53 protein-coding genes (2 of these 53 only partly in view) are annotated in these 56,146 nt (G+C 60.2%); 27 read left to right on the plus strand and 26 right to left on the minus strand.

Translation table 11 applies throughout. The features are described 5' to 3' along the window. A protein-coding gene (locus PKE71_RS15250; protein WP_271187859.1) for a strawberry notch-like NTP hydrolase domain-containing protein crosses the window boundary here: on the minus strand, nt 1-2,913 show its 5' portion. 1,266 nt of this gene lie to the left of the window's left edge; 2,913 of the gene's 4,179 nt are visible here — the first part of the coding sequence; it begins with the start codon at nt 2,911-2,913; its stop codon lies beyond the left edge, outside the window. A gap of 189 nt (nt 2,914-3,102) precedes the next feature. Beyond that, nucleotides 3,103-3,459 (minus strand): single-stranded DNA-binding protein, encoded by a 357-nt coding sequence (locus PKE71_RS15255; RefSeq protein ID WP_271187860.1) that lies wholly within the window; start codon nt 3,457-3,459, stop codon nt 3,103-3,105. 445 nt (nt 3,460-3,904) lie between these two features. Here PKE71_RS15255 and PKE71_RS15260 point away from each other — a divergent pair, with 445 nt between their 5' ends. Both PKE71_RS15260 and PKE71_RS15265 read left to right on the plus strand, forming a co-directional pair. After that, nucleotides 3,905-4,294 carry a hypothetical protein gene (locus PKE71_RS15260; RefSeq protein ID WP_271187861.1) on the plus strand — a complete coding sequence of 130 codons (390 nt, stop codon included), beginning with the start codon at nt 3,905-3,907 and terminating at the stop codon, nt 4,292-4,294. 74 nt (nt 4,295-4,368) lie between these two features. After that, the gene (locus PKE71_RS15265) at nt 4,369-4,899 is read left to right on the plus strand and encodes a hypothetical protein (protein ID WP_271187862.1); all 531 of its coding nucleotides are present in this window, start codon (nt 4,369-4,371) and stop codon (nt 4,897-4,899) included. A gap of 10 nt (nt 4,900-4,909) precedes the next feature. On the opposite strand, the gene PKE71_RS15270 is transcribed toward PKE71_RS15265, so the two are convergent. The 5 genes from PKE71_RS15270 to PKE71_RS15290 all read right to left on the minus strand — a co-directional run bounded on the left by PKE71_RS15270 (nt 4,910) and on the right by PKE71_RS15290 (nt 7,341). Continuing rightward, the gene (locus PKE71_RS15270) at nt 4,910-5,614 is read right to left on the minus strand and encodes an RES family NAD+ phosphorylase (RefSeq protein WP_271187863.1); all 705 of its coding nucleotides are present in this window, start codon (nt 5,612-5,614) and stop codon (nt 4,910-4,912) included. After that, nucleotides 5,611-6,024, minus strand: a complete 414-nt coding sequence (locus PKE71_RS15275) for an MbcA/ParS/Xre antitoxin family protein (protein ID WP_271187864.1) — start codon at nt 6,022-6,024, stop codon at nt 5,611-5,613. Before PKE71_RS15275 ends, PKE71_RS15270 begins: the two co-directional genes overlap by 4 nt. A gap of 79 nt (nt 6,025-6,103) precedes the next feature. Beyond that, nucleotides 6,104-6,448 carry a DUF3768 domain-containing protein gene (locus PKE71_RS15280; protein ID WP_271187865.1) on the minus strand — a complete coding sequence of 115 codons (345 nt, stop codon included), beginning with the start codon at nt 6,446-6,448 and terminating at the stop codon, nt 6,104-6,106. After that, entirely contained in the window at nt 6,445-6,852 is a 408-nt protein-coding gene (locus tag PKE71_RS15285) for a DUF3085 domain-containing protein (RefSeq protein ID WP_271187866.1), read from the minus strand. Before PKE71_RS15285 ends, PKE71_RS15280 begins: the two co-directional genes overlap by 4 nt. A 117-nt stretch (nt 6,853-6,969) precedes the next feature. Next, nucleotides 6,970-7,341 (minus strand): single-stranded DNA-binding protein, encoded by a 372-nt coding sequence (locus PKE71_RS15290; protein WP_271187867.1) that lies wholly within the window; start codon nt 7,339-7,341, stop codon nt 6,970-6,972. 412 nt (nt 7,342-7,753) lie between these two features. Between PKE71_RS15290 and PKE71_RS15295 the strand changes: the two genes are divergently transcribed. Further along, nucleotides 7,754-8,542: a hypothetical protein gene (locus PKE71_RS15295; RefSeq protein ID WP_271187868.1), complete on the plus strand. Its 789-nt coding sequence runs from the start codon at nt 7,754-7,756 to the stop codon at nt 8,540-8,542. A 143-nt stretch (nt 8,543-8,685) separates the two neighbouring features. Here PKE71_RS15295 and PKE71_RS15300 read toward each other — a convergent pair whose 3' ends face one another. From PKE71_RS15300 to PKE71_RS15330, 7 genes are all read right to left on the minus strand, one after another. After that, on the minus strand, nt 8,686-9,111 hold the full coding sequence (locus PKE71_RS15300) for a hypothetical protein (RefSeq protein WP_271187869.1): 426 nt from the start codon (nt 9,109-9,111) through the stop codon (nt 8,686-8,688). Nucleotides 9,112-9,205: 94 nt separating this feature from the next. After that, on the minus strand, nt 9,206-9,619 hold the full coding sequence (locus PKE71_RS15305) for a single-stranded DNA-binding protein (RefSeq protein WP_271187870.1): 414 nt from the start codon (nt 9,617-9,619) through the stop codon (nt 9,206-9,208). A gap of 351 nt (nt 9,620-9,970) precedes the next feature. After that, nucleotides 9,971-10,354, minus strand: coding sequence for a hypothetical protein (locus PKE71_RS15310; protein WP_271187871.1), 384 nt, complete (start codon nt 10,352-10,354; stop codon nt 9,971-9,973). After that, nucleotides 10,347-11,063, minus strand: a complete 717-nt coding sequence (locus PKE71_RS15315) for a ParA family protein (RefSeq protein ID WP_271187872.1) — start codon at nt 11,061-11,063, stop codon at nt 10,347-10,349. Before PKE71_RS15315 ends, PKE71_RS15310 begins: the two co-directional genes overlap by 8 nt. Before the next feature lie 396 nt (nt 11,064-11,459). Then, a complete protein-coding gene (locus PKE71_RS15320; RefSeq protein WP_271187873.1) occupies nt 11,460-13,385 on the minus strand; it encodes a ParB/RepB/Spo0J family partition protein in 1,926 nt (641 codons plus the stop codon). A gap of 57 nt (nt 13,386-13,442) precedes the next feature. Then, nucleotides 13,443-14,198 (minus strand): hypothetical protein, encoded by a 756-nt coding sequence (locus PKE71_RS15325; RefSeq protein WP_271187874.1) that lies wholly within the window; start codon nt 14,196-14,198, stop codon nt 13,443-13,445. Beyond that, nucleotides 14,198-14,650, minus strand: a complete 453-nt coding sequence (locus PKE71_RS15330; protein WP_271187875.1) for a hypothetical protein — start codon at nt 14,648-14,650, stop codon at nt 14,198-14,200. The genes PKE71_RS15325 and PKE71_RS15330 overlap by 1 nt, the downstream gene beginning before the upstream one ends. A gap of 709 nt (nt 14,651-15,359) precedes the next feature. On the opposite strand from PKE71_RS15330, the gene PKE71_RS15335 reads away from it, so the two are divergent. From PKE71_RS15335 to PKE71_RS15425, 19 genes are all read left to right on the plus strand, one after another. Next, nucleotides 15,360-15,677, plus strand: a complete 318-nt coding sequence (locus tag PKE71_RS15335; protein ID WP_271187876.1) for a hypothetical protein — start codon at nt 15,360-15,362, stop codon at nt 15,675-15,677. A 127-nt stretch (nt 15,678-15,804) separates the two neighbouring features. After that, complete coding sequence (gene traL / locus PKE71_RS15340; protein WP_271187877.1) at nt 15,805-16,089, plus strand: type IV conjugative transfer system protein TraL; 285 nt, start codon at nt 15,805-15,807, stop codon at nt 16,087-16,089. A gap of 2 nt (nt 16,090-16,091) precedes the next feature. Continuing rightward, nucleotides 16,092-16,658: a TraE/TraK family type IV conjugative transfer system protein gene (locus PKE71_RS15345; protein ID WP_271187878.1), complete on the plus strand. Its 567-nt coding sequence runs from the start codon at nt 16,092-16,094 to the stop codon at nt 16,656-16,658. Between the two features lie 18 nt (nt 16,659-16,676). Then, nucleotides 16,677-17,075 carry a hypothetical protein gene (locus PKE71_RS15350; RefSeq protein ID WP_271187879.1) on the plus strand — a complete coding sequence of 133 codons (399 nt, stop codon included), beginning with the start codon at nt 16,677-16,679 and terminating at the stop codon, nt 17,073-17,075. Beyond that, nucleotides 17,068-17,892 (plus strand): TraK domain-containing protein, encoded by an 825-nt coding sequence (locus PKE71_RS15355; protein WP_271187880.1) that lies wholly within the window; start codon nt 17,068-17,070, stop codon nt 17,890-17,892. The genes PKE71_RS15350 and PKE71_RS15355 overlap by 8 nt, the downstream gene beginning before the upstream one ends. Then, nucleotides 17,885-19,192: a TrbI/VirB10 family protein gene (locus PKE71_RS15360; protein ID WP_271187881.1), complete on the plus strand. Its 1,308-nt coding sequence runs from the start codon at nt 17,885-17,887 to the stop codon at nt 19,190-19,192. Before PKE71_RS15355 ends, PKE71_RS15360 begins: the two co-directional genes overlap by 8 nt. A 40-nt stretch (nt 19,193-19,232) precedes the next feature. Next, nucleotides 19,233-20,150, plus strand: a complete 918-nt coding sequence (locus tag PKE71_RS15365) for a DsbC family protein (RefSeq protein WP_271187882.1) — start codon at nt 19,233-19,235, stop codon at nt 20,148-20,150. A gap of 372 nt (nt 20,151-20,522) precedes the next feature. Then, nucleotides 20,523-23,114 (plus strand): type IV secretion system protein TraC, encoded by a 2,592-nt coding sequence (gene traC, locus PKE71_RS15370; RefSeq protein WP_271187883.1) that lies wholly within the window; start codon nt 20,523-20,525, stop codon nt 23,112-23,114. Continuing rightward, on the plus strand, nt 23,111-23,410 hold the full coding sequence (locus PKE71_RS15375; RefSeq protein ID WP_271187884.1) for a hypothetical protein: 300 nt from the start codon (nt 23,111-23,113) through the stop codon (nt 23,408-23,410). Before traC ends, PKE71_RS15375 begins: the two co-directional genes overlap by 4 nt. Next, entirely contained in the window at nt 23,403-23,822 is a 420-nt protein-coding gene (locus PKE71_RS15380; protein WP_271187885.1) for a TrbI F-type domain-containing protein, read from the plus strand. The genes PKE71_RS15375 and PKE71_RS15380 overlap by 8 nt, the downstream gene beginning before the upstream one ends. Next, the gene (gene lepB, locus PKE71_RS15385) at nt 23,819-24,328 is read left to right on the plus strand and encodes a signal peptidase I (RefSeq protein ID WP_271187886.1); all 510 of its coding nucleotides are present in this window, start codon (nt 23,819-23,821) and stop codon (nt 24,326-24,328) included. Before PKE71_RS15380 ends, lepB begins: the two co-directional genes overlap by 4 nt. A 42-nt stretch (nt 24,329-24,370) precedes the next feature. Beyond that, entirely contained in the window at nt 24,371-24,895 is a 525-nt protein-coding gene (locus tag PKE71_RS17660) for a DUF2726 domain-containing protein (RefSeq protein ID WP_373878824.1), read from the plus strand. 2 nt (nt 24,896-24,897) lie between these two features. Then, complete coding sequence (traW, locus tag PKE71_RS15395) at nt 24,898-25,578, plus strand: type-F conjugative transfer system protein TraW (RefSeq protein ID WP_271187888.1); 681 nt, start codon at nt 24,898-24,900, stop codon at nt 25,576-25,578. Next, nucleotides 25,575-26,594 (plus strand): conjugal transfer pilus assembly protein TraU, encoded by a 1,020-nt coding sequence (gene traU / locus PKE71_RS15400; RefSeq protein ID WP_271187889.1) that lies wholly within the window; start codon nt 25,575-25,577, stop codon nt 26,592-26,594. Before traW ends, traU begins: the two co-directional genes overlap by 4 nt. Then, nucleotides 26,579-27,478 carry a type-F conjugative transfer system pilin assembly protein TrbC gene (gene trbC / locus PKE71_RS15405; protein ID WP_271187890.1) on the plus strand — a complete coding sequence of 300 codons (900 nt, stop codon included), beginning with the start codon at nt 26,579-26,581 and terminating at the stop codon, nt 27,476-27,478. Before traU ends, trbC begins: the two co-directional genes overlap by 16 nt. A 140-nt stretch (nt 27,479-27,618) precedes the next feature. Further along, nucleotides 27,619-34,782: a conjugal transfer protein TraN gene (gene traN, locus PKE71_RS15410; RefSeq protein ID WP_271187891.1), complete on the plus strand. Its 7,164-nt coding sequence runs from the start codon at nt 27,619-27,621 to the stop codon at nt 34,780-34,782. Continuing rightward, nucleotides 34,779-35,603, plus strand: a complete 825-nt coding sequence (traF, locus tag PKE71_RS15415; RefSeq protein ID WP_271187892.1) for a conjugal transfer protein TraF — start codon at nt 34,779-34,781, stop codon at nt 35,601-35,603. Before traN ends, traF begins: the two co-directional genes overlap by 4 nt. Further along, nucleotides 35,603-37,045 carry a conjugal transfer protein TraH gene (locus tag PKE71_RS15420; RefSeq protein WP_271187893.1) on the plus strand — a complete coding sequence of 481 codons (1,443 nt, stop codon included), beginning with the start codon at nt 35,603-35,605 and terminating at the stop codon, nt 37,043-37,045. Before traF ends, PKE71_RS15420 begins: the two co-directional genes overlap by 1 nt. 1 nt (nt 37,046) lies before the next feature. Next, the gene (locus PKE71_RS15425; protein ID WP_271187894.1) at nt 37,047-39,992 is read left to right on the plus strand and encodes a conjugal transfer protein TraG N-terminal domain-containing protein; all 2,946 of its coding nucleotides are present in this window, start codon (nt 37,047-37,049) and stop codon (nt 39,990-39,992) included. Nucleotides 39,993-40,475: 483 nt separating this feature from the next. Here PKE71_RS15425 and PKE71_RS15430 read toward each other — a convergent pair whose 3' ends face one another. The 6 genes from PKE71_RS15430 to PKE71_RS15455 form a co-directional block, all read right to left on the minus strand. Beyond that, nucleotides 40,476-40,694 carry a hypothetical protein gene (locus tag PKE71_RS15430; RefSeq protein ID WP_271187895.1) on the minus strand — a complete coding sequence of 73 codons (219 nt, stop codon included), beginning with the start codon at nt 40,692-40,694 and terminating at the stop codon, nt 40,476-40,478. A 73-nt stretch (nt 40,695-40,767) separates the two neighbouring features. Beyond that, a complete protein-coding gene (locus PKE71_RS15435) occupies nt 40,768-41,442 on the minus strand; it encodes a hypothetical protein (RefSeq protein ID WP_271187896.1) in 675 nt (224 codons plus the stop codon). A 9-nt stretch (nt 41,443-41,451) separates the two neighbouring features. Further along, entirely contained in the window at nt 41,452-41,643 is a 192-nt protein-coding gene (locus PKE71_RS15440; RefSeq protein ID WP_271187897.1) for a hypothetical protein, read from the minus strand. A gap of 53 nt (nt 41,644-41,696) precedes the next feature. Further along, the gene (locus PKE71_RS15445) at nt 41,697-42,350 is read right to left on the minus strand and encodes a JAB domain-containing protein (RefSeq protein WP_271187898.1); all 654 of its coding nucleotides are present in this window, start codon (nt 42,348-42,350) and stop codon (nt 41,697-41,699) included. 869 nt (nt 42,351-43,219) lie between these two features. Continuing rightward, nucleotides 43,220-44,089: a replication initiator protein A gene (locus PKE71_RS15450; RefSeq protein WP_271187899.1), complete on the minus strand. Its 870-nt coding sequence runs from the start codon at nt 44,087-44,089 to the stop codon at nt 43,220-43,222. A gap of 78 nt (nt 44,090-44,167) precedes the next feature. After that, nucleotides 44,168-44,353 carry a hypothetical protein gene (locus PKE71_RS15455; protein ID WP_271187900.1) on the minus strand — a complete coding sequence of 62 codons (186 nt, stop codon included), beginning with the start codon at nt 44,351-44,353 and terminating at the stop codon, nt 44,168-44,170. Nucleotides 44,354-44,878: 525 nt separating this feature from the next. Between PKE71_RS15455 and PKE71_RS15460 the strand changes: the two genes are divergently transcribed. From PKE71_RS15460 to PKE71_RS15475, 4 genes are all read left to right on the plus strand, one after another. Further along, entirely contained in the window at nt 44,879-46,552 is a 1,674-nt protein-coding gene (locus PKE71_RS15460) for a DDE-type integrase/transposase/recombinase (protein WP_271187901.1), read from the plus strand. After that, entirely contained in the window at nt 46,545-47,387 is an 843-nt protein-coding gene (locus tag PKE71_RS15465) for a TniB family NTP-binding protein (RefSeq protein ID WP_271187902.1), read from the plus strand. The genes PKE71_RS15460 and PKE71_RS15465 overlap by 8 nt, the downstream gene beginning before the upstream one ends. Nucleotide 47,388: 1 nt before the next feature. Beyond that, on the plus strand, nt 47,389-47,820 hold the full coding sequence (locus PKE71_RS15470) for a hypothetical protein (RefSeq protein WP_271187903.1): 432 nt from the start codon (nt 47,389-47,391) through the stop codon (nt 47,818-47,820). A gap of 169 nt (nt 47,821-47,989) precedes the next feature. Next, entirely contained in the window at nt 47,990-48,502 is a 513-nt protein-coding gene (locus PKE71_RS15475) for a hypothetical protein (RefSeq protein ID WP_271187904.1), read from the plus strand. An 81-nt stretch (nt 48,503-48,583) separates the two neighbouring features. Here PKE71_RS15475 and PKE71_RS15480 read toward each other — a convergent pair whose 3' ends face one another. Continuing rightward, nucleotides 48,584-48,994: an antitoxin Xre/MbcA/ParS toxin-binding domain-containing protein gene (locus tag PKE71_RS15480; protein WP_271187905.1), complete on the minus strand. Its 411-nt coding sequence runs from the start codon at nt 48,992-48,994 to the stop codon at nt 48,584-48,586. A 328-nt stretch (nt 48,995-49,322) separates the two neighbouring features. On the opposite strand from PKE71_RS15480, the gene PKE71_RS15485 reads away from it, so the two are divergent. Beyond that, nucleotides 49,323-50,054, plus strand: a complete 732-nt coding sequence (locus PKE71_RS15485; RefSeq protein WP_271187906.1) for a hypothetical protein — start codon at nt 49,323-49,325, stop codon at nt 50,052-50,054. Between the two features lie 282 nt (nt 50,055-50,336). Here the strand turns inward: PKE71_RS15485 and PKE71_RS15490 are convergent, their stop codons facing one another. The 5 genes from PKE71_RS15490 to PKE71_RS15510 form a co-directional block, all read right to left on the minus strand. Further along, nucleotides 50,337-50,759, minus strand: a complete 423-nt coding sequence (locus PKE71_RS15490; RefSeq protein ID WP_271187907.1) for a DUF3703 domain-containing protein — start codon at nt 50,757-50,759, stop codon at nt 50,337-50,339. A gap of 9 nt (nt 50,760-50,768) precedes the next feature. Next, nucleotides 50,769-51,134, minus strand: a complete 366-nt coding sequence (locus PKE71_RS15495; protein WP_271187908.1) for a SpoIIAA family protein — start codon at nt 51,132-51,134, stop codon at nt 50,769-50,771. After that, on the minus strand, nt 51,124-52,071 hold the full coding sequence (locus PKE71_RS15500; protein ID WP_271187909.1) for a cation diffusion facilitator family transporter: 948 nt from the start codon (nt 52,069-52,071) through the stop codon (nt 51,124-51,126). The genes PKE71_RS15495 and PKE71_RS15500 overlap by 11 nt, the downstream gene beginning before the upstream one ends. Before the next feature lie 143 nt (nt 52,072-52,214). Then, nucleotides 52,215-55,352 carry an efflux RND transporter permease subunit gene (locus PKE71_RS15505; RefSeq protein ID WP_271187910.1) on the minus strand — a complete coding sequence of 1,046 codons (3,138 nt, stop codon included), beginning with the start codon at nt 55,350-55,352 and terminating at the stop codon, nt 52,215-52,217. Further along, nucleotides 55,336-56,146, minus strand: partial view of an efflux RND transporter periplasmic adaptor subunit gene (locus tag PKE71_RS15510; RefSeq protein ID WP_271187911.1) — the 3' portion only. 428 nt of this gene lie beyond the right edge of the window; the window shows 811 of its 1,239 coding nt (coding positions 429-1,239); its start codon lies beyond the right edge, outside the window — the gene reads right to left on this strand; its stop codon occupies nt 55,336-55,338. Before PKE71_RS15510 ends, PKE71_RS15505 begins: the two co-directional genes overlap by 17 nt.

The following is a 56,146-nucleotide window of genomic DNA, read 5'->3' on the forward strand; positions in this document are numbered from 1 at the left end:
TTGATGGGTCCTGTGGGACCGTCCAAGGCCTTGGACGGCTTTGTCGGCCCGCCATCCGGCTTCAGCGAGATAGTGGACACGCCGTCTCTGGTTCTTGTGGTCGAGACTGGCGTGATAGGATCGGCCGGTTCCGCCGGCCGTGGAGAAAACGAGTGTGTCGGTCGCTCCGGACATGAAGCGGGAGGCTTCGAACATATTGGCGTTCGAACCGCGTACATCGATGTGTCGCCGGCCGTTCTCGTAGAGAAGGCGGCGGGTGCGGCCGGTACATTCAGACAGGCGATCGGGTCCGAAATGCGCCATAAGCTGATCGAGCACACCAAGGCATTCGGGCATGAGATGCAGCCGTTCAAGCAAGGCCGCTTTGGCGGCCGCGGCTTGAGGGCATTGCACAGTATTGCCGTCGGTGTCCCGCATGGGACGGGCGCCGGTGACCTCGCCTGTATCGTCGGTTATCGGCTCGAAGCGTGCTGTGGGGAAGGCGCGCTCGAGATAGTCGATCACGTACTCGCGCGGCGTGAAGTCCAGATCGTCCGGACTCGCGCCTTCTGAGGCGCGTAACCGGCGATCGAGGACGGCCTGGTTCGTCGATGTGAGCTGCACAATGGGCGCCTCCCCGCGCGCGATATCGTCCTCCATAGAGGCGATGAGCGATGGGGCCTGGATGGCTTGAAGCAGATGGGAGAAGAAGCGCAGCTTCGTTGATTCAAAGGCGGACAGCGCGGCCGCCTTCGCGGTCCGCGCGACAGTCTTGCCGTCTCGACTGATCCCGGTGGTCTCCAGGGCAGACTGCAGATTGGTATGGATGACCGTCCAGACGTCAGACCATGTGTTCCACAAGGCTTCATCGTCGCTGGTGAAGGCATGAAGCTGTGGGGCATATTCGATGCCGGCGAGCGATAGCGAGCGGGCCATGAATAGCCCCCTACCCTTCAATTCCCGCACGAGGAGTTCGAGGGCGGCCGGCCCGCCCGAGGCGAGATTGGAGAGGCAGTCTGCCCGGGAGGTGAATGGGGTGTCGGGCCCGCCCCACAATCCCAGACGGGTGGCATAGGCGATGTTGCGGACGTGAGAGGCACCCGTTGCGGAGGCGTAGACGATGCGCGCATCCGGCAATGCGTTCTGCAGGGCGAGGCCGACGCGACCGGTCTGGGATGAGGAAATCTTTCCGATATCACCTTCGTCGTCGACCGCGGCACCCATGGCATGAGCTTCGTCGAAGGTGATGACACCGTCGAAGTCGGGGCCGAGTAGCTCTAGGACCTGGTCGAGCCGCGCGCGCGTCTGTGCAGTTTGCGCCCGCCGCAGAGTGGCGTAGGTCACGAAGAAGATGCCGTCGCGGCCGGAAATATCGACGTTGGCGCTGATGGCCTTGAGATCGACAATGTCTGAGGCGCGGCCACCCAGGGCCACCCAGTCGCGCCGGGCGTCTTCGATCAGAGCGGCGCTTTCGGTGACCCACAGATGACAGGTGCGGCCCTGGCACAAATTGTCCATGATGATACCGGCAATCGTTCGGCCTTTGCCGACGCCGGTGGCATCGCCCAGGAAGAAGCCATAGCGGTAGCGTGAGCCGTCTTGGGATGCGATGAAATCGTGCCCGGCCTCCGTCTCTGCGTATCGGCCCGGAATGTGTCGATTGTGCGCTTGTCCGGCGTAGACGACAGCTTCGAGCTGGGCCGTTGAGAGGATGCCATTGGTTACCAGGCGGGTTGGAAGAACGGGATGGTGAGTTGGCGGCGGCAAGGGGACCGATGCCATCGACACGGATTCCACCAGTTCCGATGAATGGGGCCGACTGTTCGCGATCGTGAGACGCGACGGTTGATAGGCTGCATAGATCTCCGATTGACCGGCTGGACGAACGTCCGGGTGCTGTTGAACATCAAATGCGACCGGCGTACCCGGCAGGGGCGGGCGAAGCCCCGACCCGAACCGGGTGCGCGGTGCTGCAGGCACTGGCCGCTGGGCTGATGCTGCAACAGTAGGCATCGTCCGAGCTTGGGGAGTTCGACTGTCGTCGACGGAGGCTAGTGGCCTTGTGTCGAGCGCAGCGAGGACACAGGCGCGAAGATCTGCAACAGAGTCGATGGTGTCGCTGATCCGGTCAGCGACGCTCACGGCGCGCTGTATCCTCGCGATGACAGTTTCTGTTGAAACGCCGGCATGGGCAAACAGGCGCGCATTGAGCACGTAGTGTAGGTCGATGCGGCCTTCCGGCCCGACAACCCGCTGGATAAGGGCGGGGTCGCGGAAGCGGGCCGGAAGGACCGCGACGAGCGCACCGCCGGGTCGCAGGGAGGAAAAAGCGGCGCGCAAGTGGGGTTCGGCGTGTTTGAACGGCGGGTTCATCGCGCAGCGATCGAACCGCTGGTCGGCATGGTCGGTGAGCGCATCGATGACGCTCGCATCGCGAGCGGAAATCGTGGCATGCGGGAACAGCTTGCGAAGGAGTTGGGCGGCTTCTGTGTTCAGCTCGTTCAGCCAGAGATTGGAGGAAAAGGCGCTGAGCGGCCCGGCCAGGCCGCCAATCCCGGCGGATGGCTCGAGCACGGAGTGCTCGGCCGAGATCTGGAGCAGCAATGCCGATGCGGCCGCGACGATCGGTGGTGTTGAGAAGAGTTCGCGGGCCTGGCTGGTCTGGGTCCGGATGGTTTGTGTTGGCGCCCAGGTCTGGATCCGGCCGGCCAGGTCGAAGAAGGCGTTTGGCCCCAGACGCGCAGCGTCGGGGCCGACGTTGCCGAATTGCATCGCGCCGGCCGCCTCGATGGCATCGTAGGCGGAGCGCCAGTTCCAGGCAGAGCCGAGCTCGGCGTCCATAATGTTGGCAATTGATTTGCGCGAAAGCGAGCCAGAGTCGGCATTTTCATTGAATCTGTGGGCTGCAGCGCAGAGCGCGAGGGCGTTGGGCATCTTTTCCTCCGGTTTATCCGGAGAAAAGGCCCCTGCCCTTTCCTTTCGTCCTGCCGTGGCGGTCGGCCGGCGGGGCGCCCAGTGAAAAGCCTCGCGTGGCGGGATCGCCAGCGAGGCTCTCGTGAAAACGGTTCGTCGGGAGTGAAGCCCGGCGCCAGGGGTCGCGCCGGGCCCCGAGGGGCGAGGCCGTTAGGCCTCGTTACCCGACTGACCGCCTCCCATCAGCTCGATCGAAGCACCGAAGCCGCCGAGGATGAAGGTGGTGATCTCCTGGCGATTGTCGCCCTCGCCGATGACGCGGCGCTCCATGGACCCTTCCACGAGGAGTTTCTTACCCTTGGTGCCGAACTTCTGCATCAGTTCGACCAGGTTCGAGTTGTAGACCCAGATGGTGAACCAGTCGGTCTTGTTGTCCTGGTCTTTCGGGGTCGGACGGTTCACGGCAAGCGAGAGACGGGCGTATGTCTGTTCGGCATTGTTTCGGGTGGTGCGGGTGAGGATCTGGGCGTCTTCGCCAAGATGGCCGGTGAGGGTGAAACGGTTCATGTCATGCTCTCCATCGAGTTTGTGTTCGCGCGACCTATTTGCGCGATGGAAACATGTTGAGCGGGCGATAGAGGCGGTTGGTCACCGAGCATAGCGAGGGCGAACCCCGCAGGGGTTGACCCTCCGCCGCGCCCGATAGATTTCCATCGTGAGCGCAAAAGGACGCACGGGCACAGGTATCGGTGGTGTACGAGCATTGTCGGCTGTGTTGATTGACCCGGACCCGTTCGAAGTTTTTATCCTCTCCCCTGCCCGTCATACGCGACCAGTTCGCGCGACTTCGCAGCTTGAAGAGCTGACGACCTGGCCAGGACATCAGATCCGGAACAGCACATTTCTGAGTGACCGGCATGATGCACTCTTTCGGCCCTAAGCAAACGATTGCAGCCGAAAGTGGTGTGGGGCAGGCTCGAATTGTCGGTCGGCACCAAAAGGGGGATGAGGCATGACAACAAGGAAGGCACGGCGCGCTCTGGTGGGGCTGATGGCGCTGGGTACGATGACAGCAGCTGGTGGGTGTGACGCCGGCACATATGAAACGGATGTGATGACGCCTGCCATGATCATCCAGACGAATACAGAGACGGGCGAGATCCGCGCCTGTGCGGTGGTTCGGTTGATCAACGATGCAGCGAGTTCGGTACGAGTGCGCGCGCGGGCGATGGAAGCCGACAGGTTCGACGAAGGCGTTTTGACAGATGAGGAGCTCGGCCGGCGAGAGCGGGCAATTCTGGAGCGTGAGGAGTCGGATACACTAGCATCGCCAGAACGGATCCCAGAAGCGAGTACCAGCAACGAGCACCTTGTTGAGTGCACACATTGGACGGCGCGGTAGATAGGCTGCTGGATGTCGCGACAGCGACAGTTTTTGTCGCTCGGATGCGGATAATGCCTGCAGGGAGAGCACCGATGCAGGATCAGATACTATTCATTGAGATGGTGCCGACGCCGATCTGGGGTGTCAGCCTACGGCGTCATTTGCCGAGATCCGCGTGGAACCGGCTGCGCCAGGCTGTCCTGGAGGATTGTGAATACCGCTGTGAGGTGTGCGGCGCCGACATTTCCGGGAAGCGGCAGGCGGTAGCCGATGAGGTGTGGAACTATCACACCGATCGCTCGCCGGCAGTGGCTGAGCTCTACGACATTCAGGGTGTGTGTATGCGGTGCGACCGCATCAAACACCTGGGCCTGACATCAGCTCTGATCGGACAGGGCCATATGGCGGCCGACTATATGGACGAGCTGAGAGCCCATTTCTGTAAGGTCAATGGCGCCAGCGAGGAAGAGTTCGAGTATCAACGGGGGATGGAGTTTGCGGTTCAGGCACAGCTGTCACAGCATGACTGGACGGTAGACTGGGGCGAATATGAAGAGCTTGTCCCTGAAGCGGTGCTGGGACAGGTCTTCTCGCAGGACCGCAAGCCGACATATCCAGCATAGGCCGGCCATATCAGGCGACCCGATAGACGGTCCTGCCGTCGCGTACCCAGTCAACGCGCTCGCCGTTCCAGTGATATTCGAAATGGGCGGCCGGTGTCGGGACCTTGACCAGGTCCGGGTAGAAGAAGGCTGCGCATTCGCCGCCGGGATGTCGCACGCTGGGATAGACGATCCCTTGGCCGTCATTGGCGCGAAGCGTGTCGGCAGCTGCCTGGCTGGCAGTGTAGTCCGTGGGATGCAGGAGTGGATCCCACGCCGGGTCTCCGGAGCGAATATCATGCAGCCGGGTGTCGATGGTAAATGTGAGCTCGCGGAACTGTTCGATGCTGGGCGGCTCATCCGTCCGGCGCATGAAGTTCTCAAAATGATGGATGGTCTCGGCCAGGGCCGTTTCGAAGGCCTGGGCGATATAGAGCACGCCGAAACCCTTCGGAGAAAACCGGGTCGCGCGGTCCGGAGACACATGGGTGAAGGGCGCCATGAGATAGCTGGTGCCGGGGCCGCCCACGCGGCGGTCTACCGGTACCAGGTCCAGAGCGCCGATGGCCTGGGCGATGCGTGGATTGGTCTTCTGCTCCAGACTGATGACGCCCGGCCAATCGGCCGGGTCGGCGATGTCCTCGAACAGATCGATCGGGGGATGAATGGTTCGGATGAGGCGAACGGCTCGCGACCAGCGGACACGCGAGACCGGGGCGGCGGTGATGTCTGTCACCAGCCGCCGCGCTCGGCATCCAGGTAGTTGCGCACACGCATGAGATCGGTGAGATAACCGTTCATCATCACGTCGAGAGCGGACTTGCCGTCGAACGCCTTGTTCGGCTGCTTGATCCAGTCGTATCCGCGCGAGGGCTCACGAAAGAGGATCCGCAGGGCCTTGTGGATTCCGAGCAGTGTACCCAGTCGCATTCCAAGATCGCGCGAGATCTGGCCCGGGCCGGACTTGCGCCAGCGGCGATAGGTCGTGGCGGACATATCGAGTAGGTTGGCGGCCTGGGCTTCAGACAGGCCCCATTGGACGAAGAGGTTCGACACAGCCCGGAAGCCGGCCGCGGCTTCTTCGGGCGTGATCGGATCGCCGGTGTGATCCCGGCGGGCGGTATCGATTTCGGTCAGCATGTGCATGGTCGGCTCCATATGGCGCAATTATAGTAATAGCGCGCCAAATGGCAACACCCGGTTAAGGGGTGCTGCCACGGGGTGATCAGTATTCGCTCGCATACATGAGGGTGAGCACTCGGCGTGTGATCGATTGATCGGAAGGATCCTCGCTGGCGTATTCCATGGTCGGATCGTAATAGTCGATTTTCCAATAGAAACTGTCGCCGGCGAACTTGAACGCCCCGAACGAATGGTCGCGATCGACATCCGTGTCGGGCGTGAAGTTTTCATAACCACGGACTATGGCCAGCAAGCTGGCCTGCAGGTCCGGGCAGGCGGCGATCGACGCGGTCACCATGATGCGGCCGCCGACGAAGTATTTGCGGAAATTGTCGTTGAGCATGCGGGTGACCATCAGCTCGTTGGAAATGTGATCAAACGCGTTCATGACGCCCTCCGCGATCGCCGGCCGACGAGGCGGACATTGAATGACCGCTTGGTGACATCGATGCGGACCTCACGCACGCTGGCATCGAGATCTTTGAAGACGTCGATCGGCAGGAATTCGGCGGTGTCGTCACCGCCGATGATGCGAACCTTGGTGTCGTACCAGTCCGGATCGCCATCGGGATGACAGCCATTGGCGAAGGCCACAGGTGCCCGCTGGCCGGCGGGCGTGTCAGGCCGCACCTGCCAGCCCATCAGGTAGACGCCCTGGTCGGCTACGAGCATCAGGCCCGGCCCGACCTCCTCGCCCCAGAATGGCTTGTGTTCCTTGGCGGCATTGACGGCTGAGACCTCGGCGCGGAGCGCATCGAGGGTCTCGCCGGACCAGATGAGTGTGCCGGTCATTTGAAACTCCTGGCAAAAAAAGAACGCGAGGTGGGAACCCCGCGTTCGAGTGAGATGGAGGGAAGAAGGTGGCGGCCGGGAGCTGGGGGAAGGTCCCGACCGCCTGGCAAGGGGACGCTAGGCGTCACCCTCGGGGAGGTCGTCTGCGCCGCTCGAGGCATTGCGCGGACGAGCCATCAGGTAGATCTGGCTGCGATAGCCGGAGAGGACGAATTGGAGCTTCTCGCGCTTCTCGCCGTTCTCTTCGGTCTTCTGGACCTGCAGTTGACCGTCCAGGCCGATCTGTTGGCCCTTCTGGACATGCTCCTGGACGATTTTAACGAGACCGGGATTGTAGACCCAGGCAGTGATCCAGTGCGTCTGCTGATTTTCGCCGGCGCCGAGATTGCACGCGATCGAGAGGCGGGCGTAGTCGTGACCGCCGCGCGTTTGGGCGATAACGGGATCCTGGCCGACACGACCGGTGATGCTCACATTGTTCATATCCATGATGATGCTCCCTGCATTCAAGATTGATGGCTGGAACGTCCTGCCTGGCTCTGAACCCGTCTTTCGGGCGAAGCCCGCTTTCCTCCGGACATTCCACTGAATGTCCCCCCTCCTTTCCCTTGATGCTCCACGGTTGGCCTGTGCTGCCCTATCCAGGGGTCTGATGGACGATTGTGCAGGTCGGCTTCTGCTTGGGACCGGTGGGTTTGAGCTGATCGACCGATGTTCGAGCTGGTCTTCCCGACTGTACTATTCGCCACGCAGGCGCTGCGTCCTTCGCGCGCCCCGGCCCGCAGACCGTCAGGTCGAGGACACGGCGCGTAGGCGAAGCCGAGCCCCCCTCCCCTTGTCTTGAGCGGCAAAGCCGCTGAGGTTGCATGATCGAGACAGTTTTGACGGGAGACCCGCGTTCATGAGCGATCGACTGGACCGGCTGGAACAGCGCATTGAAGAGACACATGCCATTGCTGTGGCGGCGCAGACGGCCATGGACGCACTTTGCCTGGAACTGATCTCCGACGACCTGATCGACGGTCTTCAGTTAGCTAACGTGCTAACGCGACTGGGCGGGCGATACGAAAAGAAGTCCCCTGGCGTTCAGGAACGGCTGATGGCGACGGTCGAGCGGCTTAGAACGTTCGAGCAAACGCAGACCACAATGGACCCGGACGGCCAGCGCAATGATGCAAGCAGAGCGCTGGAGACGATCTCGTCGGTATCGCTCCTGCACACTTCAGTGCTCATGCGATATACCCGTGAGCAGAAGCACGATGTGTCTGTACACACCTCGTCCATGATCGTGATCGGCTATGCCGGCGCGGCGTGCGCTCTGCTCACGGCAATGCTGAAAGACGACGCTGTGTCACGCGAGGTCATGGCTGTTGCGGTCAACGACCTGGCGGGACTGACGTCGATGAAGTCATTGGGCGATGGGTTCGGCCGAACGATGGAGGACGCGTTGGACGCGGCGGAACGCGTTTTCGCGCCGGCCTTCGAAGACCTGGACCGTGATGTCGATGACGCATGGATCCGGCCGCACTGCGAGAGGTTTCTGACTGAGAACCCGTTTGTGACACTCGATCCGGGTGACGAAGGCAATGCCAGAACCCGCGCCTGGCTGGCAGACGGCATCATGTCCCGCTTCATGATCGGTTTTCTGAGCGAGGTTGCTCGTATCGCGCCGGATTTCTTCAAGCGCTAAATGAGAGAAGGCCCGTTGCTGGTGGCAACGGGCCTTTCGGGTGGTTCTGTCACGTGCCGGCTGTTGGGGCGGCCGGCTCACCCTTAAGGTGAGCCTGATTCCTTACTCATCGGTGAACAGGCTCCAATGAGCCGGCACCGGATCTAATGCAGATCGCGGCACTCCTTGATAAGGCCAAGAACGTCCTGGATTTTCACGGTCAGCGAGGCATATCGTCCATTTGTCCCCCCGCAGACGTAGAAGTCGGTCCGGCCGGCATCAAGGAATTGCTCAAGCCCGCTGCGCAGGCCTCTGATTTCCCAGCTTTCGTAACCGGTAATTCCGTTCGTACAGACCAGACACATAGCGGCCGGATCGAACGGGGACGGCTCGACAACGAAGCCGACGCGGCGGATGCGCTCATACGAGAAGGCGCCATTGGAATAGTGGAAACGTTCAACGCCGTCGACATAGACAGTGTTGGCGTCACGGTGAGCTTGCTGGGCTTCAAGAGCCTCAAGGCGGGCCAGCTGCTGCGGGGACATGTCAGCGCGCAGCTCGGCATTCAGGCGTGCGAAATTAAAGGCCATGCTTGCCTCCTGGTGAGAGTACGGATGTGAATGATGGGGGGGTATGGCTCGGCGGACCGCTAGGTTGCGGTCCGCTGCTCGGAAACACTACATCTCAGAGTGGGATATCGTCGTCCGGATCGTTGTATTGCTGCTCCGGGTCGGACTGAGCCTTAGAGCCAGCCGCTGCCGTCGGGCTGTTCAGCAGCTGAATGTCGCCTTTGTGGGCGCCGATACGAAGACGCAGCTCGTCCCGCTGTTCCTGGCCACTGCCGGTACGGTGTTGAGCGAGCTCGCACTGCATGCAGACCTTCGTACCCTTGCGGCCGTGTTCACGCATCAACTTGACCAGGTGATCATTGAAGACGGCGACGGTCATGAAGTCGGTACGCTTGTAGTCGCCGGCGCCGGTATTGTTGCCGACGCGGACCATGGCGTAGTCCTGGGACCTGCCGTTGCGATCATTGCGTTGCATGATCTTGGCATCTTCGCAGAGATTGCCAGTGATGATGACGAGATTGGTGTCCATGATGCTCTCCAAGGTGTTGAGGATGCGACCGCCTCCCGGCCGCAGGCATCCTGAAGGAGCGTCAGCGAACTGACCTTTGGGCCGTCAGGCCCCTTCCCTTCGGGATAATCCGAAGGGGGTCCCCTCCCCTTTTCTTTAAATCGCCGAACTGGATGCGGGTGTTTTTTTGGACTGTCTCCGACCCGGGTCGCGCGAAATCAGCTGACGCGCACACGGCCGGACCTAACCCGGCCGCGCTAGGCTCTCCGGGGCGATGGCCCGTCACAGGTCCCTGTGAAACACAAAGGCTCCAGAGCCGTGTGCTCCGGAGCCTTTGACGGGTCATTGCTGGGAGATCGGTTTGCCCGGCGTTCAATCCGCGGAGAGATACCGTTCCAGGATGGCGGCATGCCGTTCGACATGTTCCGCCGTTCCGTGCGCCTTGGCGAGCTCGAGAATGGCGAGTTCGAAGGCCTCGGCGTCTTTGAGATTGAGGTGTTCGGCTAGATCCTGGAAGAGCACTCGCATGTCTTCGCTGGCCCGTATTCCGCAGGTCACGGTGTAGGGACTGCGACGTCGCCTGCGGCGCTGGCGCTTGTCACCGCGGCTTGTAAAACCTGACTCCTGAGCTACGCGGCGGATCGAGGCCTGGTCTGGCGTGGCGCGTGGTGCAGAGGCTTTGGCCAGCGCCCCCATGTCGATGTCGTCTTCGTCATTGTCGTCGCCCAGATTGATGGGAGCGCGTGATCTAGTCATGTGCTGCCTCCGGCTGCTTGTTGGCGGGGGCGGTCGTGTCGCGCAGGCGGCGCAGCATCTCACTGCCGAGTTCTTCGACGTTGCGTTTGGCCTTCTCCAGACCGGACACCTGCTCGGGATCGAGCGTGTGCACAGACCCGCCGAATGATCGCATCGCGCGGAACGCCTCGCGGTCGGTCAGCTGGGTATCGAACATCGGAATGCCTGCTTCCGCGAATTGTTCTCGAATGTACCGGTATGTCCGCGGCACAATGGCATTACTGGTTCGGGTGAACAGAACCGCGAAGGGAATTGTGTTCTTGATCAGCCGGCTCTGGTTGCGGATCAGCCGGATGGTCTTGGCGGCCTCATCCGCGTCGTCCTGCGAGCCTTGGCACAGGGTGATCACGAAATCGGCGCGGATAATTGCACTGGCGACGGTGGCGGACGCGGTGCCTTCCAGATCCACCAGGACATATCCGCTTGTTTCGCTCTCGGTCTCGATGTCATCGAGGATGGTGGTTTCATTCGAGTTCTCGACCAGGCGGAGATTAGCCGGGCGATCGCCACGTTTGGCCCAGCCGGCGCTGTGCTGGTTCGGGTCGGCATCGATCAGCGAGACCGTCATGCCCTCCGGCGCACGCCGGCTGAGTTCCGATGCCAGGACGGTTGCTGCGGTCGTTTTTCCTGCGCCACCCTTTGAGGACGCAAAGACGATTACGAGGGACATGGGCGCTCCGTTCCGATGTTTGCAAGCTGTTAGCTTTATGCACACGACACGCTGACAGTTAGCGTTCTGATAGCATGATAGCGCACGGTTAATATGACGTAAATTGTTCGCCAACCGCAAATATAACGATAACTGTGTGCTGACTGCTAACACTTAATGAGCCGTTGGCGAACAGTTGGCAGCTTACACACAGTCCGCAATCCGCTCACGCAACGCGCACCGTTAGCTAACACGTAACACGTTGCTAACTGTGCGCTAACAAGCACTCTGCCAAGATCGGCGAGGAAATCAGGCTCACAGGAAAAGCCTGGACTGATTTCAATGAAAACACAAAATGCCCCCCGGCCGGAGGCGAGCCGGGGGGCACGGACGCCCTCAGAGAGCAAAAGAGGGCGTCTAGTCGGACTCGGCCGGGTCAGCCGGGTCCGAGGTGTCATCGAGGACGAGACGGCCGAACGCATCGTCCTGCCGAAGCATCGCCGGGAGCCAATTCAGCTTAGCGGCCCTCTTCGCGGCGGCAGCCACCAATTCAGGCTTTGCCGCGGAGACGGAGTGAGACTCGTCCGGCGCCATCTCAGCCAGAGCGCGAACGAGCTGCACCTTGGTAAAACGGCCGAGCATGGCATGATCCGCAGTGATGACACTGGTAGGATCAAAGTTCAGCAAGGTGCGTAGCTCAGTATGGTCGTTATCCGGACTGTCGACCCGGCGAACCGCATTCCTGCTATACAAGGCCCCGGCGCAGAACGCATGGAGAGCCCTCACGTCGGCCGGAGACCATTGCGACAAAGCCGCGATCAAGTCGCCGTCTTCGGCGGCGAGGCGTGCATCCCAGGTATCGTATTCACACGCGTGGTTGTCTGCGCTGCCTACCGCGATCGATGAGGACTGGGTGAACGGCGCCTTGGTCGCATAGCACAAGGTCTCGGTGTTGCAGCGGGACGGGAACACCTTGGCGACCAGATAAGCCGTCGAGACCAGGAACGCGACTTCCGCATTGGAACTGATCGCGTGCTGCAAACCGGCTTCCATTGCAATGTTGAGATCTCCGGTAACGGAACCAGCGAGCTCCTCCGACTTCTGCTTGGCCAGGTCCTCAGCAACGGCCGGATCGTCAGGGGAGGGGGCGTCCGCATGTTCAGCCCGATCCTCCGGCCGAACGAAGCCACGTTCGACGCGCAAGCCGTTCCGGTCGATATACAAGATGGCACCGGCGATAGCGCGCTGGTCGTCAGAAAAGACAGGCTCAAGAAGTTCGTTCAGATGTGCCTGGACCTCATCGCGCTTGTCGCCGAGACGATCAAGCTCCTCCGATTGTTGTTGGTCCAGTTCCTCTGAGATCTCCAGTTCGCCAATCGCCTCGTCAATCCGATCCAGCTCTTCCTGCAAGGCTTCGGCCCGGGCGTCCTCCTCGGCAGACAAGACGCGGTCGTCGGGATAGATCCGCGCGCAGCCTTCAAGTGCCTGATGATCGTAGCTGATATACGGCTCGACCCACTTCCAGCCCTCCGCTGCGACCTCATTGCCGGCCTCGGCCAGTTTGTCCTCCGCCAGCTCCTGCAGAAGCGACGGATTCAAGATTGAGGCGTTGTTCTCGTCGAACAGATCACGCTTCACCGCGCCGCCCGCATTTTCGTACGCCTCAAGCCCGACGAATTTCGCAACGGCCGACGTGGCGGAAACCTCATCACGGGTCAGGTAGCTGCGGATGTAACCCGAACTCCGGTTCCAATCAGGCAGAGCATTGAAACAGTCCAACTGGCGTTCCTGGTCCGGCTCGATCGTGAAGGCCTGCAGAGCCAGCAGGTCCAGCTTGTTCTCCTCGAACGCAGTGACGATATCGCGATGAACATTGGCCAGGGCCAGACGCTGGCGAACGAGGCGTTCGGAGATCCCGAAGCGATTGGCGATTTCCACCTTATCGAAGCCTTCGTTGACCAGGCTTTGAAAAGCGCGGAACTCCTGCACCGGGGTGAGGTTTTCTCGCTCGATATTCTCCATCACCGACGCCTCGATCTGCGCGGCGCGGTCGTCGGTCGTCATGATGACCGGGATGCCGGCCGCGAGCTGATCGGGCAGCCGCCCCGTTTCCTTCAGGAGCTTCAGGGCCATAAGGCGGCGGCCGCCCGCGTGTATTGCCACACGCTTCGGCGACTTCTGGGTTCCGCGGGGCAGTTGAATGAGCTCACCCTTCTTCTCGATAGTGTCGGCGAGGCGTTCAACAGATCCTTTTGGATACTGGGTGCGAATATTGGTGTCCGCCAGGACCAACTGGTCCAGCGGAACGAGCTTGACGGGATTCTCAAGGGTCGATTTGGGCATTGGATCCTCCTTACTTCGCCCCCCAATGGGGCGAAACCGAAGGACCAAAACTTTTCTTTACTCGGCGGCCGCGCTGGAGGAGACGCCTATCCGGAACGCGCCACCCGGCTCAACGCCGTAGGGAACAGGGTGGTGTGCGTAGATATCGTCCCAGACACGCTCCCAGCGGGCCTGATAGTCGCCGATCGTCAAGGGAATATCTTTTAGCTGTTCAAGCTCCTGAAGGCGCTGATGACACAGCGCGAGAGCATCCGCGGCCTCTTCGTGGATCTGCATGAGCAGCTCCTCGTCAAGATCCTCGTCGGAGAAGCTGAGGACGTTGGTGCCCGATCGGGTACCCACATCATAATAGCCGGCACAAACCAGGATCTCACCCGGCCCGGCTGTCAGCAGCGTGCTGAGCGATGCCTGCGCGGTGCCACCAACGAAGATGCGGTGCTCTTTTTGCTGATTGGCCCGTTCAAGCACACGAAGGTGAGGGGTGGTTTGTGACGAAGGCCACGGGCCATTCCGCCACACCTGGTCCGAATAGACCAGGTTGCCCGCAATGGCGTAAAGAGAGCGTGACGCGTTGACGAGTTGTACGAGCGCCTGTCCGGATTGCTCGTGAATGTCGAAAGCAGCACACCTATCGCCGCGAGCCCACGATGCGATAACCAGGTCAACAGCGCTCTGGATCTTGTTCAGCATGATCCTCGTGTTTTGAAGCGCGGCCGACGTGTAGAAGGTTCGCAGCATCGGGGAGGAGGGGCCACCGTCATCACTGAAGTCGAGAACGAAATCTTCCGACAGGTCTGCAATCAGTGCGAACATCAGAATTGCTCATGTGGTGAGCTGAAGCTGGGCGATCGCATCGTGTGGTGTGCATCGTAATTCGCAAAGATCTGCGTTGCCATTTGCCGCCGTGTTTCGCGCGGAAGCTTCAAAAGCTGCTCGACGGCGCGAGCGAGCATAGGTGCGTCAAGCAGAATTTCGCTGAGTTGCCAGTGCGAGTATGACCCCGCATTTGGGAGTGCCATAAAGATCGGATCTAAGCCGATCACGCTGCTGAATTCAGCAACTTGGGTGGTATTGAGAGCGGTATCGCCCGACTTTAATCGGTTGAGGCGACGAACCGGCATACCTAATCGGTCGGCAAGCTCGCTCGACTTTAGCTTGTGTAACCCGGCGTAGGCATCGAGAAACGCGACTGCGCCGGCCCGAAATCTGTCTGAATCCTGATCGGAGTCCGCCATCCCAGCGGACTTGATTTCGCCCTCACGCATGAACCCCTCCAGTCGGTAACGCCGACATGATCCACACGAGATTGTGACTTGGCAAGCCCCACTCGATAGACACTCGCTTGTATTGTTCCCGTCAATTCATGGCGCAGCGTGATCTGCATCACACCGGGGCAAAACCTGATACACCCTTCGCCTTGTCCAAAAGGTCGCAAATCAAGGTATTCATTTGACTCAGTATTTTATTTGTTTTCACAATGCCTCAATAATCGGCGAAACAATCTGAATCACATGGTCGCGACAACCTGTACGCCTCTGAGAACAGTTCAACCAACTACTACGGGTGCACCCATGTGTAATATCGGCCGGTAGCATGAGGTCAAAACCTGACCCACTCCTTCGCGCCTCGCGCGAACTTCGCCGCCAGCCCACCAGTATAACGAGTCTTGCCTAGCGCCGGGCCGGCTGCGCGCATTTGTCCGAAAATTTTTTTTGCAGGTCGAAATTTGACCGATCTTCCGACGCCGGTGGACTGGCCCGCGCAGGCGGCCGGCTTTTTCAGACGAGGAATTGCACAAAAGGCGCCCTACGTCACGCAAAGTCAAATTTTGTCCTAAGCTCCTTAATATTCACCCCATGCTGGTCAATATCTGACCCGGCGCTATGGTTGCGCTTTTCTTGTTTCGACGGTTGTCTAGAAGTCCGCACGTCCTGGTGGGGCGGGCGTTACTTCAATCAATGTGGGGCTGTCACAATGAAAATCAATCTTCCTTTCTTCAATCGGGGTGCCAAAGCCGCATCTCTGGTTCCCGCGCTGGGCGCCGCCGTTGTGGTGGCCGGTGCCGCGGCGCTGGCCGGTACCGACACCACCTTCTCGACCGCCGCCACGAGCGTGACCGGCTGGCTGGAGGGCTCGCTCGGTACGACGATCGCTGTCGTCGCCCTGGTCGGTGGCGTCGTTGCAAGCGCGATCCAGTTTCGCTGGCAGCTGCTGGCCGGTTCGGTTGCGGTTGCACTCGCTGCGTCGATGGGCCCGGGCATCGTGTCCGGTCTGCTGACCGCGACGGTCTAGCAGCTCCGCAAGCTCTCCCCTTGATGCCTCGTGAGACCGACACGGGGCATCACCCACGGCGGCGCTATTCCCCGCCCCGGGCCGCCGAAGGGCCGCACTAAGCGGAAGCATTGGAAGGTTGGTGACCATGAGCGGCAATCTGATCCCTCAGCGCCTTGATGAGCCTGAACGCATACTGATTTTTACCCCGGTAGAGTTCGTCATAGTCGTCCTCTGCCTCGGTACAGGTTTGTTGTCGGGACACGTGCTGATCGGGCTGATTGCCGCCCTTCTTTTTTGGCAAGGCTACCAGAAGGCAAAGGCCGGTCTGTCGTTGCAGCGACTGTTCGGTCGAATGTACTGGTTGCTGCCACCCCGATTTGTCGGCCTGCGTCGGTCTCCAGATGCGGCGCTGCGAGAATGGGTGGGCTGACCATGGATATTGGTGAAGCCACCGGTCGGGTTCGGTCCATCAGCCGTGTAACCGCTATGCTGGCCTGTCTGTGCTTGGCATTGACTGTGGCCGTCATCGCCTTGGCGTTAAGTGTGATGGCGAAGCGCGGTGAGGTTGTCCTTGTTCCCACACTGAGCTCGGAGCTTCGTATGATCAGCGGAACGCCATCCGCTGAATACATGGAAGCGATGACGCGCGACGTTGCCGCGCTGATGCTGAACCGGCACCCGAACAACACAGAATACTTCCGAGAGAACATTCTTCGCATGGTGCATGCGTCGGTCTACGCGCAGATCGAACGCGAACTCGATGCGGCCCGGCAGGAGCGCGTGCGCACGCGCACGAGCACGGTCTTTCATCCCGTATCCATTTATGTCGATCCCGAGGACCGGTACTCGGAGATCACCGGGATCCTTCGGACATATGTGGGCCCCGAACAGGTCGGCGAAGAGACGAAAACCTTCGCTGTTCGCTGGATCGTGGAGGGCCTCACGGTCCGATTGGCCGATTTTTCAGAAATCGAACGAGCAAACAGCCGCGCCCGATAAGCCGGCCAGGAGGTTGCTATGAATGTGACTGTTTTGGAAACCAGCCCGTTTTCACCCGCTGAGCAGGCGGCCGCTGTTGAGCGGTCGATCACCGTTAGCCGGGCACTTTATGGCGGTGAGGCGATCGATTGCTTGGCATTGGCGATCGCGGACGAGCTTTCGTCCAGGGAAGACATTTCGCCATTGTTTTCGGCATGCGCCAAGCCGACCGATGCCAGGGAATATCGGATTGAAGGTATCGAGATCACGCAGGCCGGATCGAGCCTGATCGTGAAGTGCTACGGGTCGATTCTTAAGGGTCGAGCCAGGGTTCATGCAATCGAATACGGCGCGGTTTGGCGCCGGCATGCCGGCGGCGTCACGTTGATAGATTTGGAGTGGAACCCTAGGGGCCAGCGGGAGCGGTCCCATGGTTGATGTTCGATCCATGTTTGTGGGTATGACCCTGGGCATTATCGGGACGATCCTGTTCATGGGATCCGTGAGTTTGGGCCAGGTGCCTTTGAGTGGACCGGACGATGCCGGCGGTGGACCGCCAGCGCAGATCCAGGCCCGCATCGACGGTGGAGACTGGGGTGCGGTCAGAGTGACCGCGCGTTCCGGGCAAAGAATTCCGGCGACGCTGTCATTGTCCGAAGTAACCCGTGTGGCGTTTGAGGACGATCAGGTCTCGAGTGTTCGCGCAGCCCAAGCTGGCCGGCCGGGGGCGCCCAGCGTCGATTTTGAGCGCGATGAGCGGACTGGCGACCTCTACATTGTTGTGACCGAAGGCCTCGCCAACCAGGTCGTCTCGACATTCGTGACCACTGCGCGCGGCCATACCTACCAGATTCTCTGGACAATCCGCGACATGCCGGCGGCGCAGCTCTTCATTCGGGGACAACATGTTGTCCCTGGTGGCAGACCTTCAGACGGGGGGCGTGCCTCCGCACACGACGCGGCCATTGTCGAGTTCGCCCAGTATGCATTTCAAGCCGATCCGCAGGATGGACGCGATCGGCCTGAAGAAGTTGCGCGCGGGGTTTACGTGACCAGCTTGGGCGTCGTGGGGGAGGGGGCGTACCAAGGTCATGTCTTCGCGGTTGAGAACCGGTCTGACGCGGCCATAACCATCGATCATGCGGTTTTCGTCACCAGCGACACCGTCGCGGTGGCCTCCGCATTGGACATTGTGTCGCCAGGTGGTGTGGCGCGGGTGATCGTGATTGAGCCCAGAGGTGCCGATCATGAGTGACCCGAACAGCCAAACCCTTCGGCGCCGGCAGATCGTAACGGTAGCTGCGGCGACACTGATGGTCGGTGCAATTGGCTACTGGATCATATTCGCGCGAGATCAAGATCCGGTCCGCGCGTACGAGCAACAAGATCCAATTGATGCGCGTCAAACGATGACGGAGTTGTCGAGACAACCCGTGGCCGAGCGTGACCTGACCGAGATATTCGAACAGCGCCTCGCAAGGTTGGAAAATCAGGCGAACGACGCGGATGAGCGCACGGCGGCTCTCGAGACAGAAAACGCGCAGTTGCGTGAGCGGCTAGCGAGTGCCGAGGCCGACAACGAAGAAATCATGACCGAAGCGAGCGCGATGCTCGAAGAACTGGCAGGCCAGCTCGCGCAGGCCCGTGCCGAAAGCCAAACGCGGGAGGCTGGTCCACCAACCCCGACTTCCCGCGGGCCGGACGGATCGGTCCCGTCCGGCCAATCTTCTCGCGCCTGGTCGGACGATCCGTTCCGCCCGGCGGGCGTAGTTGAGGCGTCGTCATCCGCGGAGGGCCCACCGGCATTGCAGGACTCGGCACAAACGTCCCGCTCCCGCGCGCTCCAGTCTGTCAGCTTTGATGCTGTGGGTGACGACGCCTCATCCGAAATCCGACCTGCTGTGATCCGGGATGCTGAGCGATATGTGCCCCCGAATTCATATGCACCTGCACGCGTCCTGGTAGGGGTTGATGCAGCGACTGGCACAAGTTTCGGCGCGGATCCTAAGCCTGTGATGTTTCGCATTACAGGCGCTGCGGTGTCGGTGGTCGAAGGCGATGAACATATCGAGACAGATCTTACGGGATGCGTCGTGAATGGTGCTGCCTACGGAGAGCTGTCTTCCGAGAAGGTCTATGTGCGACTTCAGCGCATGACCTGTCCATTGAACGATGGATCCGGCCGGGTGACGGAGAGCGAAGTCGAAGGCTTTGTGGCGCACGCCGGCAAAGCGGGTGTGCGAGGGCGGGTGATATCACGCGAAGGTGATCTGGCGGAGCGCGCATTGATCGCCGGCACTCTTCAGGGCCTGGGCTCCTCTTTCAGCCGGGTTGGAAGCGCGAGTTCGTTGGGCGGCCTGAGTTCGGTCACTGGCGGCGAGCCGCCGACCAGCGAAGAGATTGCGATCTCTAGCATCGGCGGCGGTGTGGAGAGCGCGGCCTCGACACTGTCGCAATACTACATCGAGCGAGCCGAGCAATATCAACCAGTTATCGAGATGCCGACCGGCATCGATGTCGAGATCGTGTTCCTATCGGGCGTGGTTGTCCGGTGAACATGAAGGGCGCAGCTGCGCGAAATTTGGAGTGAAAGCCATGAGTGAAGATACTCACAACCAATCCGCGGCCAATGCCAAGCCTCTTCTTGGCGGCCGCAATCTGACCATTCTGGTGGCGGCCGTAACCGGCGTCCTGGGCTTTGTCGGCGGGAGCCTCGTGAGCTCTCTCGATTCAGCCTCACCCGATGATATCCGGGCCAGCATTGGCAGTGTGATACCCGGCGCCAATGTGACGAGTGTCGATTGCGGCGTCGGTGGTGACGTGTGCGAGGTGTTGATCGAAGACACCGTTCTCTACGTGGACCGAACGGGGCGATACGCATTCGCAGGATCCATGTTGGACCTGCATGAGCGGATCGACTTGACTGCGCAGCGCCAGGAGGAACTGGAGCGATTTGCTGCACTGACCGGTACACGGCGTGTCGCGGCCGCTGCCGGAAGCGCTGGGACTGCCGTTCGGCAGCCCGCTCAGCCGGCGCCGCCGCAGAATGATTTCGGGCCTGAGCTCAGCACTGTCGATGTGACGCTGCCGATCGAAAACGCTGTCGTCTACAACGGCGGACAGGATCTTCCGGTCATTCACGTTTTCGCGGATCTGACTTGTCCTTATTGTCAGCGGCTACATGCCGAGTTCGCGTCGATCGAAGGCTATGAGATCCGCGAATACTTCGTCGACTGGCTCGGTCGCGGCGGCGGAGAGCGTGCTCGGCTCGTCCTGTGCGCTGATGATCGCGCAGCTGCGGCAAGCGAGATGTACGCAGGCGGCAATGTCGGCGTGACCCGGCCGCGTGAAGAGTGTGATGCTGAGTATGCTGGCATCGTTGAACAGAACACGGCGTTTGCACAATCCTTCGGGATGCGCGGCACGCCGACAATGGTTCACGAAGACGGCCGCCGCTACCAGGGCGGCTACGCGCCCGCGGCGACCGTGCTGGCCTGGGCGAGTGCGTCGTGATGATCGGTCGCGTCATTCTTGCTGTGGCTGCGCTCACCCTTACGGGTGGGTGCAGCTTCCTGCCCGGCCAGTCGTCGGTTTCCGGCGACTGGTCCTGCCGAGCCATCGGCCAGTCTACCTGTCATTCGATTCACGAGAATGATGTCTACCAGGGTCGGATGGACAGACAGGCCAGGATTACCTCGGGCACTCATCTGTCGGCCGGCGGAATAGGGGCCGATCGGCCGACTTTCTACGGCAGACACGTATTACGGGTCTCTATGTTGGCATGGGTGGATGACGACGGTCACTACCACGCCCCGACAACGGTCTTCGCGCCTGTTGGCGAAGACACCTGGGGCGAGCCGATCGTAGAGGAGGGGGACTCCTGACATGGCCGGATCGGCGTGGGACCGGATCGATTCACTGTTAGAGAAAAGCGGCGCGGGCGCGGCATTGGATGCCATGGCTGCGCTGTTTTTCGAGCAGGCGCTGCCGAGCGATGGCCTGCGCCATAAGGGCACCTCGGCGCAAATCGCGGGCTTCCTTCCCTATCGCGGCTACTCCGGTGCAAGCAAGATCTTCACGAATTTGAACAGCATCGGCTGGGTGCTTGAGTTGTCACCTCTCACCGGCGGCACAGAGCAAATGGATTCGGTGCTTAGCGGTCTGTTCGAAGAAGGCTTCCCTGACGACCTTCAGGTTCAGGTGAGTACGTATGCATCACCATACATCGGCGACCTGCTGGAACGGTGGGCTTATCCGCGCGTGAAGCAGGGCGGCGTGATGGAGAAGATGGGGCGCGCCCGCGCCGAGAATATGCGGCGGATGATTTGGTCGTCCGGCTCGAAAACGGGTCCGTTCTTTGCGCGGGACTATCGGGTCTTCATCTCGGTCTCGATGGAGAAAAAGCGCAACAGCGAACAAACAATCAAAACGCTCAAGGAAGTCCGTGAGCGCGTATCGATGGGTCTTAAGACGCTCGGTGTCGCCAGTCGGAACATGGACGCGTCTGATCTGATGTCGTTGGTGAATGGCTGGCTCTCGATGGGGCGGGAAACGCGAAACCGGCCGATGCTGTACAATCCCGCAGAGTTTCTGTGCGATCAAATGGTGCGTGCGGATACATGCCTGGAAGTCTACCGATCGCACCTTGTGAGCGAATGCACGAATTTTGGTGTCGCCAACTATCTGGATGGGCCATTGAGCGCGCGTGAGCCGTTCACGACGCGACAGGACATCCGCACATTCACCGCCAGCCGGTTTCCCAAGAGCGGATCCCAGAATCTGATGGCGTCACTGCTGGGCGATTTCGTGGGGGATCAGCTGCGTCTTTCGGGATCGTGGTGGTCTACGCTCAAGATCAGTTATCGCAGTGCTGAAGCGTCGAAACTGGAAGCGCAGATGCGCTCGCAGCGCGCTGCTCGGCAATATAAGTCTCCGTTCAAGTCCATGTTTCCTCACATGATCGAGAAAGCGGACGAATGGACTGCAGTGAACGGTCAGGTTCAGGACGGCGCGCGATTGGTGAAGTTTTCCTACTCCATCATGATACAGGCGCCAGAAGGCCGCGGTGAGGAAGCGGAACGAGCGTTGCGGTCGCTTTATCGCACGCGGGGCTTTGACCTCGAACGCAACGACTGCTGCCATCTGCCGGTGATGTTGTCATCGCTTCCGATGGGTTTCGGTGACAATTTTCACAAGGACCTGCATCAGCTCAAGCTGATGCGAACGGCGACGACTCGTTCGATGCCGGGGCTGGCGCCGCTGCAGGGTCAGCCACGATCGAGCGGTCTGCCGGCGACGTTGTTGATGACACGCCTTGGTCAGCCGATTTTCTACTCGCCGTTTCAGAATGAAGGTAACGGCAATCACAACATGGCAGTAGTCGGCGCGTCTGGTTCGGGCAAGTCGGTGTTTATGCAGTGCATCGTCGTGGACGGCCTGGCTCAGGGCCACCACGCAATGGTGATCGACGACGGTCGATCGTTCGAACGGCTCTGCAAGATCATGGGAGGCGAACACGTCGTCTTCAAAGCCGATGAAGCGGTCTCGCTCAACCCATTTTCGATGATCGCGATGGAGGGCGATCCGAGCGACGACGATCTCATGGCCGCGCTCAATATGATCAATCAAGTCGTGACACTTATGGCGGTCGGTGACGATCGCCCTTCACGTGAAGAGACAGGTTTGATCGACAGCGTTGTTTCTCAGGTGTTCGCCGAGCTGGGTACAGAAGGGTCGGTAACGGACGTCCAAAAGGCACTTGAAGCGGAAGGCAGTGCACTCGGTGTTCGGATGGCCAGGGCGATGAACCCGTTTTGTCGCGGCGGGACATTTGGAAGTTTCTTCCACGGTCCAGCGACATTGTCGCTCGAAAACCCGTTCACAGTATTCGAGATGTCCGATCTTGAGGCGAAAGCGGAGCTTCGGCCGATAATCGTGCTGTGCTTGTTATTCCAGATATCTGAACGCATGCGAATTGGCGGGCGCGAACAACGCAAGATGGTCGTGATCGACGAAAGCTGGCAGATGCTGGGAAATGGGCCAGCGGGTAAGTTCATCGAAGGCTTTGCCCGGCGCGCCCGCAAAGAGGGCGGAGCGCTCATTACCGGTACGCAAGGGGTTAATGATTACTACGTCAATGACGCCTCGAAGGCCGCGTTCGAGAATTCTGACTGGAAGGTTCTTCTGCGGATCACCGAGGAAGAGGTCGACAGTTTGAAAACGTCGCGCCGATTGGCTGTCGACGAAAGCAACCTCCATGTCGTGAAGAGTCTGAAAATGAGCCCTGGCGAATACAGTGAGCTCATCATCTTCGGACCAGGAATAAGGATGCTCGGCCGACTGGTACTAGATCCTTATTCGGCGACGGTCTTCTCGTCATCACCTGCCGTGTTTGCGGCGATCGAGCGCGAAGTTTCGAAGGGGCGGCCGCTGGCAGATGTCATAGAGGCAATGGCGAGAGGAGGTGCCGCGACATGAACCGTTTGCTGGGCCTGAGAATGAGTCTTCGCACGACCGTCTGGTTCGTGGATGCGGTTGCGGCGGCACTTGGATGGTGCTGGCTAGTGTTGATTGTTCTGACGGGTTTTTCCTTTCCGCTCGTGAGTTATCTCGCCGGCGACTTTTTCACACACTACGCCAATGCACCGTCGGAGGCCCGCGAGCAATTTCATTGGGTCGCGGGCCCGATATTCGCGGCTGTTGTTCTGATCTCTGCGTGGCTGCGCTGGCACGCGCGGCCATCGCGTTTGGAAAAGGGGGAGCCCGATGTCTGAACTGGACTTGGCAAGGGAACGGGACGCCCAGCGGCAAACGACGCCGTGGTGGAAGTCCGGCATGTTGATCGAGGTAGGTGTCGCTGCGGCTCTGGTGGGGATCGTCGTCTGGAATGTGACGCTTCAAATGGCTGTCAGCCGTAAACAGGACGAGATTGTGATCGTCGACTTCGAGCGCCTGAGCAATCTTTATACTGGCATGGCCATCGAATCCGGCGCGAGCGGCGACGCCCTTGGGGATATGACGTCCCGCTATCTCGCCGCCGCCAATGCGGCAGCCGATGATTTCGCCCGAAACACCGACACGATTGTCATTCTGAGTGCCGCAGTCGTGGGCGGAGAGGACGAAATGACGGATGTGACGGACGTCATCCATGCCCGTGCGCTGGCCAGCATCGGCGAACAAAGATGACGGACCGGCTCTTCACCAGGAAGTCTCAGTTTTTGAGTTGGAAACGGATCGGCCTGGTCTATGCGGTCATTGTGATCGCGGCAGGTTATGTGGCCCTTAGCTATGCGCGCGATCGCTGGGCGTTCGGGCTGAATATGACGGAGAGCTTGCCACACTGGGCATTCCTGGCGGACGCCGATGTTATGCCTCGGAACGGTGAGCTGGTAATGTTCGATCCTCCGGAGAACCCCTATTACGATGGTGCGTTCGTCAAACGAATTGTCGGTGTGGCTGGCGACAGGATCGAGGTGCAGGGGCGGCGGGTTTATGTCGCTGGTGTTTTCGTGGGAGAGGCGAAGCCTGTCTCTCAGGATGGGCGGGCCCTGGTGGCGATTTCGCCACAAGTAATCCCGGAGGGATATGTCTACGTCGCGGGTACGCATATCGACTCGTATGACAGCCGCTATGAAGAGATCGGACTGATCCCGATCGAGCGGATTGTCGGCCGCGCCTATCCGATTTTGTAGGGGGTGACGGTGGTTTTCGAACAGCTTGCCCCCTTGATCGGAATGCTGGGAGTAGCCGCCGCTGCTGCAATTCTTTGGCAGACGGTTCGCGGAATAAGAACCCGTAGGACAGGAGGCTTCGAGTACGATGCCGGTCCTGGACTGCTGTCACCAGCTGAGAAAGCGTGCTTTGACCAGCTGGTCAGTCTGGTCGGGCATTATGGACACGTCTGTCCAAAAGTTCGGATCGCGGATCTGGTCAAAGTGCGCTCGGCCTTCTTGTCGCAGCGAGATCGCATGGCTGCGCTGGGCCGCATTGCACAGAAACACGTTGATTTTGTCGTGATCGATCCGACCGGCCGGACCGCCTTCGCACTGGAGTTGGACGATCGAAGCCATGACCGTCGTGCGACGCGCAAACGAGACGCGTTCGTCAACGAAGTGTTCGACATGGCGGGAATTGACCTGGTCAGGGTGAGACCGCGCGGGCTGCGTTCGTCTGATCGCCTCTCGAAAGCACTGGGGGCTCTAAGGTCGACGGATCTTGCAGAGACTCGGATCCTACACGCCGCTGAAGGGGGGTACTGACGATGGTTTTAGGAAAGACCGGTGCCTTGAGGCTAGTAGCGAGCGTTGCGCTTGCTTGGGCGGGTTCGATCGCGCCGGGCGTTGCTGATGATTTCGGCACGATGGGTGAGACGTTCGAGATCGCTGAGCCTGATCTTCTCCTTTGGATCCAGGAGCGTCTGAGGGCGGCCGAAGACAGCGGCGACCTAGACACTATGAACGAAGAGTTCGCCGCGCGCGTTGAGCGCAATGTTCGGCGTCCTGCGCCTGTGGATTTCGTAGAGCACGCTGAGGAGACCAGGAGCTGGTACTACGACCCGACGGTCACGGTTCCGGAGGACTATGCCGATCACAACGGGGTGGTGTTCGCGCGCGCTGGTGAGCAGGTGAACCCGCTCGAAACGATGACCCTGCGCCGGGGATACGTGTTCATCGACGGCGACGACGACGACCAGGTTGCCTGGGCGTTGGAGCGGTATCGAGAGGATGACGGAAATGTTTCGATCATCCTGGTTCGTGGCGCACCGCTCGAGCTCATGGACGAGCATCAGGTCCGCTTCTTTTTCGATCAAACCGGCTTTCTTGTGGAGAGGCTGGGTGTACGCGCGGTGCCGGCGTCGTTCGAGCAGGAAGGCACGCGTGTTCGTGTCACCGAACATGGCCCCGCTCAATGGCGCGGCCGCGCTGACGAGGTCGAGCGATGAACACGATCAAGCACGTCATGATGGTAGCATTTGCTGCTGCGATTGTTTTCTGGAGTGGCGGTCGAGCGGACGCGCAGGACACGTGCAACGGGCGGTTCGTCAACCCCATTTCCGATATCTGCTGGGACTGCCTGTTTCCGCTCACAGTGGGCGCTTTCACAGTCGTCCCAGGGAGTCATCCGGATACGGAGAATTTCGCGTCTCCGATTTGCCTTTGTCCGATGGCAGCGCCTCCGTTCATTCGCATCGGCGTGGCCATTGGTTTTTGGGAACCGGTTCGTCTGGCTGATGTTGCAAAGGACCCGTGGTGCTTCGTCAATATCGGCGGACTTACGATCTCGCCGGGATTCAACATCGGATATAAGGGGATTGGCGGTCCCAACGGCGGCGGCAACCAGTCATCGGAATATTTCGTGCACTGGTATGCTTATCCGCTGCTCTACTGGCTTGAGCTTCTCGCCGACGCTGCGTGTGTGGAGCAGGCGTCGTTCGACGTGATGTACGTGTCGGAGCTGGACCCGCTTTGGAATGATGACGAGCTGTCGTTCTTGATCCATCCGGAAGCCGCCATATTCGCAAACCCGATCGCACAGGCGGCTTGCGCGGCAGACTGCGCAGCCGTTTCGACAACCGGTCGAAACTTTCCCGGGATGTTCTGGTGCGCCGGCTGCCATGGCAGCGTCTATCCGTTTAACGGAAACATTCCTGCAGAAGTCACGCGGATCCAGGGCGCTGCGCTCGCCGCCGAGCGGATGACCTACAAACTCCACCGCCAACTCCTCGCTTGGCGGACGTCCGGGCCCAGCGCCATCTGCCAGAAGCAGCTGGCCCCGATTTGGCCCCGCGATCAGTATCGGTATCAGCTGGTCAATCCGACGGCACACACGGCCGGCCCTGGTACCTGCCCGCGAGCCGGCACGGCCACACCGGTCTACGAGAGTGGCCGGGCCTTTCCCATGCAGGGCGAAGACATTGGATTCCTTATTTGGAGGAAGCGAACATGCTGCGCTCTATAAAACTTGCGATCGATATTGTCCGGGCGATTGGCGTGGATGGTCGGATCCTGCCGGCCTGGCTAGGCCTGGGCGCCTCTGCCGGGCTTGTCGCATCCGGCCTGGTTCATGGTTCCTTGCCGGATTTGATGATCGCATTGGCAATTGCACTGCTGGCTGGCAACGCATTGCTGGACGTCGCGTATCGCATTCATGGGAGTGGTTTCTGGAAGCGTGCGGTTTTGGCGCTGGTCGTAGCAATCGGTCCCGGCGCGGGAAGCGGTGTGGGGCAGGAAAGAACGGACGCTGAGCAGACGCGCGACATTCTCCAGTCGAACAGTGATCGCTTCGATGCAGACGCCGAGGCCTTCGCCAGACAAGTCCTTGACCTGGCGCGATCCAACCAGTCGGCATCCGAGATCGCGGACGTCACACGCGAACGGCTCATCGAAGGCATGGGTCAAGCCGCTGACATGCTGGATGTTGAGGGTTTTCATCCCGAGGACCTTATGGGTCCGGACCACTCCGGCCCGGTCGTGTACGTCTTTGTGTCGCTAGGCATGCCTGACGACGCACTTCAGCGATATGTTCGGGAGGCTTACGAAGTGGGCGCGGTTGTGGTTATTCGCGGATTTGTTGGGAACTCATTCGCGCGTACGCAGGAACGCATAATCCAGCTTTTCGACCAAGAAACGATCGGCGGCGTGGCCATCGATCCGCGGCCCTTTCAGGCCTTCGGCATCGATCGTGTTCCTGCGATTGTTTATGCTGACCACCAGGTCGAGCCCTGCGGCGGCTTGGGCTGCGTGGTAGAGGCACCGCGGCATGACATTGTGCGCGGAAATATATCGATTTCAGCAGCGCTGGAATTGTTCGGCGAAGATGCACCAGCAATGCCTGCGCAGTGAATGGCAAACCTGCTACAGGGTTGCTTTGTTCGACAAAATATCGACAATGATTGTTGGCCCCCGGGGATATAGCGGGCCGCCTTTTCTAACAGCGCGTCGAGCGGCAGTTCGGCGAGCGATAGACTGTAGGCGGACGCCCCGTGACCCGAACGACCTTATCGAGCATTTTTTTCAGCCTTGCGCTGATAGCCTGTTCAGGCATAGCGGCTTCCGCACAACCGCCGGCGGCGGGTGCGGCCGCGGGCTCATCGAATGACGATGACACTCAGCCCACCACCGGTATTACGGTAGGGGGTCAAGGCGGGTCGCGTGTAGGCTTCGATTTCGACGATCCAAGATCCAACGATGCAGCGGCTGCGGCCAGAAGCGTCGGTGGGGTTAATGTCGACTTTGGCAACCTGAATATTGATCCGAGCGACCTGGGCGGGACGAATGGTTTGCCACCTGAGTTTGCGGACTTTGAAGCGAACCCCGGCGCACTGGACGACGCCTTGGCAGATCCTGCACTGCAGGATTTGATGAATGGCATTTCGGGGAACACGTTTGGCGATCCGGGGTTTGAAGATTGGGTGTCGGGCCTCATTGATGGCCAGGGCAATCCTTGGGACGTCACGGATATGGATCCGTCGGTTCCAACTACCTGCACAACAGAAACGGAGACGCGTGAGTCTGTAAACAGGACGACATACTCTTGCTCGGTCGACGATGGCCGGGAGATAGAGCAGCCGGTGTGCACGGAGATCCTCGTCCATCCAACTGACGACGACTACGTTTACACTTGCGAAGAAGACCGGCCGACGACGAACGATGATTGGTCGGGCAGCTGTGAGCCGCTTGAGGACGATCCTGGCTGTGAGCAGACTGACGAAAGCTGCTTGGAAGAGCAGGAGGCCATACCTGCGACGTACTCGTGCGAAGACGGGCGCACGGCGGACGTTACTGACGAGGTGTGCGTTGAGCGGCGGCGATATGAGCTTGACGCAGACTATGAATATGAATGCACGCGGCGGTGGGAAGATGGGCGATGGGTTCTATCGCCTGAATGCGAAGCCCTTGAGTTCGCAGACGGCTGCGAGCGCACCGACACGACGTGCATCGAGGACGGTCCGCCTGTATTTGAGGATCTCATTTGCTACGAAGGTCCAGGCGCGACCGTATCGGCCGAGGAGTGCCGCGCCCAGCTCAACATCACCGTAGAGCGTGATTACATGTACGAGTGCCGGCAGCGGTACGATGTTCGTGAAAACCGCTGGGAATTCGTCAATCAGGAGCTGTGTGAGGAGCTCGTCTTCGGCTGCGAGCAGGTGGAGGGGTGGACCTGTGACGCTCCAGGTGAAGCGAACCTGGAAGACCGGATTTGTGAAATCGGGGAGGCGCTCAGCTCGGAAGAAGAAACCTGCGTGCAGGATCGTCTTCACACTGTCGATTTGGATTTCCGCTACGACTGCGAAGAAGTGTTCAACGAAGACACCGGGTTGTGGGAATCGGATCCGGTTTGCACAGCACTTGACGCGGCAGAAGGCTGCAGCCGGGACGAAGAGTTCTGCGAATTGCCGCGAGAGCCGGTGTTCGTCGAAGAGCAATGCAGGACGGGTGTGTCGTTAGGATCGGAAAGCCGGTCCTGCAGGTTGCCGCTCGAGCATGCGATCGACGTCGATTATGTCTACGGCTGCCAGAGGACTTGGAACCCAGCAACGCAACGTTTCGAAGACAGCGCGGGGTGCTCGACGCTTCGTAGCCAGTGTGACTTTCTGGTCGAGAATTGCACCACGCCGGCGCCGTCTCGCTATGAAGACTATTCGTGCAGGTATGGTGAGAGGGCCGTCGTTGAAAACGAGACGCTGGAGCGTCGTCTCGCGATCACTGTCGACGTGGACTACATCTTCGCTGGTTATAGCGATTTCAGCACTGGGACGAACACCTGGGTTGATGACCGGGCTAAAGACATTCTCGACGATTTTGCGGGATGCCGAGAGACCGCGACGTCATGTGTCACGGAGAGCCCGGGCGTCTATTCGACTCACACGTGCGAGCGTGGCTATCGGATTGAGACCAATCAGCAAACATGCCGAGCGCCTCGCGATATCGAGGTAGACGTAGATTATTCCTACGAGGCGACCCGCGACTGGAATGGTTCAAGCTTCGTACCGAGCTGGGAGCACAACCGCCTCCGTCAGTACAATTGCGTCCAGGAAAGCACGCGCTGCACGGAAGGTTCGCCCGGCGTTTACAGCTATCATCAATGCCGGATTGGCTGGCGCAACAACGATGAGCAAGAGACCTGTTCTCGGCCGCTCGTCGTTACAGTCGATGCCGACTATCAGTATCGCGCGGACAGCAACTGGAATGGGAGCCGGTGGGTCGACACGAGCGCGCTGAACACGCTGCAGGCGACTGGCGGCTGCACTCAGGCGTCGCGCCGATGCACGCAAGAATCTCCAGGTGTATTCGAGACCTACACCTGCCGGGTCGGGACCGAACTGACCACGACCAACAACAATTGTTGGGAGCATCGGCAGGTTACAGTCACACGGCGTTGGCGGCACCAATCCCTGGGTTATCGGGAACGGTGGGACGAGCCTGGTGTTCCTAGCAATATCTCCGGGCCTTACATCTCAGCCGGTTGCACGGCTGATGGTGGGCCATCATGCACAGGCAGTGGGGGCTTCCGGTTATGTAAGCAGAACTACATCTGCACGCAGGCCACGGTGAGCGGACGGACTGGAACCGAGATCGAGCCGGCGACATCCGACAGCATAAATTCCTCTTCATGCAACCAGTACAATGCTTGTACGCAGGTCGCACGTGTATGTGTTCAAGGCGCAGAGACCCGAACCATCAATGGCGCGCAAGTCTATCGGGACTGCTGGGCGTGGCGGCGGACATACGCTTGCGAAACCGAGACGCCGGTCAACACCTGTAGTCCACCGGGCAATGCGCAACATGTCAGGAACCGGTGCCTTCGGTATGATGGCGGCAGCTGTGGCCTCACCGAGCGGGAATACCGCGTTCCGCAGCCGGACCCGTCAGGCGGCTGCCACCGCTACGAGCATACGTTTTGGTGTGAAAACCAGGTGTCAGGCCTGTCCCACACGAGTGTGCGCCGAGAAGTCACGGGGTCGAGCTGGGACAATTCGGCGTGCACCACATCGGCGCTTGGCGGCGGTTCGTGCAGTTTGAGCTCGACGCGATGCGTGGAGGGAGCCGGCACTCGCACGATCAATGGCCTACAGGTCTATCGGGATTGTTGGCGGCAGGAACGTACATATACCTGCGAACGGCGGGAGAATATCAACACCTGCAATCCTCCGTCAGGATCCAGCCTTCAGGACCAGGAGTGTGTTTGGAGTGACGGCGGTGGAACATGCCGGCTGTGGGACAGGACGTACGCTCGCGAGGAGGCAGACCCGTCGGGTGGGTGTCATGAGTTCACTGACCGGTTCCGCTGCGAGGATCGTGTTGGCTTGGTCGGCCCGGTGGTTCAGGAGCACCGAGACATCGTCAGCGATGGGTACGATCGATCAGCCTGCGCCAGCTATGCAAATGATAGCAATTGTACGCGCACAGCCAGGAGGTGCGTGGACGGAAGCGGCACTCGAACCATCAACGGGCTGTCGGTAACCCGGAGTTGTTGGGAAGAGGAAGACGTCTACAGCTGTGATGTCCAGGAGACGGTAGATACATGCAACCCTCCGGCCGGCGCGACGCGCGAAAGCCGCACCTGCCTCTGGAGCGACAATAGCGGGACATGCCGGCTGTATCGAGAAGAATGGGTCCGGGAGGAGGCTGATCCGTCTGGCGGCTGCCACCGCTATCAGCACAACTTCCTATGCGAGGACTATGTCGGTGGGATCGGGACGCCGATCGACACTCGAAGGGACATCGCTTCTGAGACACTGACCAATTCCGCTGAGGCCTCCCAGCTTGAGGAGGCGCAGTGCGAATTGACGAACACCGTATGCACGGAGGGACGCGCGACACGGACGCTGAACGGCTTGCAGGTAACACGCGATTGTTGGGCGTGGGACTACAGCTACCAGTGCACCACCTATGAATCGTTTGATGGGTGTCAGGCTGTTCCCGCCGGCTGCGAGTATCAGGAAGAGGTTTGCGCTGAAACCTACCCGGACGGCAGCTGCGCATCGACCGAGAAGCGCTATGTGTGTGAAGTCGATGACGGGTCCGGAGGTTGTCATGTTTTCACAGGCGAGTATCGCTGTGAGAACCAGACGAGTGGCGTCGGACCGGTGTTGCGTGAGATCCGCACGGCAGGTGAGGGGGGCTTCAACGAAAGTGCGTGCACAGCCCACATGGGCGACGTGGGATGCACCCTGTCGTCGACACGTTGTGTCGATACAACGCCAACGACGCGAACGGTGGACGGTGTGTCGATCACAGCGCCTTGTTGGGAGCAGGAACGCACGTATACCTGCGAAACACAGACACCGCTTGATACATGTACTGGATTTTCGGCTTGCGATCTTGTTGCAACCGTATGCGAAGCTCATGGAGCGGATGGCAGCTGCGCAACCACGCTGAACACCTATAGCTGCCAGGTTGATGATGGCTCCGGCGGATGCAATGCACGGGGCGTCACTTTCCAATGTGAGAACCTCGTTGCGGCGGCTGGCGATCCGACGAGCATGTGGGTCGCGGCACAATCGCCATGGGGCTGGAACGAAAGCTGCATCGCCCATCGACCGGAAGGATCGTGCATCGCCGTATCGGAAAGCTGCATCGGCAGTGGGTCTGTGCGCATCAACCCGGTGATTACGGCCGCGGAGCTCGCTGCAGATCCCGCACTTGCGGCACTGCTCGGTTTGGAGGGAGTCACGGAAGGCTCTGGGCACGCCAATGAGATTCTCGGCGCAGGCGGCGTTTGGCGGATTTCAGCGGACAATCTGTCGCTACCAAGTGTTCCGTCGGATTGTATCCAGCGTGAGGTGACATACGACTGCGAAGTCGCTGAAGCGGTGAACACGTGTGGCGAGTTCGAAGCCAGGACTTCTGGCGGTTCCAGCCATGCCGAATTGGCTGCTCCACAAATACAGTATGCGGCACTCGGCTCCACGCGGATCCATGGCGACACTGCCTGGTTTACGTCAGACGGCACGGTTTCTTTGGCGGGTCTGCGCGGTCGGGTCGGCGCAAAGATGCAGGTTTCGCAAGAGGATACGATCTGCCATCCGGACATTGTATATGGCGATGGTACAGACTGCCGACCAGATCACAGGGCTGATCAGAATGTTTGTGATCTTTACCCGCAGATTTGTGATCCGGACTACGACCCGGACACGCCGGGTGAAGGCGAGTTGGGCGATTGTTCGCTGGAGGAGGAGACCTGTGTTGCCTCCAATCGTGCTGGCGACTGTGTTCGGTGGCAGCGCCGATACGAGTGTGCTGTGGGGGACGATTCTCAGGGATGTACTGAGCGGTCAGATCTCTGGCGATGTGAGGGCGAGCTGGGTGCTGGAGCTCCGACCCAGATCGTCTACCGACCAGGTCAGCGAAGCTGGAACTGGGTCGGTTGCGAAGAGCTCGACAATGCGCCGCGGTGCGAAAAGACGGGCGCACCTTATTGCACCGATAGCGAGCCTCGGGAGCGGGAAATCGCACCAGGCGTGTTTGCGACAGCCGACTGCTGGGAACTGACCCAGGACTACACATGTGACGCCGTAGTCGAACCGTTTGGCTGCACATCGACCGAGGGCTGTACATTTGTCGCCAGCCAGTGCCTAGAACGGGACTTTGATGGGAGCTGCCTGCGCGAGAGACATGAGTACCTATGCCCGGGGGAAGATCAGTCCGGCGGGTGTGCCGTCAATGAGGACACCTATTGGTGTGAAGATGAGGTGCCCGGCGCCGGCGATCCATCCGATATGGGTGCGACGATCGTCGATGAAGAGTGGGTCGCGGACGACTGCCCGCCGGCCGGCAATGACCAGTGTGTTGAGGAGCCGGAGCCGGTCTGCGTCGATAACTGGGCAGATGGGCGCCCAGTAACCGATTTCGATTGGCGCGGGACCGTCCGGGATCCCTGGATTTCTCAGTTCGAGCCAGAGCGCGATGTGTTCGTAAATGGCTGTCAGATGCGCGAGCGCCGGTTTCAGTGTGTCGAGTACCGCGACGTATCGACGTGCGAGATCCCTGATACCTGTCAGCAGGTGGCTTCGGCGTGCCTCGAGCGGGATCCGATCACTAACGCTTGCATCCGGAACCGGCTGGACTTTGAGTGCCAAGCGCAGCCGGCTGGCTGCGTGCGCCGAGAGCGCGAGTATATGTGCGAAGATCTTGTCGACGGCGCCGGCCCACCTGACGACACGGTGACTGAAGTTGGGGAAGGGGAATGGCAGGAAGCCGATTGTCCGGATGTCAGTGATGAAGACCTTGACTGCGAGCCGCAGGAAACGGTTTGCACCGAGGGGGCGGGCTCTCGTCTGATCGGTGGGCAGGAGGTGTTCGAAGAATGTTGGGCGCGCGAGACTGCCTACATCTGTGAAGGCGTTGGCGAGATCCTGACGGACTGCGACCCACCCGACTATTGCGAGTTCTCACACGAGACCTGCCTGGACGAAGTGCCGTCTGAGAACTGCCGCAGTGTCGAGCGCGTTTACCAGTGTGAAGAGGTGACAGAAAGCGAGATCACGCAGGAGGTGTGTGAACGCGAGATTTCCTGCTTGAACGGCAACTGTATCGAGGTCGAGCACGAACCGTCGACGAACATGCCTGAAGCGCTCGCGCGCCTCGCCGGTCTGAGCCAGGCCCATGACAGCGTGCCCGACGGATCCAGCCTGGACCTGATGTCTGGCGACGATCTGCGCTGCCATAAAACCGGGATCTGGAAGAACTGCTGCTCAAACGGTGGAGATGGCATCGCCATTGATTGGCTGGGCGGCAGCTGCAACGAGCAGGAGCAAGAGCTCGCGCATCGCACGGCTGAAGGCCTGTGCGTGGAGGTCGGCTGGTATTGCGCCAAGCGTGGCTGGTTCGGATGCCGCAAGCGCATGCGCACCTCCTGTTGCTTCGGAAGCCAGCTCGCCCGGATCATCAATGAACAGGGTCGAGAACAGCTCGGGATGGGCTGGGGCGATCCGAGGAATCCTCAGTGCGGCGGCCTTTCGCCAGAGCAATTCTCGCAGCTCGATCTGTCGAACGTCGACTTCAGTGAAGTGCTCGGCGACGTGACCGATTCCTTCTCTCCGGACGGAGAGGGGGATGTGGTGACCCGGATCCAGGATCGGTTGGGGCAATTCTATTCGACAGGAGAGCCGACGAACATGTCAGGCGGTGGAGACGGACAATGACGCGATTGACGAGCTTTATGGCGTGTCTGGGGGCGATGCTCGCTGTTTGCGGAGCCGTAGAGGCCCAGGCTCCATCGGCAACAGGATCGCGGTTCTACTGCGATGAGCGCGAGCTGGGCCACTGGTTTTATTGTTCCAGGCCTGCTCCGGAAGAAGAGGAGGGTGCGCCGGCGGATCCAACTGAAACCCCCACAGAGCTGACGTCGCGCGAAGAGCAGCTTGAACGGGCCCGCGCCTACGTCCAGGAGATCGAAGAAGCGCGGCTCATAGCAGCGTTCAATCCGACGCCAGAGAACGTCCTGTATTATCAGCAGCTGCAGTACGACATGACCGAACGCAGCGCCATGTTCACCGACCGATGGCGGCGCAATACTTGGTCAGACGCGTCGCTGGACTACACGACTGAGCGGCCCATGGCCCAGTACGCGCGCCACGAGTGGCTCGATCAGCGATCCGACGAAATGGCCGGCGAGCTGGAAGATCTCTCCGACAGATACGGACTCTTTTACTTCTATCGGTCGGACTGCCCGTATTGTCAGCGGTTCTCGCCGGTACTGCGGGCATTCGCGGATCGATTTGGCGTTGAGGTCAGGGCGATTTCAGTGGATGGCGGTCCGATGCCGGCGTTTCCGGACGCCCGGCCGGATACGGGTCAGTTCAGCCGCCTCCTGCAAGGCCGCCAGGCCGTCGTACCCGCCGTGCTTCTCCTCGATGTCGAAACGGACACCCCGCACTGGATCACCTTTGGGCTGATCTCGGGCCAGGAGCTGGCAGAGCGAATTTTTGTGACCATGACACGTGAGCCCGGGGAGGATTTCTGATGTCCGGCAAAATCAATCGACCACAACGGTACACTGCGAAGGCACGCCGTCTGAGCGCCTCCAGCCTTCTTCCCATCGCGTGCCTCGCGATAGCGAGCCTTTCGGTAACGACAGGTGCATCTGCACAAGTCTCCGCCGAGCTCGATGACTTCTGGGATGGCGTACAGGCCAATGCCAATGTCACCGGCCCGCGGGCTGATATCGGCCAGGAGGGTGGCTACTTCACCGGCGGCTCGCTGGTGTACCGTGCCCCGCAGGACACTCTTCAGGTGATGTCCATGACGGCACCGTCCATACGGTCGGGGTGCGGCGGAATCGACATCTTCACGGGCGGCTTCTCGTTCATCAACGCTGACCAGCTGGTTGCCCACCTACGGGCCTTGGCCGCGAATGCCCAGGGTGTTGCATTCTCGCTCGCCCTGAAGACCCTCTGCCCGATGTGCGAGGATGCCGTAGCAGACGCACAGCTGCTCGCGCAGGAAATCAACGCCATGAATATCAACTCATGCGAGTCGGCGCAGAATCTCGTCGAGGGGATGTGGCCTCGTCATAACGCGGCGTCCGAACACATCTGCCAGTCCGCCGGCGCCCGGCAGGGCATGTTCGCTGATTGGGTCGAAGCGCGACACCAGTGCGGAACTGGCGGCGCGCGAGGCCCGAGGGATAGCGATACCGAGGCGCGGATCCCACTGAACGTCAACATCGCCTGGCGGGCGCTGACGGAAGACGCCTCTTTTGTTGGATCGGCAGATACGGCCGAGTTCCTCATGAGCCTGACGGGGACCGTGGTTATCCTGGAAGGCGCTACAGCGAACGAAGGGCCCGAATATCGGTGGTATCCGCCCTTGGCTCGAAATCGCGAGGTGCAGGACGCATTGTTCGCCGGCGGCGCGATGCCAATCTACGAGTGCGATGAACACGATGAGTGTCTGGGCCTGTCCAGCGGGAACGCCAACATCTCGGATGATGAAGCGCTATTTGCCCGCGTGTCGAACCTCATCAACGGGATTCTCGATTCGATCGAAGCCGATCAACCGCTCAACGCCGATCAGCGGGCCTTCCTGAACGCCACATCCCTTCCGATCTACCGGATCCTGTCTGTCAATCACGCCTATAAAGGCGCCTTGGCAGTCAACGATACCCCTCAGCTTGCCGAATACATTGCCATCGAGCTGCTCACTGAGTTTCTGCGCAATTCGATGGAGCAAGCCCTGCAGGCTCGCACAACGATCGAGCAGCAGACGATGAGCGAAGACTATCGCGAATGGCGCGAAGGCATCGCAGAGACCGTTCGGGCTCTGGAGGAAAGGCAAGGTGAAGTGGCCGAACGGCACGGCTACACATACGAGGTTGTACAGAACTACCAGTTGATCCAGCAGCATCTGGCGGCGCGTCTCGAACGTCGCATGCATGACGCACTCTCAAACCTGCAAGGCGGCTAGCATGGAAGCCTACGTCTACGGCGGCAAAGAGATCTACGTTCAGGCGTTTAATGCGATTGCCATCATGTCGGGTCTGGATTCGGTGTCGTCGCTTATCAGGCTTGTCTTGCTGATCGGGCTGGCAATGGTTCTGATCCAGGTGGCTTTTACGAACAAGGTCAAGGAGATCTTGTCCTGGTTCCTGACCGCGACGACCATCCTGGCAGTGGGCTTCGTTCCTAAGTCAGATGTCGTGATTCACGACCGTATCGGCGGCGGCGCACCGACGGTCGTCGCGAATGTTCCTCTGGCAGTCGCCTTTGTGTTCTCGGTCTCGTCGACCGCCGGCGATCGTATGACGAGCCTGATGGAAACTGTGTTCGGGGATCCGGACATCGCAAAATATTCCGAGAACGGGATGATTTACGGGTCGCGTTTGATGCGCGAGCTCAATCAGATGCGTTGGATCGACGAAGAATATGCCCAGAACATGCAGAGTTTTCTGACCAATTGCGTGTTCTACGATTTGCTCGAGGGCGACATCGAACTGCAAGACATCCGCGACAGCGAAGATCTGTTCTCGCTGATCACAGTTGACCATCCTCCGAACCCGGCGCGCTCTGGGCCATGGCTTACAGATGGCGCCGAGACCATAGAGACGTGCGCATACATTGCTGGAGAGTTGTCGAGTGGAGCCGATGCAGCTCGGGCCTTGAGCGAGACCTACCTGGCTCGCCGGCTTCATCCTGACGATGCGGATGCGGCGGCGCGAACATTGCTCTCGTCTGAAGTGGCGGGCGCACACACTTTGCTGATGAACCAGGCGCGCGCTTCCTCGGAAGTTTTCATCCAGGCGATGATGATCAATTCGTTCCGCGAAAGTGTGGAGACATTCTCGGCGGAGTCTGGCGGTGAGCTCTCAGGTTACGGGCTGGCGCGTGCGGAGCTTCAGACGCGCAACACCAACTTGTTCAATGCAGCATTGGCGCACAAGTGGATCCCGTATTTGAAAGTGGTTCTGGAGATCATGTTTTTCTGCATGTTCCCGCTCTTGATCCCCTTCATGTTGTTGCCTGGGATGGGTGTATCGCTCATCCGCTCGTATTTCGGCGGATTCATCATGCTGCAGTCTTGGGGACCGCTTTTTGTGGTTCTCAACAAGATCATGATGGTTGCCGCGGTCAGCGATACGCAGGCGGCCGCCTACGACCCAACCGGCGGGGGAGATGCAGGATCGATCACGATGTTTAATCTGCAGTCGATCGCCGACGCCAATTCGGACATCGCGTCCATTGCCGGCTTCATGACGATGCTGATCCCAGTGATCGCGTCCGCGCTCGCACTGGGCGTGGACCGTGTCGCCAGTCAGTCGGAAAGCCTGTTGTCGTCGGTGAGGGCAGGCGCTTCTGATGCGGCGAGGGACGAGACGACGGGTAACTTATCGCTCGGCACGACCGGCTACGATACGCACCGCTTCAATCAGACGTTCGGCAATCAGCACCAGATGAACCACTCTCTGGAGGCCGGCGCGGCAAGCATGAACACGGCAAGCGGGGGTCATATCGCCATCACACCCGACGGCCGCGAAGTCTATGACAACACCGGTGCGTTGAGCAAAACCGGGACGGGTGCTCAGTTTGCGCGTGCGATCGGTTCGCAGTTCGAGCGACGGGCCAGCGAAGCCGCCCAGTATGCGGAGACCTGGACGGAGTCCGCGGCGCAATCGCGAGAGGAGGGGGCTTCGGTCCTGTTCTCGGATCGTGAGACCGTTCAATCAATGGCGCAGTCCGTCTTGTCCGAAGGATCGAGTGCAACGCAAGAACAGCGGGCGGCTGCAGCGATTGTCCAGCGTCACAATGAACACGCCGACCAGGCCTACTCACAGGCGGTCGAAGAGCAGGCTCAATTGAACTATGGCGTTGATGGTGCGATCACCGCCGGGGCGAGAGCATCAGGAGGCATGGAGCTTTTTGGTACTGGCGGAGCTGTATTTGGCGAAGCACGAGTCAGGGGATCGGCAGGTTGGTCAGAAGCGGACCGCGAAACTATCCGCTCAGACTATCGCGAGAGTTTGTCGAGCGATGAGCAGCGCGAACTGACGGACGCGCTGGCGACGCTCAACAGCTTTTCAACGTCGGCCGGCTATTCCGAAAGCGGCGGGATACAAAATTCAACCGCCCGGGATGCTCAGCAGCACTTCCGCGAAGCTGAACGGTTCGAAGAGAGCGCGAGCCGAGCGCGCTCCATCCAGCAGCAGGCGCAGACGGCGGCCGCCGAATATGAGTCCGGCAATCTCAGCTTCACTCAGCCCCTGGAAGACCAGTTCCTGCAGTTTGTAGGCACCCAGCGCAATGACGCTGGAGACATCTATAGCTCACAGCCGTTCTGGCAAGATGAAGTGACCCAGATGATAGTCAACGGCGATCGAAGCCCTGAGCTCCAAGGGTTATTGCAGGGCTTCGCGGACGCTCAGTTGCCGCACCTGCCGCAGATTGGCGATGTGAGTGCCTTTTCTGTCGCCGGCGACGATCTCGTCAACTACGGGCAGATTGACAATGCGGCTGCCCGCACTGGCGATGTTGCGACGCGGATTGGAGAGACGGCTGCGGATCTCTCAACGACCAACGCCGGCGTCGGCTTCAATGGTGAGGCGATGGATGCTGTTCAAGCGGGCCGCGACATTAGTGGCCAAGTTCAAGACGGGATAGGTGGCCGGTCTGCCGAGTTTGATCAGCCGCTCTTTGACGGCACGCCGCATATGCGCGACATGCGGCGCGCGAACGAAGAGCGAGAGGATGTGGCGGATGGAATGCCTAAGCCGGACTTCACGTTCTTGCCAGATGGAATGCCAGGAAGTCCAGCAACCAATGCGATAGGCCAGGTCGGTCAAATGCAAAACACGCAAGAAATCGAAGCTGACATAGCGGCGATGGAAGGCTTTGCCACGCGCTTTAGCGAGCAGAATTAAACCGGTCTAGCGCCAGCACGACAATCAGCAGAGCGAGACAAGCGGCGCCCGGGCCAGCTAGACTCCAACCGGTGAGTATCACAGCGTCCCAAATGGTGAGGTTGAGTTGGTCCATGTTGGGCAGAAAGTCGGATGACCACCAGCGCCAAAGGAGTGCAGCGTGGTAGATGATCGTTACGAAGATCGCGGTGACAAGTGCGACCTGTAGGATCCTGATGGGGCGGAAACTGACTGGCGTGGACGCACGATCAATGTCCCAGTCGTTCATAGGCACACTGGTGTAGGCTGGACCGTGTCGGCCCAGATTGATGTACTCTTCTTCGTCTTGAATTCCGGTCCCAGTCATAGTGCCAGACATACAGCACAATCTATGGCAGGAAAACTAGTACCGGTCCGGCGAGATCGTAGGGCAGTGCACTTCGCCAGTAATTCTAGACAGCTTTAACGAAATCAGGCCCCGCGGTGGATCCACGGGGCCTGACGCTAGCGTTTGATTGCTGCCGCAAAGACGCTGTCTTGCCGGGCGAGCTCCTCGACGGCGGTGTCAATCGTGGCACCGGCGTCATAGAGCTCTCGGTAGTTGATTTCTCGATAGTCAACGAACGATCGGGAGGTCAGGGCGTCGATGCGCTCATCAACCTCCTCGAGCCACTTCGCAAATTTCAGATCGTTCCTGGCATAGTTTCGGTAGACTTCCTTCATTCCAGGCCTCCTTTCGGAAGCCCCACCCCCTCTTTTCCTTTCCTTGGGGCGGCGAAGCTCGTTTGACGCCCGCTTACTGCGGCCGAGATGGAATCCATCCTGTGCTGGTGGGATCGCGCGCGAGCGCAGCCACCCAGGCGGCTCGATCAGGATCTTTGAGAGACTGTTGAGAGGCGTCGGCTATACGTCGGCCGCAGAGTTCGACAAGTCTTTGCGCTGTCGATCGGGTTGCATAGCGAACCGAAGGCTCCCCAAAACGGCCCTTGGTGTGTGCGTAGACAATGTCGGGAATGATTTCTGCTGCACGATCAGCAGGGGCAACTGCGAGTTCTCGGCCAGGCCCGGCCGCGGCCGACAAACGGTCGATCAGGTCTGCGCGCTGCCGGAGCGTCCATGCGGCGAATTCTTCATGGTCGAGGATGCGCCAGGTTTGTCGATCGGTGCGCTGTTCGATGGTGATGAACAGGCGATCGTCGACTTCCCAGGAGAGCTTGTAGTGAAAGGCGCCAGTGGCCCGGGCACGAGTTCCGCCGGCGGGCTGTTCAGCATCGTTGTTCGCCCGGATAAACGCGAAGGCAAGACCGCCTCGCATGTCGGCAACGATACCTCTTTGATGTGGCCACTGGTCGGCCGGCCGTGTATGGGCCTCGATCATTCGACACAAGCGCTGGGCGGCGCCGATCGGATGACCGTCGTAGTGGCAATAGAAGACAAAGCCGTCGATTTCGTAAGTTGCTGGGGTAGACATGGCTGACCTCTATCGTAGGCGCAGCAGCGCAACTGCCAGCACAGCCAGACCGACTAGGGTCAGACAGATTGCCAGTTGGACAGGTAGTGCGTTGAACAGGAAGATGGAGCAGCGGCCGAAGAAGGCGGCGATGCAGATGAGGGTGAGAATTCCGAAGGCGCGATCGATGTGTGCGCTTACGGGAATTTGGTAGCGAGACATGCTTTCCTCCACGGATGACACTCCGTGGAACCCCGCCTTTTCTTCTTTCAGGTTCAGAGCAGGCCGTTGGCCTTGAAGCTGTAGTGTCCTTGCCGGCCGACCACGACGTGGTCGTGAATCTTGATGTCGAGTGAGGCGAGAACGTCGCTGAGTGTTTTGGTCATGGTGATGTCCGCCTGGGAGGGCGAGGGGTCACCAGACGGATGAGGATGGACCAAGATCACGGCCGTCGCATGGTGGAGAAGACACTGCCGGGCAATCTCTCGAGGATAGACCGGCGCGTGATCTATCGAGCCTTCCGACATCAGTTTGTCCGCGATCAACCGATTCTTTCTGTCTAACATGAGTATGTAGAGGCATTCGGTAGCTCTGTGCTGAAACCGGCCCTGAACATAGGCCATAAGGGCGCTCCAGCTGCCGATTACGTCGCGGTTGAAAACCTTGGATCGACAGAGCTCCATAGAGAGGTCCTGGACCAGCCGTAGATCCTCGACAGCCGCCGCTGGCAGATCGAGTGTTGCGGCCGGCTGGGTGCTTGCCGCCTGGATGACCCCGCCCACATCGCTATAGGCCTTGATCAGCTTGCATGCCTGACTGAAAGCTGTGTCCCCGAGGTGCCGAGCCAAGAGCCTGGCCAGCAATGCTGGGCCCTCGAACCGCTGCGAGATATCGGCATCATGCTGAATAGCAGTTTTGGGCTCACTCATGGCTTTTCCTCCTTTAAATCCAGATCGCCATTCCTCACTCTTCCTTTCGCGTGGCGGACCTTAGAACGTTATATGGAATGTTAAGGGGTTACTCCGGCCATTTCGTCCGTGGTTTCCGATACTTGCGCAGATATCCGTCCACGATGGCACGAAGCGGTGTCTGCGAAAGACCGACCATCATTGGCCGCGAACGCCCGACGCAGGCGCCGCGATCGCCCGATTGCACTATTTGTGGTCCGCGATCGCCCGAACCAGCGTCCTTGTTGGCCCGATCGGGGTCCGCGATCGCCCGGTAATGCTCTACGGGCGTTAGTGTTTCTGTCCGGGATCGCCCGCTCTAGTGGCCGGGATAGCCCGAATGACGTCCGTGATCGCCCGAACATGAAGAGTGTCGCACGATGCCAAGAACAAGGAGTCGCAATTCTTCGACAGAGCGTCGTGAAATCAACGGTCTAGCGACGACGCTGTGATGATCAAACTGACAGAAAGTGAGATTCCCGCGAAGCCAAGAACTGCAAGGCGACGAAAATTCGTGGCGCGAAGGGCCAGCCTCGCTAAGCGCCTGTATTTATGGACATATGGCAACGATGGGAGACGAAATTGTCAGTTTTCGTGAGATCGTACGGCATACGTCCGCGATAGTACGAAGGGCTGGCGGATACGGTAGGAACAGTGTCCGCGATGGCCCGAATGCCGGGAACATGACGTGAACAATCGCTGAAGTTCTCGGGCGATCGCGGACGTAATGGCCAGATTGGCTCGGGCGATCCCGGACACTAGCGGCCTCGATGCGACCTTTTGGGGGAACTACAAGGGCAGATCGGTTTTTCGCGGACGTCGCCGGCGTCGCGCTCGGGCGATCGCAGACGTTAGCGAGCGTAGGCGAGCCTGGGGCTCGCTTTGATGAACACAATCTTCGTGCGGACCGCTGCAGCGCGCGGGGAGGGGCTCTCGATACGCAGTTTGTAGCCAGGCAGACTGTCTTCCTCGATAATCCGCTTTATATGGGCTTTGAGCTTGCGTACGGGTGCCTGGGATCCCATCCATTCGTGCAGTGACTGCAAGTTGATCTCGAAGCGGGATTTCTCGCGGCCGACGTGTTTTGTCGCGATTTCGTAGAGTCGTCGCTCGATACCGCCTTGGATGTCGAGGTAGCGGCGATCCATGGAGATGTATCGGCCCGCTTCGGTCAGCTTTGCAAATGTCCATGTCGACAACTGGACGACAATGCTTTTGAGCACGCGGCCGCGCTTTGTGTTTCTGCGGCGGAACTCGAAGCTCTCGATGTAGTGAACACCGGATTCCATGCTCTCTTCGCCGGCATTGAAATTCCCGGAAATCACCGTGCCGTGTAGTCGCCTCAGCGCCGCCTCGAGACGCTGATAGTCTGCTTTGCCGGTCCCGCGATTGGCCCATTTGAGAAAATCGTGCGCCGTGAACTCGACCAGTCGGCTGACCGGCTCGTTCCGGTTCAATTTGTCGATCAGCAGGGAGTGCAAAAAAAGAATCAAGTCCTTGTCGTAGATTGTCGCGATCCCGTCCGAGGTGCCCTTCACGGTGAAGGTGATGTGCTGACCGTTGGAGTACCGGTAGTCAAACTGGATGGGCTTGGTTCGCCGGGACTTTTCGATCGAGTAGAGCGGCATGCTGATAATATCGATGTCGTTCTTGATCGACGGCAGATGCAGGGCCGAATAGAGCAAGTCCGGTTGGACAGGCAGTTGCGCTTCCGAGGACATGATGAGCTCCGTTTCAAGGCCAATTCGGCCTGATTCCTGAAGGTGGTTAACCTTTGAGGAAGGAGAGTCACCAATTCGTTAATTTAGGCTGGGCGGTAAGCTCGCAATCAGCGCGCTGAGCTTCTCTGATAATGCTGGCCAGTCCGCCTCCAGCTCCTCGGCACACCATTCTAGATCCTCAATCAAGGCAAGGCGGGTGTAGGCGGCGTGGGGGTCAGTGATGGGCATGCGCAAAACGTCTTCGCCCAGCCGTTCGATGGCCATGGTCTGCTCCAAGTCGCTTAAAGAAGGTGCCGCACCGCGGCTCAGCAAAATTTTGCCAGAGAGGAGTTCGGCCCACAAGAAATGGATTAATGATACGACAATTTCGATTGAGCACCGCATCAGTCCCGACCTGATGGTCCGCCTCTGAGCGCTCTTCCGTTGGCCATTCTCAGAACTTTTGACCAATTCTCACGAGTTTGACCAAGGTAACCCCTTGTTGGCGCTTTCCAAAAATCCTGAGAATTGAACCGCTGATTCCCCACAGATTTTTGGAAAGTTTTGGTCAAAAATGCTGAGAATATCGAGCATCGTTGATCAAAAATGTTGAGAATCCCGTTCTCAGCCGTTTTGACAAAATTCCATATAAACAATGAGTAACAGTCTTTTTTGCGCGACCCGGATATTTGCCTGCTTTCAATTTTAGCGAATAATAGAAACAATTCTTATTTGAGGATTCGAAAGCGCCTATGTTGTTAGAATAGATTTCGTATAGTTCGCGCTCATCACAAACAGGTAGCGCGATTCATGAAGTCATCGCGAAACGAGTACGAAAAGCATCCGGGATGGAAGTTCGCTCAGAAGGCCTTTGCGGCGCTCAGGCCTTGTCTGAGCTCGGGGAAGCTGGCGGAAGACGTTCGTGCTGAACTGATGGAAGAGCTGGGTATCAGTGAAGCCACCCTGTACCGCTATCTCGATAGGCTTCGCGCACGGCCTGTTGCTTCTTCTCTTTTGCCCAAGCGGGCAAGCACTGGTTCAGGGCGAAATATAGACGGGGGTGTTTCCGCTGAGGCGCTCATGCAAACCGTCATAGAGAAATACTACCTCGCGGCGCAGAAGCGCACCGTGGCTGCTGCCTATAAGCAGCTCCTAAGGGTTTGTGTCGAGGAAAACGTCGACGTGCCGAGCTACTCCACCTTTCACCGCCGCGTTCGCGCATTGTCGAAGGCAGCTGCCAGCGAGCGCCGGCTTGGTGCACGCGCGCACCGTAGTAAGTATTCACCCAAGACAACCCATTTCGAAACCAGCGCTCCGATGGAGATTGTCCAGATCGACAGCACCATCATGGATGTCATGCTTGTCGATCGGAACCACCGCGAGGAAATTGGCCGCCCCGTCCTCACCGTTGCCGTCGATGTCTACACGCGGATGATCGTGGGTTTTCACATCGACTTCATCGGGCCCTCGACCGAGAGTATTGCTGCGACTTTGCGCCAGCTGGCTTTCCCGAAAGACGATTTTCTGCGTCGATACGGCATCACCGGAGACTGGCCGACACTGGGGTTGCCTAAAGCCCTGCACATGGACAATGGCAAAGAGTTTCGGTCGGCAGCTATGAGCCGGGGGGCAGGGGAGCACGGCATCGAGCTGCTCTATCGGCCGGTCGGGACCCCACACTTCGGGGGGCACGTCGAAAGCGTCATACGTACCTTGATGCTCAAGACGCACGAATTGCCGGGCACGACCTTCTCCAATATCACCTACAAAGGGCGATACGACAGCAGCGCTAAAGCGTCTCTGACCATGCCTGAGCTGCTGACGTTCATCGGCCGCTATATCGTCTGCCAGTACCATCATACGGTCCACTCGCGCACCGGCATGACTCCGATCGCTCGGTATCAAGTAGCTCTGGAGAACGGCTTCGCGCCTCTTATTCCGGCCAAGGAAGCCGCACTCTTCGAGGCGGACTTTCGTACGCGAGTTGTACGGATGACGGGACGCGGCGGCATTCAGTTCGAGCGGATCGAATACTGGAGCCCAGACGTGCAGGCTTGGTACGACAACAACGTTCGGAAAATCAGCGTCCTCCCGGTTTCCTACGATGTCAGCGTGATCGATGTCATCGGTCCCGACGGCGCTCTCTACACCGTGCCGGCCAAGAGCGATCGAGTTCCAAACATCAGTCGAGCCGAGTGGAGAGCATATCGCGACACTATCAATAAACGCCAACCCCTGAACGCTCTCACAGATCGAGAGCTCGCGAAACTGATTGAGCAGGAACATCAACATGTTCAGCGGGCAAAGGAGCTAACGCGCAAGGCAAAACGCTCGCGAGATCGACAAGCCTACTACAGCGAGGCGGCCCCATCCTCTCCAGCGATGCACTCGTCAAAAGCGAGCCTGGACAGCGAGGTTACGTTCGACGCTTCCGACATGTTGCCCATCAGGCTTCGCCGAGAGGGAATGATCGACGATGACTGATCTCCAACATCTCGAGCTCAAGGCCAGCGACGAAGTTCTCAGAGAGTTCTTCGCGGACCGTTTCGTCGAACATCCGTCCGCCACGGCGATCATGGAGGAAATGAGGTTTATTTACGAGACTGGCGCGCTAAAACGGCGCCCGTACAACCTCATGGTCGTCGGCGATTCCGGTGCCGGAACAACCGCGTTGCTTGAAGAATTTGTGCGTCGCTATGCAAAAGTCGATCTCGCAGAAGGGATCGTGAGCCAGGTACGCACGATTGCGATCACCGAAATGCCGGTGAACCCATCTGAGGGAACTCTCCTATCGGCGATCTCGGAAGCCGGCGGCCTGGGGCCTATGGACAAACCCAATCTCGGACGGTTCGTCACTGGAGCGGACCGCAGCGGCCTAAGGCTCATCATCATCGACGAGTTTCACAATCTTGATGCCGCCACCCGCAATCACAAGCTCGCCTGTCTCAACCTTCTGAAATGGCTGGGCAACCAGACCGGGCTCTCGCTGATTATTGCGGGCACACAGAACATCTCGAGAATCATGTCCTACGACGAACAGTTCGAGAAAAGATTCCGAGCTCTTAAGCTGCCCAATTGGCGATCCGACAGACATCTTGAGCGTTTCGTCTACAGCTATCTCGCCTCGCTTCCGATCGAGACACCCAAATCGCTTCCGCGCCGGTTATTCGTCGCGCTTCTTAAGGGGCCCAGCCCACGAACGGTGGATATCGCCTTTACGCTGTCTCAGGCCGCCTACGAAGCACAGCGATCGGGCGATCCCGGACGATTGACCGAAATCGTCGAGGAAATAATTGGGCGGAGCGGATATGTCTCCTGACATGGGCTATGCCAGCGCTCGAGAGCTTCAGCCTCATCCCGGGCAGAGGCTTACCGAGTGGGCCCGGCGGGTGGATGATCGCCGGCCGGAATCCAAAATAAAAGTGACGCCCCTGCCGTGTTTCGAAGTCACTTGGGACGGCGATGGGAAGCGCAGCGTGAAGAACCCAGACGCTGCGGGCGAGATGGCCGCACTGACGGGCGTCGCCGCAATGGCTGTACTTGAAATGCTTGAGCGGGAACTTAGGGTTTTTGACCGATATGCACCATGGATACGGCTCAGCGCCGAATACGGATATCTGACGACGACCTTTCCAAGGAAAGAAGTGCGAATTTGCCCGCTGTGTGCTCTGGGAAATGTCGAACGCAAAAGCGCTTCCGGTGGCGCGGCCAGAACATCAACTCCCGCTATCCACGGTATGTCTGAAGCATAACGCCTCCTTACTCGCAATCGGATCCGAACGCCGGGGCTCGGAGTGGGAACCGGATGTCCTGACTCCGCCATTTCCGGGCGAGATATGGACCACCATCGAGCGGCTCACCGGCGGACGGGGCAGGGATCTCGATCGGCGAAAGGGCACCATCACTCCGAACGCAGTCAGGATGAACGCGCTCTTCGGAGATGATCGGCGGGCCGCCTCAACCGCTCGGCACCTCGGCTTTGCCGGCGTGGCGGAGGCTCGAGAAGCTTTCTTTGGAATGCTATTTTTGCTAACCCGCAAGCGGCCGGAGGGAAATGGTGTCGTGGCTGACCTGTTTCACCCGTCGCATCGTCAACACCGCATCTTTTTCTACCCCGGCGCGACGAGCCTCGATAATTTCGGAATCGGCGACGACGATCCCAACACCGCGCTCGACATTATCGGCGCGCTAGTGTGTCGAAATCCAAACCTCTTCCAGTATCGCCTGAGCGGGATCTCTGGCGTATCGCGAACCCATTTCATCAATCGCTATCGCAAAGACCTCGGCGAATTGTCGACGGAGCCGTTGCTGCTGCTTGCTAGCTTGTTCGACCAGCATATCGGTCAATTCTTCGAGACTTCGATCTCGAAGTACTTCCCATTGTTTGCGAATAGCTGGCACGAGGCAGTGCGACGATACTACAAGGCCAAATAGGACCTCCTGGGTGCGCGACGCTCCTGCAGTGCCCGAGAGGCCAATGCACAACTTGGATCTCTCAGGCAGACGAACAGCGTCTTAGCCATCACGCTCGGCGTCCAGGTAGTTCCGCACGCGCATCAGATCGGTGATGTAGCCGTTCATCATGAGGTCGAGCGCGGACCTTCCTCCGAATGCGTCATTAGGCTTCTTGATCCAGGCGTCGCCGCGAGCGGGATCGCGAAACAAGGTGCGCGAGGCCTTGTGGATGCCGAGCAGAATGCCCAAGCGCATGCCGCGATCACGCGATATGCGGCCAGGGCCCGCACTGCACCAACGACGGTAGGTCGACTTCGGCATGTCGAGCAATGCCGCCGCTTGGGCCTCCGACAATTCCCACCGGGTGAACAGCTTCGTCGCCGCGCGAAACCCCGCGGCGGCCTCCTCGGGGAAAATCGGCCCGGGCGTGAACTCTCGCGGCGCGGTGTTGATCGGAACGAAACGGACCATGATTGCTGCTCCAGACCGTGTGATTATAACTGCGCGAAAGGTCAAAGCGAAGGGCAGGCAGGGCGTATGTCGGAACAAGGCGGCTCATGGGTGGGCACGCGGCTCCAAGCTGCGTTCGACATCCACGGAAAGATGCCTCAGATGGCGCTGGACGAGTTGGATTGGCCGACATTACCAGAACTCAGCCAAGAGGAGGCCGAGTAGCTGGTATCGACGGAGAACATACGAAATGCTGAGCCGCAATCGGGTTCTGGCGCCCCGACAATAAGGCGCTCGATTTCCTGTGCTGGAGACTCGGGGTAGCTTCCCGCTCCGATCGGGAAGCACGATGATGAAGCTATATAGGCATGCGAACTGGCTCCTCTTCCGCCAGGAAGTCATCAAGCTCGATGGTGGTCGGTGTGTGCGCTGTGCCCGCGGCCCCGAAGATGGCGCTGTACTGCAGGTGCATCACAAGGCTTATGTGCCGGGCCGCGCGCCTTGGGATTATCCTTACCGCGAGTGCGAAACTCTGTGTAAAGGTTGCCACGCCGGAGAGCACGGGCTCATCATGCCGCAGTCTGGATGGAGCCATCTCGGTACGGACGATCTGGAGGACATCTCCGGGAATTGTGAGCTTTGCGGAAACAAGATTCGCTACGTCTACGCGATTGGACATCCCACATGGGGCGCCATGGCAGTTGGCACAGACTGCTGCGACAGGCTGACGGGAACGACGGATTCTAGCGAATTCCACGATCGCCGCATTAGCCAGTGCGAAAAGCGCAAACGCTTCGTCGACAGCCCCCGATGGAGGCCAGATGGTAGCGATGCCCTGGCGATCACTAGGGCGGGTATCGAGGTCCGGATCTCATCCGACGATGGCACCTTTCAGCTCGCCATCGACGGCATCCGAGGCAGGGCATCCTATCCGACCATCCTCGACGCCAAAATGAAGGCCTTCGAGTTCATCGAATCTGGCGACGCTGCGGCCTTTCTTGCGACGCGTTTAGTACGCCGTAGCCGGGAGCGGGGGCAGGGGCACCCTTCTGAAGCAGGGCCGGCAGTGATTGGGCCATGAGCATCGTTTGTCTCGGAAGGGGTTCGCTCTGCTGGACCCGAGTAATCTCCCGGTAGTCGGGCCGTGGCAAGCGGATCGCCGGATATTGCCATTGAACTTGCGCGCGTGACGGGCAAAAAGCAGGGACGCCCCCATCGCCTCCTCCAAGCCATGCTTCCAGGTGAAGCCTCAACTAGGTGAAGAATATCGACCGCTTCATCCCGAAAGCGGAGTAGCGTTTGCCTTCGCTTTTGTCCGCGACGCAGTCGCAGCCTGCGTCTTCTGTCGCCGATCCCATCGGATTCAACGGATCAGGACGAAAAGGGCCAGCGCCGTTAGAGGGCCGAGGATAAGGATCCGTACGATGACATCGCGCGACACTGAATAGTCCTGCAGTAACGGCTCGAGGTCCTTCGGGATCGCCATCGGCTTGATGGCGGAAACATCCGCGCCGCCGGTATTGCCTTTCGGGACCCAGCCGAAGATATAGCCCGGAATGACGGCGGCGAGCCTCACAATCTGTCCGCGAATCTCCCGCCGGTCGGACCGACGGAAACCGAGTTTCAGCATCCACCAGTGTGTGGACCAGTGGGTGAGAAAAAACCGCTGACCCAGAATGTGTGCCCGCTCCAAATGGTGGAGCGCCAGCGCGTCCTCGCGGGCCGCATAGGCGGTGCGCGCCCGGCTCATTTCTGCGGCCCAGGCTGTTTTGAGGTTCGGGTTCATGATCGCGCTTCAGCCCGGCCGGACCCAGTCGGCGGCCACGGCCGTCTCTGCGGCGTCGAACCAGCGCATCTCGGCGCGTGTGAGGAGGCCGGCGAGCGATGTGCCCCACTGCATCCACCTGCGCTCCCCCACGACGGCGATGCGGTGGAAGTCGTTGCGGTGCGCCGTGTCCATCTTCAGGTCTTCGGCCATTGCTGCAGGTCCCTCATAGCCCTCGAAGCCGGTGAGATCCACCAGCAGGCCCGGGCTGCCGTTGGCCGTTTCCAACCGCTCGTTCAGCAATGCGTGCATGCGCTTCAAGTCGGCCTGCGAGAGTTTCCCCTCGCAGACGATGCCGATGACGTCGTCACGATCGGTCAGTGTTTCAGTGAACATCGGTGTCCTCCTTGTCCGCCGGCTCGGGATGACCGTAAAGGCCGGCATTTTCGTGGGCACGATCGGCGTGTTCGAACTCCAGGGTCGAATGCGCGATACCGAAGCGGCTTTGCAGCGCGTCCTTGAGATCTGCCTTGATATCTTCGAGGCGCGCCCAGCCCGCGCCGGTCAGGACGACGTGACAGTCGAGCGCTGCTTCATGTTCCTGCATCTGCCAGAGATGCACGTGGTGAACGTCCTGTACGCCGTCCCGGTTGCGCATTGCCTCGATGACGGCGGCGCCGTCGATATCGGGCGGGCTGCCGAGCATCAGCGTACGGATCGGGGTGCCGATCTCGGTGAAGGCCAGGTAGAGGAGATAGGCCGCAATGCCGATGGTGACGGCCGGGTCGACCCAGCGCATGTCGTAGAGGAGGATCAGCGTGCCGCCGACGACAACCGCGATCGAGGCGAATGCGTCCGACAGATTGTGCAGGAAGAGCGCCCGGATATTCACGCTGCCCTTTTGCATCGAGTAGGTCAGAAGCGCCGTCAGCGTGTCGATCGCGAGTGCGACGCCGCCGAGGATCACCACGGTCCAGCCGGCGACTTCCGGCGGATCGATCAGCCGCATGCCGCCCTCGTATATGAAATAGAGGCCGATGAGGATCAGCGTCGTGTAGTTGATCAGCGCGGCGACGATCTCGATTCGGCCGTATCCGAAAGTCATCCTCTTGTCCGCAGGCCGCCGCGCGATCTTGCGCGCGGCATACGCGATGGCCAGCGCCGCCATGTCGGAGAAATTGTGAAGCGCGTCGGCGATCAGGGCGAGGCTGCCCGACAGGATACCGCCCAGAATCTGGGCGGCGGTCAGCAGGCCGTTGGCCCAGATGGCAATGGAAACCCGGCGGTCGCCGGACTGCGGGCCGATGTGCTCGTGGCCGTGATCGTGTGGCATGGGACCGCTCCTTGATGGGCCTCGGACAGCCGTACCCCCTATAGCGACTATAGAGTCAACACCGGCATCGGTGCTGGGGCGGATTAACGGCGGTAGCCCCGGACCGGTTCACCGGTCCGGGGCCCCGTCGTCGAGCCATCCGGCTAGACCGGCTCCTCCCGTTCCGGCAGCACCGGCCGCGGCGCAAACCATTTGTAGACGGCCGGCAGTACCAGCAGCGTCAACACGGTGGATGTCACCAGCCCGCCGATGACGACGGCCGCGAGGGGACGCTGCACTTCCGATCCAATCCCGCTGGCGAACAGGAGCGGCATCAGGCCGAGCCCGGTCGTCGTGGCGGTCATCAGCACCGGCTGGGCCCGCATCACGGCGGCCTCGACGCTGAAGGCGTCGACATCCCGCCGCGTCCTGGCAAAGCGGTCGAGGAAGGAGACCAGCACCATGCCATTGCCCAGGGCGATGCCGAACAGGGCAATGAAGCCGACCGAGGCCGGCACAGACAGGTTCTGGCCGGTCAGCCAGAGCGCTGCGATGCCGCCGACCAGGGCGAGCGGGATGTTGGCCACGATCAGCAGGGCGCTTTTCAGGCGGCCGAAGCTGAACAGGAGCAGCAGCATCACGATGCCCAGCGTGACCGGGATGACCACGGCGAAGCGGGCATTGGCCTGCTGCTGCAGTTCGAACTGACCGCCCCATTCGACGTAGTAGCCGGGCGGCAGGTCGATTTCGGTGTCCACGGCTGCTTGCCCCTCAGCCACGAAAGAGCCGATATCGCGGCCGCGGACATTGGTCTGGATCGTGATGAAGCGGCGCCCGTTCTCGCGGGTGACCTGGCGCGGCCCCTCGATCCGCTCGATGGTCGCCACCTGGCTCAGCGGGATCAACTCCCCGCCGGGTCCGTTGAGCACGATCCGCCCAATGCGTTCGGCATTGGCGCGGTCGGCCTCGGGATAGCGTACGACGATATTGAATCGCCGGATGCCCTCGAAGACCTGCCCGGCGGTCTCGCCGCCCACCGCACTGCGCACAACCGACAGGATGTCCTCGACATTGAGGCCGAAGCGGCTGATCGCGTCGCGATCGACCGTGATGCGCAATTGCGGCGCACCGGTCACCTGGTCGGCCTGCACATCGGCTGAGCCCTCGATACCCCGGATCACGCGGGATATCTCCGCCGCTTCCCGTTCCAGCACGGCCATGTCCTCGCCGAACAGTTTGATGGCGAGATCCGCCTTGGTGCCGGTGAGGAGTTCGTCCGTCGCGGCCGCGATCGGCTGGGTGATGTTGAACCGGGCCCCGGGGAAATCCTCGAAGCGCTCGCTCATGCGGGCCAGGAGGTCCGCCTGGGTCCGTGCCGTCGTCCATTCCGATCTTGGCCTCAAGGCCACGAAGGCCTCGCCGCTGTTGACCGGATCGGCATGGGCGCCGACTTCGCCGCGGCCGACCCGTGTCACCACGCGCTCGACCTCCGGGAAATCGTCCAGCAGGGTCTGTTCGAACCGGGTGACCGTATTGCGGGCCTCCGGCAGGCTGATGGAAGGGGCCATCGTCAAACGGATGAGCAGGTCGCCCTCATTCATGCGCGGTGTGAATTCCGAACCCAGACGCGGAAAGATCAGTGCGCCTGCCGCCAGCATGACGCCGGCGAGCAGGATGGCCGCCCAGCGCTGCGACACGAAGAAGCCGACCGCCGGGCCGAACCAGCGGGCATAGAGGCCACCGCCTTCCGCACTGGCCGGTCTTGGCCGCAGGCCCAGAAAGGCCGCGGCCGGCGCCAGCAGAACGGCGAAGATCAGTGAACCCGCCATGGCGAAGACCACGGCAAAGGCAAGCGGCCGGAACGTCTTCCCCTCCACGCCATCGAGCGTGAGGATCGGCAGGAAGACGACCACGACGATGAGGATGGCGAAAACCAGCGGCTGCAGCACCTCGGCGCAGGCCTGCGCCACAACACTACGCCGGTCAGCACCCGCTTCGGCCTCGCGCAGACGCCGGTTGGCGTTCTCCACCATGACCACCGCCCCGTCGACCATCATGCCGATGGCGATCGCGATCCCGCCCAGCGACATCAGATTGGCCGACACGCCGAAGATTTGCATCGCGACGAGAGCAAAGCCGACCGAGAAGGGGATGGACGCCACCACGATCAGGCTCGGCCGCCAGCCGCGCAGGAAGACGAACAGGATCACCGCAACCAGCAGGGCGCCCTGCCATAGCGCCGTCGTCATGGTCGAGACGGCGGCACCGACCAGTTCGGACTGGTCGTAATAGGGCACAGCCTCGACACCGTCGGGCAGGGTCTGGTTGATACGGTCCAGCCGGTCGTGAACACGGCCGATCACTTCATTGGTATTCGCCCCGATCAGCTTGAGCACCAGCCCGGCGACAATCTCACCCTGGCCGTTCATCGTGGCCAGGCCCTGGCGGGGGGCCCCGCCGATCTCGATCCCGGCGATATCCCGAACGCGCACCGGCACGCCATCGACGACCTTGACGACGATATCGCCCAGATCGTGCTCGCCTTCGGCCAGGCCAACAGCCCGCACCGTATATTGTTCAGAATTCTCGACCAGGAACTGCGCCCCGGCATTGGCATTATTGGCTTCGACGGCCGCCACCACGTCCGCGACAGTGAGGTCGTAGCGCAGGAGCGCGTCCGGCCGCACGTCGATCTGGTATTGCCGTTCGAACCCGCCCAGCGAGAGAACCTCCGTCACGCCGCGCACGGTTTGCAGATCGAACTTCACCAGCCAGTCCTGGATGGTGCGCAGTCCAACACCGTTCAGGGCGCTGTCGGCGCTGTCGAGGAAATAGAAGAGGATCTGTCCGAGCCCGGTGGTGATAGGCCCCATGGCCGGCTCGCCGAAGCCGTTCGGTATGTCCTCGCGTGCCAGCCGGAGACGTTCGCCGACAAGCTGGCGTGCCCAGTAGATATCGGTCCCGTCCTCGAAATAGATATTCACGACCGACAGGCCGAAATTCGAGGTGGAGCGGACTTCCGTCAACCGGGGAAGCCCGTTCATCGCCGTTTCCACCGGGAAGGTGACATAGCGCTCGACCTCTTCGGGGGCGAGGCCTTCGGTCTCAGTGAAGACCTGCACCAGGGCGGGCGTGACGTCGGGGAAAGCGTCAACCGGCATGGTCCGGAAGGTGACGCCGCCCGCGACGATAACCGCGATGAAGCCGAGCAACGCCAGAAGACGTCCGCCGGCGATGCGACGGAGGAGCCGCGTGGCCGCCCCCTGGGTTTCCGGGGCGGTGTTGTCAGTGGGCGTGTCCATCGTCGAACTCCCCTTTTTGCAGTTCCGATTTCAGTGCGAAGGCGCCGGCGGTTGCGATACGTTCGCCAGGCTCGACCCCTGCGAGGATTTCCGCGAAACGGTCGGAGCGCCGTCCGATGCGGACCGGACGAACTTCGAAACCGTGATCGGTGCGAACAAAGACGACATCGGCGCCGTCGACCGTCTGCAGTGCGGTCGCCGGGACGCGGGTACCTGCCTGGGCGGCGAGCGCCTCGGCGTGAACCGTGACGAACATGCCCGGACGCAAGCGTTCGCCGGCATTGTCGATGACGATCCGCGCCCGGCCCGTGCGCGTGCTTTCGCCGAGTTGCGGGCTGACGAAGGCGATCTCGCTGACGATTTCAGCGCCGCCGTCGCCCGGATCGATACGGACAGGACTGCCGGCCCGCAGCCGGTCGAGATCGGCACCGTAGATGGCCGCATCGACCCAGACCGTGGACGTATCGGCAATAATGAAGGCGGGTGGCTGCGCGCCTTCCTCGATCACTTCGCCCAGAACGGCGTGGCGCTCGATTACGGTACCGGAAATCGGTGCCGTGAGTGCGTAGCGTGTAAGGGGTTGATCGGTTCCGGCAACAAGAGCGTCGCGCGCGGCCTCGTCAATGCCCAGCGCCTCCAATTGCTGGCGGGCGCTGCGGACCTCGATGCGGGACTCCTCCAGCGCCTGGCGGGCGTCGAGGAAATCCTGCTCCGCCGAGATCTGCTGCTCCCACAGCCGGTTCTCGCGCTCGAAACGCGACCGGGCGAGATCGAGGCGGGCCAAGGCGGACAGG

Source organism: Maricaulis virginensis (genome assembly GCF_027922185.1).
Lineage (GTDB): Bacteria > Pseudomonadota > Alphaproteobacteria > Caulobacterales > Maricaulaceae > Maricaulis > Maricaulis virginensis.

What these genes read in the sequence shown, in the direction of transcription:
- PKE71_RS15255 (WP_271187860.1), bottom strand. Translation starts at nt 3,459, where the DNA reads ATGAACCGTTTCACCCTCACCGGCCATCTTGGCGAAGACGCCCAGATC.
- PKE71_RS15260 (WP_271187861.1), top strand. Translation starts at nt 3,905, where the DNA reads ATGACAACAAGGAAGGCACGGCGCGCTCTGGTGGGGCTGATGGCGCTG.
- PKE71_RS15265 (WP_271187862.1), top strand. Translation starts at nt 4,369, where the DNA reads ATGCAGGATCAGATACTATTCATTGAGATGGTGCCGACGCCGATCTGG.
- PKE71_RS15275 (WP_271187864.1), bottom strand. Translation starts at nt 6,024, where the DNA reads ATGCACATGCTGACCGAAATCGATACCGCCCGCCGGGATCACACCGGC.
- PKE71_RS15280 (WP_271187865.1), bottom strand. Translation starts at nt 6,448, where the DNA reads ATGAACGCGTTTGATCACATTTCCAACGAGCTGATGGTCACCCGCATG.
- PKE71_RS15285 (WP_271187866.1), bottom strand. Translation starts at nt 6,852, where the DNA reads ATGACCGGCACACTCATCTGGTCCGGCGAGACCCTCGATGCGCTCCGC.
- PKE71_RS15290 (WP_271187867.1), bottom strand. Translation starts at nt 7,341, where the DNA reads ATGGATATGAACAATGTGAGCATCACCGGTCGTGTCGGCCAGGATCCC.
- PKE71_RS15295 (WP_271187868.1), top strand. Translation starts at nt 7,754, where the DNA reads ATGAGCGATCGACTGGACCGGCTGGAACAGCGCATTGAAGAGACACAT.
- PKE71_RS15300 (WP_271187869.1), bottom strand. Translation starts at nt 9,111, where the DNA reads ATGGCCTTTAATTTCGCACGCCTGAATGCCGAGCTGCGCGCTGACATG.
- PKE71_RS15305 (WP_271187870.1), bottom strand. Translation starts at nt 9,619, where the DNA reads ATGGACACCAATCTCGTCATCATCACTGGCAATCTCTGCGAAGATGCC.
- PKE71_RS15310 (WP_271187871.1), bottom strand. Translation starts at nt 10,354, where the DNA reads ATGACTAGATCACGCGCTCCCATCAATCTGGGCGACGACAATGACGAA.
- PKE71_RS15315 (WP_271187872.1), bottom strand. Translation starts at nt 11,063, where the DNA reads ATGTCCCTCGTAATCGTCTTTGCGTCCTCAAAGGGTGGCGCAGGAAAA.
- PKE71_RS15320 (WP_271187873.1), bottom strand. Translation starts at nt 13,385, where the DNA reads ATGCCCAAATCGACCCTTGAGAATCCCGTCAAGCTCGTTCCGCTGGAC.
- PKE71_RS15325 (WP_271187874.1), bottom strand. Translation starts at nt 14,198, where the DNA reads ATGTTCGCACTGATTGCAGACCTGTCGGAAGATTTCGTTCTCGACTTC.
- PKE71_RS15330 (WP_271187875.1), bottom strand. Translation starts at nt 14,650, where the DNA reads ATGCGTGAGGGCGAAATCAAGTCCGCTGGGATGGCGGACTCCGATCAG.
- PKE71_RS15335 (WP_271187876.1), top strand. Translation starts at nt 15,360, where the DNA reads ATGAAAATCAATCTTCCTTTCTTCAATCGGGGTGCCAAAGCCGCATCT.
- traL (WP_271187877.1), top strand. Translation starts at nt 15,805, where the DNA reads ATGAGCGGCAATCTGATCCCTCAGCGCCTTGATGAGCCTGAACGCATA.
- PKE71_RS15345 (WP_271187878.1), top strand. Translation starts at nt 16,092, where the DNA reads ATGGATATTGGTGAAGCCACCGGTCGGGTTCGGTCCATCAGCCGTGTA.
- PKE71_RS15350 (WP_271187879.1), top strand. Translation starts at nt 16,677, where the DNA reads ATGAATGTGACTGTTTTGGAAACCAGCCCGTTTTCACCCGCTGAGCAG.
- PKE71_RS15355 (WP_271187880.1), top strand. Translation starts at nt 17,068, where the DNA reads ATGGTTGATGTTCGATCCATGTTTGTGGGTATGACCCTGGGCATTATC.
- PKE71_RS15360 (WP_271187881.1), top strand. Translation starts at nt 17,885, where the DNA reads ATGAGTGACCCGAACAGCCAAACCCTTCGGCGCCGGCAGATCGTAACG.
- PKE71_RS15365 (WP_271187882.1), top strand. Translation starts at nt 19,233, where the DNA reads ATGAGTGAAGATACTCACAACCAATCCGCGGCCAATGCCAAGCCTCTT.
- traC (WP_271187883.1), top strand. Translation starts at nt 20,523, where the DNA reads ATGGCCGGATCGGCGTGGGACCGGATCGATTCACTGTTAGAGAAAAGC.
- PKE71_RS15375 (WP_271187884.1), top strand. Translation starts at nt 23,111, where the DNA reads ATGAACCGTTTGCTGGGCCTGAGAATGAGTCTTCGCACGACCGTCTGG.
- PKE71_RS15380 (WP_271187885.1), top strand. Translation starts at nt 23,403, where the DNA reads ATGTCTGAACTGGACTTGGCAAGGGAACGGGACGCCCAGCGGCAAACG.
- lepB (WP_271187886.1), top strand. Translation starts at nt 23,819, where the DNA reads ATGACGGACCGGCTCTTCACCAGGAAGTCTCAGTTTTTGAGTTGGAAA.
- PKE71_RS17660 (WP_373878824.1), top strand. Translation starts at nt 24,371, where the DNA reads ATGCTGGGAGTAGCCGCCGCTGCTGCAATTCTTTGGCAGACGGTTCGC.
- traW (WP_271187888.1), top strand. Translation starts at nt 24,898, where the DNA reads ATGGTTTTAGGAAAGACCGGTGCCTTGAGGCTAGTAGCGAGCGTTGCG.
- traU (WP_271187889.1), top strand. Translation starts at nt 25,575, where the DNA reads ATGAACACGATCAAGCACGTCATGATGGTAGCATTTGCTGCTGCGATT.
- trbC (WP_271187890.1), top strand. Translation starts at nt 26,579, where the DNA reads ATGCTGCGCTCTATAAAACTTGCGATCGATATTGTCCGGGCGATTGGC.
- traF (WP_271187892.1), top strand. Translation starts at nt 34,779, where the DNA reads ATGACGCGATTGACGAGCTTTATGGCGTGTCTGGGGGCGATGCTCGCT.
- PKE71_RS15420 (WP_271187893.1), top strand. Translation starts at nt 35,603, where the DNA reads ATGTCCGGCAAAATCAATCGACCACAACGGTACACTGCGAAGGCACGC.
- PKE71_RS15425 (WP_271187894.1), top strand. Translation starts at nt 37,047, where the DNA reads ATGGAAGCCTACGTCTACGGCGGCAAAGAGATCTACGTTCAGGCGTTT.
- PKE71_RS15430 (WP_271187895.1), bottom strand. Translation starts at nt 40,694, where the DNA reads ATGAAGGAAGTCTACCGAAACTATGCCAGGAACGATCTGAAATTTGCG.
- PKE71_RS15435 (WP_271187896.1), bottom strand. Translation starts at nt 41,442, where the DNA reads ATGTCTACCCCAGCAACTTACGAAATCGACGGCTTTGTCTTCTATTGC.
- PKE71_RS15440 (WP_271187897.1), bottom strand. Translation starts at nt 41,643, where the DNA reads ATGTCTCGCTACCAAATTCCCGTAAGCGCACACATCGATCGCGCCTTC.
- PKE71_RS15445 (WP_271187898.1), bottom strand. Translation starts at nt 42,350, where the DNA reads ATGAGTGAGCCCAAAACTGCTATTCAGCATGATGCCGATATCTCGCAG.
- PKE71_RS15450 (WP_271187899.1), bottom strand. Translation starts at nt 44,089, where the DNA reads ATGTCCTCGGAAGCGCAACTGCCTGTCCAACCGGACTTGCTCTATTCG.
- PKE71_RS15455 (WP_271187900.1), bottom strand. Translation starts at nt 44,353, where the DNA reads ATGGCCATCGAACGGCTGGGCGAAGACGTTTTGCGCATGCCCATCACT.
- PKE71_RS15460 (WP_271187901.1), top strand. Translation starts at nt 44,879, where the DNA reads ATGAAGTCATCGCGAAACGAGTACGAAAAGCATCCGGGATGGAAGTTC.
- PKE71_RS15465 (WP_271187902.1), top strand. Translation starts at nt 46,545, where the DNA reads ATGACTGATCTCCAACATCTCGAGCTCAAGGCCAGCGACGAAGTTCTC.
- PKE71_RS15470 (WP_271187903.1), top strand. Translation starts at nt 47,389, where the DNA reads ATGGGCTATGCCAGCGCTCGAGAGCTTCAGCCTCATCCCGGGCAGAGG.
- PKE71_RS15475 (WP_271187904.1), top strand. Translation starts at nt 47,990, where the DNA reads ATGAACGCGCTCTTCGGAGATGATCGGCGGGCCGCCTCAACCGCTCGG.
- PKE71_RS15480 (WP_271187905.1), bottom strand. Translation starts at nt 48,994, where the DNA reads ATGGTCCGTTTCGTTCCGATCAACACCGCGCCGCGAGAGTTCACGCCC.
- PKE71_RS15485 (WP_271187906.1), top strand. Translation starts at nt 49,323, where the DNA reads ATGATGAAGCTATATAGGCATGCGAACTGGCTCCTCTTCCGCCAGGAA.
- PKE71_RS15490 (WP_271187907.1), bottom strand. Translation starts at nt 50,759, where the DNA reads ATGAACCCGAACCTCAAAACAGCCTGGGCCGCAGAAATGAGCCGGGCG.
- PKE71_RS15495 (WP_271187908.1), bottom strand. Translation starts at nt 51,134, where the DNA reads ATGTTCACTGAAACACTGACCGATCGTGACGACGTCATCGGCATCGTC.
- PKE71_RS15500 (WP_271187909.1), bottom strand. Translation starts at nt 52,071, where the DNA reads ATGCCACACGATCACGGCCACGAGCACATCGGCCCGCAGTCCGGCGAC.
- PKE71_RS15505 (WP_271187910.1), bottom strand. Translation starts at nt 55,352, where the DNA reads ATGGACACGCCCACTGACAACACCGCCCCGGAAACCCAGGGGGCGGCC.